The organism is Streptomyces sp. NPDC047022, from assembly GCF_040644155.1.
Classification (GTDB): domain Bacteria; phylum Actinomycetota; class Actinomycetes; order Streptomycetales; family Streptomycetaceae; genus Streptomyces.
Genome location: NZ_JBEYVV010000043.1, coordinates 1 through 41,629, shown reverse-complemented (window position 1 = coordinate 41,629; position 41,629 = coordinate 1). Strand labels below are relative to the sequence as shown.

General features: G+C 71.0%; 33 protein-coding genes. 20 read left to right on the top strand and 13 right to left on the bottom strand.

Translation table 11 applies throughout. The features are described from left to right. The first annotated feature begins 14 nt into the window (after positions 1–14). From ABZ845_RS29090 to ABZ845_RS29060, 7 genes are all read left to right on the top strand, one after another. Positions 15–179, top strand: a complete 165-nt coding sequence (locus ABZ845_RS29090) for a carotenoid oxygenase family protein (RefSeq protein ID WP_360985471.1) — start codon at positions 15–17, stop codon at positions 177–179. 104 nt (positions 180–283) lie between these two features. After that, positions 284–1,789: an alpha/beta fold hydrolase gene (locus ABZ845_RS29085; RefSeq protein ID WP_360985468.1), complete on the top strand. Its 1,506-nt coding sequence runs from the start codon at positions 284–286 to the stop codon at positions 1,787–1,789. Between the two features lie 254 nt (positions 1,790–2,043). Next, positions 2,044–2,562, top strand: a complete 519-nt coding sequence (locus ABZ845_RS29080) for a hypothetical protein (RefSeq protein WP_360985465.1) — start codon at positions 2,044–2,046, stop codon at positions 2,560–2,562. Positions 2,563–2,709: 147 nt separating this feature from the next. Further along, positions 2,710–3,267 (top strand): hypothetical protein, encoded by a 558-nt coding sequence (locus tag ABZ845_RS29075; protein WP_360985462.1) that lies wholly within the window; start codon positions 2,710–2,712, stop codon positions 3,265–3,267. After that, on the top strand, positions 3,264–3,692 hold the full coding sequence (locus tag ABZ845_RS29070; protein ID WP_360985459.1) for an FUSC family protein: 429 nt from the start codon (positions 3,264–3,266) through the stop codon (positions 3,690–3,692). The genes ABZ845_RS29075 and ABZ845_RS29070 overlap by 4 nt, the downstream gene beginning before the upstream one ends. A 109-nt stretch (positions 3,693–3,801) precedes the next feature. Beyond that, complete coding sequence (locus ABZ845_RS29065; RefSeq protein ID WP_360985456.1) at positions 3,802–4,446, top strand: TetR family transcriptional regulator; 645 nt, start codon at positions 3,802–3,804, stop codon at positions 4,444–4,446. Continuing rightward, positions 4,443–5,171 carry a VC0807 family protein gene (locus ABZ845_RS29060; protein ID WP_360985453.1) on the top strand — a complete coding sequence of 243 codons (729 nt, stop codon included), beginning with the start codon at positions 4,443–4,445 and terminating at the stop codon, positions 5,169–5,171. The genes ABZ845_RS29065 and ABZ845_RS29060 overlap by 4 nt, the downstream gene beginning before the upstream one ends. Positions 5,172–5,303: 132 nt before the next feature. On the opposite strand, the gene ABZ845_RS29055 is transcribed toward ABZ845_RS29060, so the two are convergent. Further along, positions 5,304–6,698, bottom strand: a complete 1,395-nt coding sequence (locus tag ABZ845_RS29055; RefSeq protein WP_360985450.1) for a DUF2079 domain-containing protein — start codon at positions 6,696–6,698, stop codon at positions 5,304–5,306. Between the two features lie 288 nt (positions 6,699–6,986). Next, positions 6,987–7,748: a peptidylprolyl isomerase gene (locus ABZ845_RS29050; RefSeq protein ID WP_360985447.1), complete on the bottom strand. Its 762-nt coding sequence runs from the start codon at positions 7,746–7,748 to the stop codon at positions 6,987–6,989. Positions 7,749–8,729: 981 nt separating this feature from the next. On the opposite strand from ABZ845_RS29050, the gene ABZ845_RS29045 reads away from it, so the two are divergent. Then, positions 8,730–9,194, top strand: a complete 465-nt coding sequence (locus ABZ845_RS29045) for a hypothetical protein (RefSeq protein WP_360985445.1) — start codon at positions 8,730–8,732, stop codon at positions 9,192–9,194. 165 nt (positions 9,195–9,359) lie between these two features. Here ABZ845_RS29045 and ABZ845_RS29040 read toward each other — a convergent pair whose 3' ends face one another. The 4 genes from ABZ845_RS29040 to ABZ845_RS29025 form a co-directional block, all read right to left on the bottom strand. Beyond that, a complete protein-coding gene (locus ABZ845_RS29040; protein WP_360985442.1) occupies positions 9,360–11,597 on the bottom strand; it encodes a glycosyltransferase family 39 protein in 2,238 nt (745 codons plus the stop codon). Between the two features lie 254 nt (positions 11,598–11,851). After that, positions 11,852–12,814 (bottom strand): UTP--glucose-1-phosphate uridylyltransferase, encoded by a 963-nt coding sequence (locus ABZ845_RS29035; RefSeq protein ID WP_360985439.1) that lies wholly within the window; start codon positions 12,812–12,814, stop codon positions 11,852–11,854. A gap of 139 nt (positions 12,815–12,953) precedes the next feature. After that, positions 12,954–14,918, bottom strand: a complete 1,965-nt coding sequence (locus ABZ845_RS29030; RefSeq protein ID WP_360985436.1) for an alkyl sulfatase dimerization domain-containing protein — start codon at positions 14,916–14,918, stop codon at positions 12,954–12,956. A 194-nt stretch (positions 14,919–15,112) separates the two neighbouring features. After that, positions 15,113–15,748 (bottom strand): TetR/AcrR family transcriptional regulator, encoded by a 636-nt coding sequence (locus ABZ845_RS29025; RefSeq protein WP_360985433.1) that lies wholly within the window; start codon positions 15,746–15,748, stop codon positions 15,113–15,115. 397 nt (positions 15,749–16,145) lie between these two features. Between ABZ845_RS29025 and ABZ845_RS29020 the strand changes: the two genes are divergently transcribed. Together ABZ845_RS29020 and ABZ845_RS29015 are read left to right on the top strand one after the other, a co-directional pair. Continuing rightward, positions 16,146–17,036, top strand: a complete 891-nt coding sequence (locus tag ABZ845_RS29020) for an endonuclease (RefSeq protein WP_360985430.1) — start codon at positions 16,146–16,148, stop codon at positions 17,034–17,036. A gap of 104 nt (positions 17,037–17,140) precedes the next feature. Then, entirely contained in the window at positions 17,141–17,506 is a 366-nt protein-coding gene (locus tag ABZ845_RS29015; protein ID WP_360985427.1) for a hypothetical protein, read from the top strand. A 5-nt stretch (positions 17,507–17,511) separates the two neighbouring features. Here the strand turns inward: ABZ845_RS29015 and ABZ845_RS29010 are convergent, their stop codons facing one another. From ABZ845_RS29010 to ABZ845_RS28990, 5 genes are read right to left on the bottom strand one after another with little or no spacing between them, the layout of a single operon-like run. Next, a complete protein-coding gene (locus tag ABZ845_RS29010; protein WP_360985424.1) occupies positions 17,512–17,940 on the bottom strand; it encodes a hypothetical protein in 429 nt (142 codons plus the stop codon). Beyond that, positions 17,937–18,698, bottom strand: a complete 762-nt coding sequence (locus ABZ845_RS29005; RefSeq protein WP_360985421.1) for a methyltransferase domain-containing protein — start codon at positions 18,696–18,698, stop codon at positions 17,937–17,939. The genes ABZ845_RS29010 and ABZ845_RS29005 overlap by 4 nt, the downstream gene beginning before the upstream one ends. Beyond that, positions 18,695–19,432, bottom strand: coding sequence for a DUF2071 domain-containing protein (locus ABZ845_RS29000; RefSeq protein ID WP_360985417.1), 738 nt, complete (start codon positions 19,430–19,432; stop codon positions 18,695–18,697). The genes ABZ845_RS29005 and ABZ845_RS29000 overlap by 4 nt, the downstream gene beginning before the upstream one ends. Positions 19,433–19,455: 23 nt before the next feature. Continuing rightward, entirely contained in the window at positions 19,456–20,385 is a 930-nt protein-coding gene (locus tag ABZ845_RS28995) for a DUF3419 family protein (protein WP_360985415.1), read from the bottom strand. Next, the gene (locus ABZ845_RS28990) at positions 20,382–20,801 is read right to left on the bottom strand and encodes a DoxX-like family protein (protein WP_360985412.1); all 420 of its coding nucleotides are present in this window, start codon (positions 20,799–20,801) and stop codon (positions 20,382–20,384) included. Before ABZ845_RS28990 ends, ABZ845_RS28995 begins: the two co-directional genes overlap by 4 nt. A 500-nt stretch (positions 20,802–21,301) precedes the next feature. On the opposite strand from ABZ845_RS28990, the gene ABZ845_RS28985 reads away from it, so the two are divergent. The 8 genes from ABZ845_RS28985 to ABZ845_RS28950 all read left to right on the top strand — a co-directional run bounded on the left by ABZ845_RS28985 (position 21,302) and on the right by ABZ845_RS28950 (position 38,723). Continuing rightward, positions 21,302–27,793, top strand: coding sequence for an amino acid adenylation domain-containing protein (locus ABZ845_RS28985; protein ID WP_360985409.1), 6,492 nt, complete (start codon positions 21,302–21,304; stop codon positions 27,791–27,793). Further along, entirely contained in the window at positions 27,790–33,957 is a 6,168-nt protein-coding gene (locus ABZ845_RS28980; RefSeq protein ID WP_360985406.1) for an amino acid adenylation domain-containing protein, read from the top strand. Before ABZ845_RS28985 ends, ABZ845_RS28980 begins: the two co-directional genes overlap by 4 nt. 47 nt (positions 33,958–34,004) lie before the next feature. Continuing rightward, positions 34,005–34,226: an MbtH family protein gene (locus ABZ845_RS28975; protein WP_360985403.1), complete on the top strand. Its 222-nt coding sequence runs from the start codon at positions 34,005–34,007 to the stop codon at positions 34,224–34,226. Then, positions 34,223–35,473, top strand: coding sequence for an MFS transporter (locus ABZ845_RS28970; protein ID WP_360985400.1), 1,251 nt, complete (start codon positions 34,223–34,225; stop codon positions 35,471–35,473). Before ABZ845_RS28975 ends, ABZ845_RS28970 begins: the two co-directional genes overlap by 4 nt. After that, positions 35,430–36,449, top strand: coding sequence for a guanitoxin biosynthesis L-enduracididine beta-hydroxylase GntD (gene gntD, locus ABZ845_RS28965; RefSeq protein ID WP_360985397.1), 1,020 nt, complete (start codon positions 35,430–35,432; stop codon positions 36,447–36,449). Before ABZ845_RS28970 ends, gntD begins: the two co-directional genes overlap by 44 nt. Before the next feature lie 18 nt (positions 36,450–36,467). Then, positions 36,468–37,211 (top strand): SDR family oxidoreductase, encoded by a 744-nt coding sequence (locus tag ABZ845_RS28960; protein ID WP_360985394.1) that lies wholly within the window; start codon positions 36,468–36,470, stop codon positions 37,209–37,211. A gap of 163 nt (positions 37,212–37,374) precedes the next feature. Further along, positions 37,375–37,881, top strand: coding sequence for a flavin reductase family protein (locus ABZ845_RS28955; protein ID WP_360985391.1), 507 nt, complete (start codon positions 37,375–37,377; stop codon positions 37,879–37,881). Continuing rightward, positions 37,878–38,723, top strand: coding sequence for an alpha/beta fold hydrolase (locus ABZ845_RS28950; protein ID WP_360985388.1), 846 nt, complete (start codon positions 37,878–37,880; stop codon positions 38,721–38,723). Before ABZ845_RS28955 ends, ABZ845_RS28950 begins: the two co-directional genes overlap by 4 nt. Here the strand turns inward: ABZ845_RS28950 and ABZ845_RS28945 are convergent. Then, positions 38,654–39,187 carry a hypothetical protein gene (locus tag ABZ845_RS28945; protein WP_360985385.1) on the bottom strand — a complete coding sequence of 178 codons (534 nt, stop codon included), beginning with the start codon at positions 39,185–39,187 and terminating at the stop codon, positions 38,654–38,656. The two genes, ABZ845_RS28950 and ABZ845_RS28945, sit on opposite strands and share 70 nt — an antisense overlap. A gap of 152 nt (positions 39,188–39,339) precedes the next feature. After that, a complete protein-coding gene (locus ABZ845_RS28940; RefSeq protein WP_360985382.1) occupies positions 39,340–40,278 on the bottom strand; it encodes a helix-turn-helix transcriptional regulator in 939 nt (312 codons plus the stop codon). A 250-nt stretch (positions 40,279–40,528) separates the two neighbouring features. On the opposite strand from ABZ845_RS28940, the gene ABZ845_RS28935 reads away from it, so the two are divergent. Both ABZ845_RS28935 and ABZ845_RS28930 read left to right on the top strand, forming a co-directional pair. Then, complete coding sequence (locus ABZ845_RS28935; protein ID WP_360985379.1) at positions 40,529–40,993, top strand: hypothetical protein; 465 nt, start codon at positions 40,529–40,531, stop codon at positions 40,991–40,993. A gap of 251 nt (positions 40,994–41,244) precedes the next feature. Beyond that, positions 41,245–41,502, top strand: a complete 258-nt coding sequence (locus ABZ845_RS28930; RefSeq protein WP_360985376.1) for a helix-turn-helix transcriptional regulator — start codon at positions 41,245–41,247, stop codon at positions 41,500–41,502. Positions 41,503–41,629 lie beyond the last annotated feature (127 nt).

Below are 41,629 nucleotides of genomic sequence, written 5' to 3'. Positions count from 1 at the left end.
AGGACGACGGCTACCTGCTCACCGTCGTCTCCGACCTCAAGCAGGACGCCTCCCAGCTCCTGGTCCTCGACGCCTCCGGCCTCGACCGGGTCGCCGCCGTCCACCTGCCCCGCCGGGTGACCGCCGGGATCCACGGCTCATGGATCCCCGACACCGGCTCGGGCGACACCAACAGCTGAGACACAGCGGGGACCCGTCCTGCCCGCGTCCTCTCCCCACCCGCAACACACCGCACAATGCCTCGTTCCGCACAGGCCGAGGCGCACGAACAAGGAAATCCGACATGACAAGAAACCGTAAGTACGCCACCTGGATCGCCGCCTCCGCCGCCACCGTCGTTGCCGCCCTCTCCGTACCCGTGCTCGCACAGGCCGAACAGAGCAACGACGGGGCCCCGGCCGACAGCATCAAATGGCACGCGTGCGCCGACACCGACTTCAAGAACATGCAGTGCGGAACGATCAAGGTACCGATCGACTGGTCCCACCCGCGTGACGGCAGCCTCTCCCTCGCGCTCGTGCGCCGCCCCGCCGTCGACCAGGCCCACCGCCAGGGCACGCTGCTCCTCAACGACGGTGCCGGCGGCTCCTCGATCGAACAGCTCCGGCTGGCGATGCGCATGGGCCTGCCCTACATGCGGGGCGCCCTGACCCACAACTTCGACCTCGTCGCGGTCGACCCGCGCGGCGTCGGGCACAGCACTCCCATCGTCTGCGGAGAGCCGGTCAAGCCCGAGGAAGTCAGCTACTACCCCAAGACCCAGGCCGCCTTCGACGCACTCGCCGCCCACAACCGGGCCTTCGCCGAAGACTGCCTGCGGCGCAACGGCCCGCTCGTCGCCCACACCGACCTGACCAGCACCGCACGGGACTTCGAAGCGGTCAGGACCGGGCTCGGCGAGAAGCAGCTGAACTGGTACGGCATCCACTACAGCACGCTTCTGGGGCGCACGTACGCCAAGCTCTACCCCGGCAGGCTGCACACCATGGTCTTCGACACGGCGCTGGACGACACCGCCTCCCCGATCGAGCGGGTCGTCCAGGAAGCCGCCACCGCCGAGACCGCCTTCAACCGCTTCACCGCCTGGTGCGCCACAACGAGCGACTGCGCCCTGCACGGCAAGAACGTCGCCGCCGAGTACGACGCACTCGTCGCCCGCGCCGACCGCGACCCGATCCCCACCGGGAGCTCGGCCCACCAGCCGCTGACCGGTGAGGACATCCGCGAGGCGACGCAGGACTACCTCAACCGCCTGTCCTGGCCCGAACTGGCGCAGGCCATCGTCAGGGCCCAGGGCGCCGACGCGGCGGCCTTCCACGACCAGGGCCCCAACTCGGTGGACTTCACCGTCGACCCGGACGACACCCTCAACCCCACCCAGGTGCAGGTTCCGGCCTGCCTCGACACCGCACGCCCGGTGCACTCCCTCGCGCAGCTCACCCAACTGCAGAAGGATCTCGCCCGCGTGTCCCCGCACCTGGGCGGCGCCGTCCGCTCCTACAAGGCCATCGCCGGCTGCCTCGGCTGGCCCGTCCCGGCCCGGCCCGCCAAGGCGGGCGCCCCGGTCCACGGCGCCCCGCCCGCGCTGATCGTGCAGTCCACCCACCACGCCCTCGCCCCGCACAGCGCGGGTGCGGCCATGGCGGCCCAACTGCCCGGCAGTGTCGTTCTCAGCCGGGAGGGCGACGACTACAGCATGATCCTGCTGTCCCAGTGCGTCCAGGACGCCGCCAACCGCTACCTGAGCACCCGGGCGCTGCCCGCCCCCGGCACCACCTGCACCACCTGATCGCCACTCAGCGGTACGCGTGGGCACCCACGGGGCCCGCCCAGCCACTCCCGGCAGGGCGGGCCCGCCTCTGGGGTCCTCACGCGGCCTGCCCTGCATCGGAGCGGGCTGAGACTCCAACCGTTGCCGGGAAAAGCGCGTGGGGTTCCGCTGCGCCAATAGGTCCTGCGTCTACGCTTCTCATAACGCATCCACAGACCTTCCGGTATGCCTGGTATTCAGCGATCGGACGCCCCTCCTCGGGAAAGGAAAGCATGCTGCGTAAGCCCATTGCGCGCGCTGCCCTGGCGGTCGCTTTTGCGGTTTCCGGTGTATCGGCGCAGGCCTCTCAGGCCCAGGCGAGCAACGCAACTCCGGGTTCCTCGGTCATCACCCTGATCGGCATCCCGACGTCCCAGACCTATGTACCGGTCGGCAGCAGCCCTGCGGCCGGTGACGTGATCACAGCCGTCGGCAACCTGACGCAGGCCAAGAACGGCAAGCCATATGGCACATTCGCCGCCAAGTGCACGACCATGAACCTGGTCAGTTCCACGGAAGCCGACGAACTGTGCGAGGAGACGTTCACGACGCTCAGTGGCAGTCAGCTGTCCATGCAGTCGCGTCACAACGGTCCCATCGGCGGCACGCCACCGGAGTTCCAGAACTCGATCTATGGCGGCACCCGGGAATTCAGCGCGGTGACGGGCTTCGCGGACTTCCGGCACATCACGGGTGACGTCGTGTACATCACGGTTCATCTCCGTGAAGTCGAAACACACGGGACGCGATAAGTGATTTCCTGACCTCTGTCATGCATGAGGGTCCGTCAACTTACCGGCGGACCCTTTCGCCTCGTTCCGGTCTGCTTCACCTGCCCGGCGGCTCCTACCGAGGCGATACCGAGAGGAAGAGGTCCTGCTGATCACGGTGGACAGCTGGTGATCGCACGGTTGAGCCGCTCCGACGGCCTCCGGGGAGCGGTCGCCGCCGTGCGGGCCGCGGCGGTGGTGGTGCCGCTCGCGGTGCTCGCCGGCGTGGGCCGGCTGGACCTGGGGGCGGCCGGCTCGTTCGGGGCGTACTTGATGGTGGCCGCGTTCTCCTCGCTGAGCAGCAGACCGCATGTGCCGGTTCTCTTCGCCGGCGCCGTGGAACTCGGTGTCTGGTCGGCGGCGGGAGCACTGGCCGCCCCGAATCCCTGGGCGCTGGCGGCAGGTACCGCGGTGGTGGCCTCGGTGCAGGGACTGTGGGAGGTCGCGGGCGGTCCGCTGCGGATGGCCTCGGCCATGTCGGCGCTGGCCTTTCTGCTGGCCTCGATCAACCTGTCCCCGGGTACCCGGTGGTGGGAGTACGCGGTGGGCTTCGCCACGGGCGCGCTGTGGCAGGCCGCCGTCATCGCCCTCACCGGCCGGGGGCCGGGCCGACGCCCGCCGCCCGTGCGGCGAGTCCGCGGGCCCGGGCCCGCGAGGGCGCGCCCTATGCGGTCACACTCGCGGTGACGGGCGTCCTCGGTGTCGCCACGGCCTGGGTCCTGCCGGTCCCCCATGCCGTGTGGCTGGCGACATCGGCGCTGCGCGTCGCGAAACCCGACACGGCGGCACGGCATGGCAGGGCGCGGGATCGCGTGGTGGGGACGATCGGTGGGGGCACGATCGCCGCGCTGCTGCTGACACCGCCGCTCACCGTGGCGGAACGCGCGACGGTCGTCGCGGTGACGATCTGCGCCATGCAACTGGCCGGGGCCGCGCACTATGGCTGGTGGACGCTGTGCCTGACCGTCGTCGCACTGTCCTTCGACATGCAGCACGGCGCCAACGACTGGCGGCTGGCCGGTGTGCGCATGGGCTTGACCGTGGCGGGAGCCGCGCTCGCCCTCGTCGTCTGCGGTCTCGGGGACCGACGACGAATCCGCGCGGCTTCGTGACCCAGCCCGGCAACGGCCTCGCGCCGGGATCCGCGCCGCGTGCCGGCCGTCCGGGACTTTCAGGAGACATGTCTTGCTCGGGTGAGCAAACCCGGGTACCGTCTTGCTCATGCAAGCAAGGAATAGCACGGCCAAGCAAAGCGGGGAGCGCGGGACCAGCCCCTCCTTCACGGAGACGGGCCGCCGTGCGCAGATCGTTGCCGCGGCGATCGACACCATCGCCGAACTCGGGTACCACCGGGCCTCGTTCGCGAGAATCGCGGAGCGCGCCGGGCTGAGCAGCACGGGGATGATCTCCTACCACTTCAAGGGGCGGGACGACCTGATGCGCGAGGTCGTCACCGAGGTGATGCGGCTCGCCGAGGGGTACATGCGCCCGCGCATCGAGGCCCACGAGGGCATCGCGGACCGTCTGCGGGCGTCCATCGAGGGGAACCTCGAGCTGTTCGCCGAGTACCCGAGGCACCTCGCGGCGATCGTCGAGATCCTCTCGAACCTCCGCGGCGACGACCCCGGCATGGTCTCCTTCCTCGGCTCGATGGAGTCGACCCTCGCCGTCCAGGTGGAGCAGATCCGCAAGGGGCAACGCGCGGGCGAGTTCTGCGACTTCGACCCCTGGGTGACGGTGCGGGCAATCCGCGCCGCCATCGACGACGTGGTGCGCCGCGCCAGTCAGGATCCCGAACTCGACGTACGGGCGGCCGGCCGGGAGCTGGCGGACCTGTTCGACCGCGCCACGAGGAGGACGTCATGACCACCGCAGCCGATACGGGGGAACAGACCATGGGAACGCAACCGGCACCGGCACCGGCCCTGCACACCGAAACGGACAAGACCGCCGAGGCGGAGCGCCGACGCCGCACCGGGGCACTGCGCCGGCAGATCGCCGCGCAGTTGTTCTTCGAGCTCGCCCTGCCGCTCGGCTCCTACTACGGGCTGCGCGCGGCCGGCCTCAGCCAGTGGCTGTCGATGGTCGTCGGAGGCCTGCTTCTGCTGCCCTGGATCATCTACGGGCTGGTGCGGCGGCGGCGCGTGGACGCCATGGCGGTGTTCACGCTGAGCGTGGTGGTGATGGCGACCGTGCTGTCCCTGGTCACCGGCAGCCCGCGGGTGCTCGCGATCCGGGACAGCTGGGTGACCGCCGTGATCGGCCTCTGGGCGCTCGGCACGCTGCTCACCCGCCGACCGTTCATCATGACCACCTCGCGCGGAATCATCATCGCCAAGGTCGGCGAGGCCGGACTCGCCGAGTGGGAAGCGCGCTGGGACGCGGAGCCGGTGTTCCGCCGTCACCTGCGGTTCATCAGCGCGGTGTGGGGCTCGGTCTTCCTGCTCGACGCGGTGCTGCGGGTGGCGCTGGTGTACACGATCCCGATGGACTCCTTCCCGCTCGCCAGCACCTTGCTCTGGCTGGCGATGCTGGGCGGGCTGATCGCGTACCACAACTGGTACATCACCCGGCACGGACTGAAGCTGTAGGGGTCCTTCCCGAAAGATCCTCTCCTTCCCGCCGGCCGGCGGGAGGGAGAGGATCTGTCTGCCGGGCGGTTCTGTGACGCTCTCCCGGTGTCCGTGGCCGCGAAGCACGCCGCCCCCGCGCCTGAGCCGTCGTCAGCCGGGGCGGTGCAGCAGGACATAGCCAAAGGTGTCGGCCACAGTGGTGTATCCCTGGGCGCGCGCCGCCTGGAGGGCGGCCTGCTCCTGCATATAGGTCTGCGGCCACCGCAGGTTGGCGGGCACGAACGTGTCCACCAGGATCCACTGCGGGTTGGGGCGGCTGGTGTACCAGCCGAAGAGGCTCGCCCGCGTGCGATTGCTCAGCTGCGGCACCAGGAACGTGGACGCCTGCACGGTGGCGTTGTCGGGGATGAGACGCATGACGGAACGGGCCGTGCCGATCCGGATGTCGTCGCGCCATGTGGCGGGCTGGACCAGCTGCCACAGCGGGAAGCTCGGCAGCAGGAGCACCGCGACGCTCACGACGCCCACCAGGTAGCGGCGCAGGCCGGCCGGGCTGGGGCGGCGCTGAGCGAGCACCTCGATGAGCGCCGCGAAGAAGATGGTCATGATCACCAGGGAGTAGTGGTACTTGGTCCCCCAGTCGTTCCACAGGTTGGAGGCGAACCGCCACAGGAAGGTTGGTACCGCGACCAGGATCAGCGGTGACCTCAGCGCCAGGAACAGCGTCGGGGCCAGGCAGTACAGGAGGGTCTTCGCCTTCTCCATCGGCGTGATCAATCCGAGCGTGCTGTGCTCCAGCAGCGCGGGCAGGCTACCGCTCTGGGCCACGGAGTCCATCCCGAACCAGTGCGTGTAGGACCCTGAGATGTTGAACGCGGGGATGATCACCAGCACCGCCAGCAGGGACACGCCCGCACCGACTGCCGCGGTGACGAAGCCCGTTCTGCGGTCGCCGCGCCGGGCGATGAGCAGACCGATGACGCACACGGCCATGCCGAGGTCCTCCTTGACCAGCAGCAGGGGCAGTGCCCACCAGGCCGCCGCGCGCAGCCGTTCCTGACCGAGAGCGGCCAGGGAGAAGGCCAGGAGCGGAGCCGCGAAGGCCACTTCATGAAAGTCGAAGCCGATCGCACTCGCCACGCCCCAGGACAGCCCGTACGCCGCGCCGATGACCAGGGCCGCCGTCTGTCCCAGCGCCCGGCGGGCCCACAGGGCCAGCGGCATGACGCTGACGGCCACGAGCGCGGCCTGCGCCACCAGCAGGGTCTCGGCCGTCGGCCACACCCGGTAGAAGGGAGCCAGCAGGGCGAGGACGGGCGAGAAGTGATCGCCGAGAACCGGGGAGTCGGGGCCATTGAGCTCCGAGACGGGCAGTCTGCCATGTGCGTAGGAGCGGACGGCCTCGTCGAAGACTCCCAGGTCGAAGCTGTTGGACAGCATCCGCTCATGAATGCGCAGCGACACCAACATGTACATGAGGAACAGGCAGGCGGCCAGGCACCAGATCTGCCACCCGATGCCCTGTCTCTCATCCGGTGACCTCACCGCCGCCTCGCGCCGCGGGGAGGCCACCCTGGGTCGTCGAAGGGTGTCGGAAGAAAACGCGTTGATGACCATGCCTGCCCTCAGATAGTCGGGTTCGAGCTGATCGCCGTGCGCCGGCGGGACTTCGGAACTCGCGTGAGCCGCCTACCGGGCGGCGCCGCGCGAGCGGGCCGAACGCCGGGACTCCAGGCACTTGTCGACGGCGGACACCCGGTTCTTCTTGAGCTGTTCGCGGATGGATTCGGGGAGGTCGCGCATCCACAGCAGTTCGTCCCGCGGGGCGGACGACTACCGGACGGTCACCGATTCGATGATCACGGGTTTCCTGGGCTTGCCGTCGGCGGCTCCGCCCTGAGCCCCGTTCGCCCCGATCTTCTTCAGGACATCCAGACCGCTCAGAACAGTCCCGAAAGGTGTCCACGACGGCGGCATATTGACTTGGGGGTCGGCGTAAGTGATGAAGAACTGGCTTCCGTTGCGGCCCGGGATCACTTTGGACATCGCGACCGTGCCCGTCCTGTAGGTCGCGCCCACCAGGTTCTCGTCCTTGAAGTAATAGCCGGGATCGGCCGTTCCCTTTCCGGCGGGGTCCCCGCACTCCAGAACGAAGATGTTCCGGGTGGTCACGTGATGACAGGCGCTGCCGTTGTAATAGCCCGCGCGGGCGAGATGCACGAGGGAGTTCGTGGCACAGGGGGCTCCGCCGCTGAGCGTCTCGAAGGTGACGGTGCCCATGTTGGTGGCCAGCTTCACGGTGTACGGCTTGCCGTTCGCCGGAGGGGTGGTGGGCGGCAGGGACACGGACTTGCGGGGATTACTGAGGGTGTACTCGCACGCCCCCAGCTTCTGCGTCAAGGGCTTGAGGTCTGCGCGCTCCCGGGTGACCGCGACCGCGCCCCATGTCAGCCCCGCGAACCCGGTGACGACGGCGAGCGCCGTCACCGCGGTCCTGGCCACCGTTCCCGCACGAGGGCTTCCGGAGATTCCGCTCCGGTTCCGCTGCCCCGGTGTGACGGTCTGCGGCTCCTGCTGCGTTTCTCCGTCAGACATGTTCACCTCGTCCAGCTAAGTGACGGTATGTCAGGGTTACCGGCCAGGGAGCGTAGCCAGCACTGGGTTGCGGGAGGGGCCGCAACGCCGGTTCCTGATGAAATGTCAGGCGGACGGTGGTGCACTCCCCGTCCGGCTCCACCCGGCCAGGGGGTGGAACGGCCGGCCCGTGACGCCTCACCGGGCAATTCCGCCACGCCAGGTGAATTGCATCCGCCGCCTCAGCGGAACACGTCGCTCGGCCCGAAGCCCCCTCGCAATACGAACGGCGCACCTGTTTCTCAACTCCCCCGGCGCGGTGCCGCATTGAATCGGGAATGCGCTGCGCCATGACGCGCGGAACGTGTCGGCCAGGGCCGGCCCTCGGCAAGTGACGGCTGATTCCACGGCCTCGGGACGATCGGCACGCCGATGCCATCGCGGTATACGGCCGACTGATCTACAACCAGGTCTTTTCGGTGACACCTCCGATCACATTGTGCGTATTTTCATTCAAGATAGGTAACAATCCAGCCAATCGCTCCTCGCCGGGAGCGATGTTCCCTGCGTAAAGGTAAGGCGATGAGCACACGAGCTAGACAGGCCTCCAACAGGGCACGTCGACGGCGCATGTGGGGCGCGGTGGGAGGCATGGCCCTGGCGACCTCGGTTCTGTCGATTCCCGGGTTCAACGGCTTGGTGACCGCGGCCAGCGCCGCGACGGCCCACCGCCCGTGCAAGGACGATGACCGACGGGCTGCCGCCGCACCCTCAGGGGGGAGGAAGGACGACTGCTGCAGAGACGATGGCCGCCGGGCTGCCGCGGCACCCTCAGGAGGGAGGAAGGACGACTGCGACGAGGAACGCCGAGGACCTACAGGACCTACAGGACCCGCAGGGCCGACCGGGCCTACGGGACCGACCGGCGCCACCGGCACGGGGGCGACCGGCCCGACCGGACCCACCGGCGCCGGAACGACCGGCGCCACCGGCGCCACGGGCGTGACCGGAGCCACCGGCCCCGGAGTGGGCGCCACCGGCCCCACCGGAGTCACCGGAGCCACGGGACCGACCGGGCCCACGGGACCGACCGGCCCCGGCGGCACCGGGGCGACCGGCGCGACCGGCGCCACTGGAGTCACGGGCGCGACCGGAGACACAGGTCCCACCGGAGCGACGGGCCCGACAGGTGCCACGGGCACGACAGGCGCCACGGGTCCGGGCATGGTCGGTGCCACGCAGAGGGACGGCGAGCCGGTCACGCTCGAGAACGGGGAGTCGGGAACGTCCAACGCGGACTGCAACCCGGGCGAGGTCGCCATCGGCGGCGGGTACACGCTGACCAGTACCGACCTCATGGTCACCGGCAACGCCAAGAGCAGTACGACGGAGACATGGCTCGTGGACGTCACGAACAACGGCACCACTGCCACGTACCTCGCCTGGGTGATCTGCGCGTCGGCATGATGCGACGCTGACATGCCGCGCATCACGGCTCGTCACCCTGCCCAGGCCCAGGGCGGTTCACCCCGGGCCTGGGCCTGTTCATGCCCTGCTTCGACGGCAGTGCTGGACGGACACGGACACGCGCCCGCGGCCGGCGGAGGGCATCCGCCGGCCGCGAGGCGGGGCTCAGGAGGTCGTCTTCTTCCGGGTCAGGTCGTACAGGGTCGTGTTCCCGGCCGTGACCTGCTTGAAGTTCGCCTTCACCCAGGACGTGATCTGGTTGGCGGAGTTGGTCCCTGAGCCGGGCCCGAAGCTGCTTCCACCGGAGATGAAGTAGTGGATCTCGCCCTGGTTCACCAGCTTCTCGAACTCGGCGAGCGTCGGGGACGGGTCGCTTCCGTTGAACCCGCCGATCGCCATCACCGGCTTCTGGGTGGCGAGTTGGTAGGCGGCTGTGCTGTGCGTACTCACTCCGGCCGCGACCCAGGTGTACTGCGTCGCGTTCTTCTCCAGCAGCTTCGTGACCTTGCTGTTGGCGTGATTCTCGTCGGATCCGCCGCCCATGCCTCCTCCGGGACCGCCACCGGGGAAGCCCTGGCCCTTGCCCGCACCGGACGGGAGCTCGCCCATGCCGGGCATGCCCTGACCGTTGCCCATACCGGGCATTCCCTCCCCTTGGCCCATGCCGGACGGAGGCCGGCCCATCCCGCCGGTGGGCATCTCTCCACCACCGGGCATCTGCCCGCCGCCGGGGCCACCCGCCGGCATACCGGGCATCCCCTGGCCCTGGCCCTGCATACCCTCCCCCGTGCCCATGCCAGGCATGCCCTTGCCCGGGCCACCGGGGAACCCGCCCTTGCCTCCGGGGAACCCGGCGGACCGGCCCGCCGAAGCGGGTCCGGCGGTCGGCATACCGCCCGTGTGCACGGTGTCGAGAGTGGTCACCGAGTAGGCGAACGGGCCCGCCAGAGAGGCGGCCAGAGCCAGCCCCGCGACCCCGAGGACCATGCGGCGTCCCTGCCGCGCGGCGAACTGCAGGCCCGCGGCCGCGACGAGACCGCCGAGGAGCACGAACCACTTCAGCGGACCGTAGTCGGTGGTGCGGCCCAGCACGACGTACCCCCACACCGCCGTCGCGGCAACCGCCGCGCCGAGCACCGGGAGGGCCCACTTCCTGGAGCGCTCCCGCCACAGGACGGTCGTGCCCATGCCGATCAGGGCGGCGATGTACGGGGCCACAGCAACGGTGTAGTAGGCGTGGAAGATGCCCGACATGTAGCTGAAGACCGCGGCCGTCGCCAGCAGCGCACCGCCCCAGACGAGGAACGCGGAGCGGGTGATATCGGTGCGCCCGGCCTTGCGGGTGAGGACGAGGGCCACGACGAGCAGGATCAGCGCGGCGGGCAGCAGCCAGGAGATCTCGCCGCCCAGGCTGTCGTTGAAGAGCCTGACGAGCGAGGGCGAGCCCGTACCGCCGATGCCGCCCCCGCCGCCACCGGGGCCGTCACCGCCGCTGCTGACACGGTTCAGTCCGTTGTAGCCGAACGTCAGGTTGAGGAAGGAGTTGTCCGTCGAACCGCCGATGTACGGGCGCGAGGACTCGGGCATCAGCTCGACCAACGCGACCCACCAGCCGCCAGCGACGGCCATCGCGACTCCGGACAGCAGCAGTTGCCCCAGCCGCTTGCCCAGCCTGACCGGTGCGCACACGGCGTAGACCAGCGCGAGCGGCGGCAGGATCAGGAACGCCTGCAACTGCTTGGTCAGGAAAGCGAAGCCGACGGCGACGCCCGCCCACACCAGCCACTTGGTACGGCCGTCGTCCAGGGCGCGCACCACGAAGTACACGCTGAGCGTGAGCAGCAGCGCGAGCAGCGCGTCGGGGTTGTCGAAGCGGAACATGAGGGTGGCGACCGGAGTCACCGCCAGCACCCCGCCGGCCAGAAGTCCGGCCGCCGGGCCGAAGTGGCGCCGGACGGCCGCGTAGAGCACGGCCACGGTCACGACGCCGATCAGCACCTCGGGAACGAGGATCGACCACGAGTTCAGACCGAAGAGCTTCACCGACAGGTCCATCGGCCACAGCGCGGCCGGGGGCTTGTCGACCGTGATGGAGTTCGCCCCGTCCAACGAGCCGAAGAGGAACGCCTTCCAGCTGGTGCTCCCGGCCTGGGCCGCCGCGGAGTAGAACGCGTTGGCCCACCCGGAGGCACTTAGGTTCCAGAGGTAGAACAGGCCGGTCACCAGCAGCAGTCCCAGCAGCGAGGGGCGCGCCCAGCGGGGGTCCTCGGGCCTGCCCCGCCACAGCCGGGCCGGACGGGAGCCGCCTGCCGCGTGCTGCCCGTGCTCGTTCGCCTCGCCGTCCGGTGCCGTCCAGGGCGGTGAGCCGATCGCGGCGTGTTGGGGGTGAGGTGTCGTGGTCATTGCGTTTTCCTCGGGTGGTGGTTGTCCGGGTGCGGTCGCACGGTCGCGTCCCAGGCGCGGTCCGTCCCGGTGTCGGGGCGGGAGTCGGCGTGCGTCAGCGATGTGCGGAAAGGTCTCCCGTCCAGGAATCCGTGTGCATGACCAGATGCTCTTGGAGCGTTCTGTCATACGGGTGTGGTGAACCTGTGGCGGAGCTATGGATGGGGCGCCATCGCGCGATTGCGCAGGTCAGAGGCCGGATACGGCCACGGGTGTCAGCCGGTGGCGGCCATCCGGCGGCCCGAGAGGACGAACTCGGACAGCCACTGGCGGAAGTCCGGCCCGAGGTCGGGGCGCTCGCAGGCCAGCTCGACGATCGTCCGCAGATAGGAGGCGCGGTCGCCGGTGTCGTACCGCCGGCCTGAAAAGATCACGCCGTGCACGGGGTGCTCGTCGGACGTCGCCAGTTCCCTGAGCGCGTCGGTGAGCTGGATCTCACCGCCGTGGCCGGGGGTGGTCGTCTCCAGCACATCGAAGACCGCCGGGTCCAGGACATAGCGGCCGATCACCGCGTACCTGCTGGGGGCGGCCTCGCGGGCCGGCTTCTCCACGAGGTCGGTCACGCGTACGAGCGTGCCGTCGCCGTCGCCGCCGTCCGCGTCCTCGGCCGGCTCGACCGCCGCGCACCCGTAGAGGTGGGTCTGGTCGGGCTCGACCCGCATCAGGGCGATGACGCTGCCGCCGTAGCGTGCCCGCACCCGCAGCATCTCCTCCAGCAGTGTCTCGCCGGGGCCGATGAGGTCGTCGCCGAGGAGGACCGCGAACGGCTCGTCGCCGACGTGACTACGTGCGCACAGGACGGCGTGGCCGAGGCCCAGCGGGGCGCCCTGGCGGACATGGTGCATCCGGGCGAGGCCGGTGACCTGGCGCACCGCTTCCAGGCGCTCGGTGTCGCCCTTGGCGGCGAGCACGTGCTCGAGTTCGGTGTTGTTGTCGAAGTGGTCCTCCACGGCCCGCTTGTTGCGCCCGGTGACCAGAAGGACGTCGTCCAGTCCGGCGGCCGAGGCCTCTTCGACGACGTACTGGATGGCCGGCCTGTCGACGACCGGCAGCATCTCCTTGGGGGTCGCCTTGGTCGCCGGAAGGAACCGCGTTCCGAGCCCTGCCGCGGGGATCACGGCCTTGGTCACCGTGGGGGACGCCGCGGACGCCGCTCCGGCGGAGGTGATTGCGTTCATGCCCGCCACACTCGCTCGCGGAGTTGGGCGCGACCTGTGGAAGGGCTGAGGCGGGACGATGTGTTCGGCTCTGTCGGGGTGCGGAATCCGCTCGGGCGTGGCGGGGCGGGCGGAAGCGTCTCCCGTTCAGGAGGTGATGTCAGGGTGTGACGATCGCGAAGCCCTTGTCCGGGGTGTCCAGGACCGCCTGGAGCGAGACCATCTGCAGCGGGTTTCCGGTCATGGCGATGCCCTTGGTGCCGCCTCCCGCGAGCATCACGAGGAGCTGGACCGTGGTCATCGTCATGGTCAGGCGCGCCTCCGGGTTCGCGGCCTTGTCGCTGGTGTGGGTGAGGACGCCGTTGGCGAGGCGGAGGTGCCAGTAGTCGTCGCCGATGTGCCAGTCGATGACCAGGTTCAGGTTCCACGCCTTGGGGCCGTTGACGCGGACCGCCATGCCGTCGATGAGCTGCCCTGCGGTGAGCGCCTGGTACACATCGACGCCGTAGGTTCCGGCGGAGCCGGTGGTGATGCCATGGGTGAGTTCCTGGGCACCGGTGAGGTAGAAGTTGCGCCAGACGGCGTTCTCCTCGGCCTGGCCGAGCCGGGTGTAGAGATCCGCGAGCTGGTGCTTGGCCTCGGTGTCCGAGGGGTCGTTGAAGACGGCGTGGTTGAGCAGGGTGACGGCGAACCTCAGGTCGCCCCGGTTCGCGTACTGCTCGGCGCGTTCCCGCACGGCGGCCTGGCCGCCGAGGCACTCCACCCAGCGGCGCGCCTCGTCCACCGGCTGGTGCTCCCACAGATGGGCGGGGTTGCCGTCGAACCAGCCCATGTAACGCTGGTAGATCCCCTTGACGTTGTGGCTCAGCGAACCGTAGTAGCCGCGGTTGGCCCACACCTGCTCCAGCGCGGGCGGAAGTTGAAGGGTCTCCGCGATCTCGGCCGGGGTCAGCCCCTGGTTGATCAGGCGGACCGTCTGGTCGTGCAGATAGCCGTAGAGGTCCCGCTGGCGGCTGAGCAGGGCGACTATCCTGTCATTGCCCCACGTGGGCCAGTGGTGGGAGGCGAAGGCGACGTCGGCGTTGCCGCTGTAGAGGCCGATGGCCTCGGTGAGGTAGCCGGCCCAGGCGTGGGCGTCGCGCACCTCGGCGCCGCGCAGGGTGATGATGTTGTGCATGGTGTGGGTGGCGTTCTCCGCCATGCACACCGCGCGCAGGTCCGGGAAGAGGAAGTTCATCTCGTCCTGGCACTCGGTCCCCGGGGTCATCTGGAAGCGGATGCGGACCCCGTCGAGCGTGACTTCCTGGCCGGTGGTGCTGATGTACCGGGTCGGCGCGATCAGGCCGATGGTGCCCAGGGACACGGCGAGCCCGAGTCCGCAGCCGACCTGCGCGGTGACGCCGGCGGGCAACGTGGCGCCGTACATGTAGCTCGCCCGCCGGGACATCGCGGGGCCCGCGTAGACGTTCTCGCTGACCGCGTGGTCCATGAAGCCCTGCGGGGCGAGCACGGGTATGTCACCGGCGCCCTGGGGCAGGACGCCCCGGCAGCCGCCGAAGTGATCGACGTGGGGATGGGTGTAGATCACGGCCTTCACCGCGCGGTCGCCCCGGTGGTCGCGGTAGAGCTTCAGGGCGGCGGCGGCCGTCTCCGCGGACGTCAGCGTGTCGATGACGATGATGCCGGTGTCGCCCTCGACGATCGTCATGTTGGCCAGATCCAGTCCGCGGACCTGGTAGATCCTGTCGGTGACCTTGAACAGGCCTTGCCGCGACAGCAGCCGGGCCTGCCGCCACAGGCTCGGGTCGATGGCCTCGGGCGCTGTCTCCTTTCCGTCGGCGAGGAAGCGGTAGGTGTCCGGATCCCATACGGTCGCCCCGGACGGGGCCTTGATCACGCCACCGGTGTACGGGGCGACGAGCCCGCGGTCGGCGTCCGCGAAGTCCGCCTCGTCGTCGTAGGGAAGGGTGTCGGTCCGTGTGGGCGACAGCTCCGCGCCGCCGCGGTGGCGCCCCGGGGGCTCCTGGCCGCTCCCATCGATCTGCGCCTGTGCGTTCTGTGCGTTCAGCGCCAGTGCCGCGGCTCCTGCCGCGGTGACGAAGCCACGCCGGTGCATCGGAGTCATGGCGACGCCCCCTTCTCGGATGTCGGGTCGGTGCATGCCGAGCAAGGCCCCGGTCGCAATCAGTTTTGCAGTTGGACTGCAACCGGAGTCAGGCGCCACTATTACAGTTGGTCTGAATTAAGAGAAGATCTGTCACGCACGTGACACGTTCAAGAAACGGCAGGGAACGGTCGGCGGGCAAAGACGCGCGCCGCTCAGCCCTCCCCCACGCCCAGCAACGCGCGCAGGGTCCGCCCCATCGCCGTACGGGCCGCCGATTCGTCCAGGCCACGTCGCTCGCGCAGGTGGTCCCAGGCCGCCCAGGACGACGCGGCCTCCAGGGCGTCCAGGAGCCCTCCCGGCCGACGCGCCCCGGACACCTCGCGCAGCTCCGGCGCGAAGGCTCGGGCCAGGTCGTCCCGGAACCAGGCGTCCCCTTGCGCCATGATCCGGTGCAGGCCCGGCGAGTCGGGCTCGATACCGAGGCCCACCTTGCGGATCGGCGTCATCACCTCGTACATCCGGACGCGCTGGGTCAGCAGCGCGCGGATCTTGCGTGCCGTGGCCCACTCGGGCGACACCGGCTCGGCCAGGGCGCGCCAACGCCCGGACTGCCGCTCGGCGGCGGCGATGTACAGCGCCTCGCGATCGGCGAAGTGCACAAAGACGGTGCGCTCCGATACACCGGCACGCTCGGCGATCGCCTTCCCCGTCGGCGCGCGCACCCCCTCGGCCACCAGATCCAGCACCGCGTCCACCAGCGCCGCGTTGGTCCGCAGCGGATCACGCCGCACCCGGCGCGCACCCCCCGCCTCAGCTGTGCGCTTCTTTTGTTCTTCCTGTGCACTCACGGCACACATGCTCTCAGGAACCGTCGCCCCGCAACCCCGGCGGGTGGCGACTTCTGTCGACTTCTGTCCGCGAGGCTCCTCGAGCCGCCCGCAGGCACTGCGCCGGATGGATGGACGGTTCCGGCTTGACGCGCGATGCCGTGAAGCGGCGTCAGTGGCAACCGTGGTCCGCCCGGCCCGCCATCGGTGAACTTCGGGACTTTCCGCACTGTTCCCGCGCCCGGCACGTTCCGCACCGTTTACAAGCCATCGACGACTCGTCATATTACTGCAGTCGCACTGCAATTCGCCGCCATGGTCACCGGCGGACGGGACCGCACGCGCACTCCCCCATTGTTCGTTCGTCTCGACGGAAGGGCCATACGTGTCCCCGCAACGCGCACGAAGCAAGAGAGTCATGTTCACCGTCGGCCTGGTCACGGCCGCCTCCGCGATGGTGACGGTGCCGGCCGCGCACGCCGCCGCCTCACCCCAGGCCACGAGCGGCACATTCAGCGTGCTGTCCTACAACGTCGCGGGCCTGCCCGAGCCGCTGTCCAGCAGCAAGCCCGCCACCAACACGAAGCTCATCTCCCCGCGGCTCAACAACTACGACCTCGTCAACGTCGAAGAGGACTTCGCCTACGACGACGACCTCCGCAAGTTCGACGACCACCCCTACCGGACGAAGCCGTCCGCGCCGAGCTGGAGTGTGGGAGTCCCCTTCTCCGACGGGCTCAACACGTTCTCGGACTTCCGGCTGAAGAACCTCGACCGGGTCGCCTGGACGAAGTGCACCGGCACCAACTGCCTCACCCCCAAGGGCTTCAGCTACGTTCAGGTGGAGCTCCCCGGAGGCGGCACTCTCGATCTCTACAACGTCCATATGAACGCCGGCTCCGGCACCCGGAAGGAGCTGAGCACCCGCCAGGCGGACACCAGGCAGCTGTCGGAGTACATCCAGAAGCACTCGGCCGGTCATGCGGTCATCGTGATGGGCGACACCAACAGCCGCTACACGCGCTCCGGCGACATCATCCGCACGCTCCGGGACGACAACGGGCTGACCGACGCCTGGGTGCAGCTGATCAACGGCGGCAAGACCCCGGACATCGACGACAGCGCGGCCACCTGCAAGACCGCCAATCCGTGCGAGGTCGTCGACAAGGTCTTCTACCGCAGCGGCGGGGGCGTCACGCTGAACGCGACGTACTACAACAACGAGTACGACAAGTTCCTCGACTCGGGCGGCGACCCGCTGTCCGACCACAACCCGCCGACCGTGCGGTTCTCCTACACCGTCGAATAGCCGCTCACCAGAGGGAGGGGCATCGGCCGGGGTTCCGCCGATGCCCCTCCTGGTTCGGTTCACTATGCTGCTGACCGGTAACAGTGCGGGGGAAGGAGCAGTCTGTGGACAAATTCTGGTGGGTTCTGATCATCTTCTGGACGGGTGGCTTCGCCTGGGTGGCCGACACCGTCCGCACCGCGCTGCGCAACCGGCATGAGCGCAGGATGGAGGTGCTGGAAGCGACGAAGCAGGAGCGTCTGGCCGTCGAGTCCGCGACCAAGCCGCCGGAGCCGGTGTGCGGATGCACGCACCATCTCGCCAAGCACGACAAGCAGGGCCGGTGCCATGAGCGCATCGAGGTGCCCACGGCCTGGGACGAGAACAAGAAGCCGGTGCGCTACGAGGCCGGAGAGTGCAACTGCCAGCAGTATGTGGGGCCCCAGCCGCTGTCACAGGTGTTCGCGGAGGAGCTGACCGACCTGGCCTGACGGCATCACCACAGAGCCGTCCGGACCAAGGCCGCGCCGAAGACGGCGGTGACCCAGGTCCACAGGGCGGCCAGGGCGATATGGCCGAGCGTGTACAGGCGGTTTCCGCGCCACAGCCTCGGGGAGAAGTAGACGAACTGGGCCGCCCAGCGCAGTCCCCAGAACACGGTCTGGCCCCCCAGCAGTGCCGTGGGGAGCGGAGCACCGGTCTGCAGTTCGGAAGCGAACGCGAGCGGCAGGGCGCCCAGGAGGGCGCAGACGAGGCCGATGAAGAAGAGGTGGGCGTAGGAGACCTGCCGGGTCAGGAGTGTCGACCCGGACAGGTCCCCGGGCCAGTCGAGCAGCCGGGGCAGCACGATGTGGACCAGGCCCATGAGGATCAGGGCGAGGCCCACCAGGCGCAACTGCCCGGTGAGGGTGAGCAGCTCGGTCACGCCGTCACTCGTCTGCTGAAGGCGAAGGCGGTGACGAGCCCCGCGACACGGCGCTCGGCGCATGGGCTCAGCCCCGCCCCGGTGGCGAGTCCGAGCCATTCCCCCCGCGGGTAGAAGTGCCAGGCGCCCGGGCCGAACACGGCGGTGTTGGCGGCATCCCGCAGATGCTCCACAAGGACGAGGGTGCCCCCCGGTTTCAGCGTGCGCGCGCATTCGGCGAACAACCGCTCCCGCTCGGCCGCCACGCGCAGCTCGTGTGCGGCGAAGACCAGGAACACGGCGTCCTGCGAGGCGTTCGCGACCGGGAGCTCGTGCGGCGTGCCGGGCAGGGCGTGCGAGGGTGGCGGCACGCGGCGGCGGGCACGGCGCACCGAGCCCTCGGTCATGACGGCCGGGTCGTAGAGGTCGACAGTGGTCTGCCGGGAGGCCGGCCAGCGGGCGGCGAGCGGCGCGCTCGTCTCGTCGAGACCGGTGCCGACCACCAAGTACGCCGGGGGCGGGGCGGGCAGCACCTCGTCCAGCCAGGCGAAGTCATACAGCCCGGAGCGGTCGTAGACGAGCCAGGTCGCGGCCGTCGTGGAGGCGAGCAGGGCCGTCGCGGCCAGCGCACCCGCCCTGGCCGGCGACCGCAGCGGGCCGGGCAGCCTGCCCTGGAGGCAGGCGGACCCTGCAGCGGCGGCGAGTCCGGCTGCGTACAGCGGCCAGTTGTACGCGATCACGTCCCGCACGCCGGAGCGGTGGTGCGCCGGCCGGTTCACAGTTCACCGCCGTCCTCGGCGCGGCGCACGCCACGCTCCCAGCCGTAGTCGACGTCCGCGACGTGGAAGGCGTTGGCGAGGACGGGCCGGGTCCCGGCGAACGGGCCGTGGTCGAAGAAGGTGAGCCGGCGGACGTCCACGGAGACGGGCCGCGGATCCCAGTGGGCGCGGAACGCCTTGATGACGATGAGCGAGCGGGTCTGGGGCTCGTACTCGAAGGTGTAAGGGAGCGGTCCGGCGAACCGCCGGGCCTCACGCGCGTCCGCGAAGGGGCTGCCGTCCGGCAGCGGGGCCGGGCCGCCGCCGATGGCGGCGCTGACGTGGAGGTCGGCGCGCCCGTCGGCGCTGTCGACGCGGAACTCGAGAGTGCCGTCGGACACGTCGGTCCGGATGCGGGCGAACCGGTAGTTGTAGCGGGTGAGCAGATTGCCGCCGAGCGCCATCAGGCGCCGGTCGGTGTCGCTGCGCAGGATCCGCAGCCCGCGCATGGTCCTGCCGCCGGGCGTGGGGAAGCGGGCGAAGATCCGGTAGCCGGTGAGGCAGAAGTCCGCGCCGAGGGCGGCCGGGAGAAACGCGGGGCGCAGCTTGTGGGTGCTGACGAGAGCGGCGGCGACAAAGCCGTGGTCGCCGTGGATGTCGAGTTCCAGTCCGGGCGGCAGCAACGGGCGGAGGACATCGGCGGGCAGGGCGTAGGTGAGGACGAGGGAATGGCCGAAGCGCGTGCGTATCGGCACGGGGTGACGTTGCAGCAGGTGTCTCATGGCTCGATCCTCCGGTCGTCGTCCGCGGTGGCTCCCAGGCGCACCGCACGTACCACGCCCCACAGCACCGACCGGTCCTCGGCGGCCCACCCGGGCCCGGAAGGTCCGGGTTCGCGGGCGCTGCGGAGTACCACCGCTCCGCCGGGCCGTACCGCGTGCCGTACGGCGGCACGCAGCCGGTGGGCGAAGGCGGGCCCCGGGCCGTCGAGCACGTTGGAGAGCGTCACCGCGTCGTACGAGCCGCGCCGGGCCCCTTCCAGGACGGCGGTCACGTCGCCGTGGACCAGACGCGTGTGCGGCGCGTACGGGGGCGGGGTGCCCGGCGGGTCCTCGCCGGTGAGGAGGCGTGAGAGCCAGGGGTTGGTGGCGTTGGGGTGCCGTACCACTGTCCGTTCGATGCGGCGGTGCAGCACCTCGTCGAACCGTGCGGGGACGGCACCGGCGAAGGAGGGTCGCAGCGCGGCGGCCAGGATGCCGCCGGGCCGCAGTGCCAGCCGCATCAGCCGACGCAGTCCTGGGCCGTCCAGGTCCCGGTGCCAGCGGCGGGCCTGTTCGGCCGGGTCGTCGAGACGCAGGAAGTCCCGCAGGCGGTGTGGCCGCCACCCGGGCAGCAGCAGCGCGGCTGTGGACCGTCCCAGGCGCATCCCCTTCTCCGCCGTGCCCCCGAGGGTGGGGCCTCCGGCCAGCCGGGCGCGGGCGTAGGCGAGTTGGTGCGGGTTGATGTCGACGGCGGTCACGTCGTAGCCGAGGGCGGCCAGTGCCGCGGCCGTGTCTCCGGCGGAGGCGATGCACAGCACCTTCGCGCCGGGCGCGGGGAAGACCTGTCGCTCGACGCCCCAGTCCTCGTACATACGACCGAACAGCAGCCGGGGGCCGCTGAGGCCGCCGGTGAGCCGTCCCTTCGCCCAGGGCGTGCCGGTGTTCACGCGTCCACCGGGTGGCGCGAGACGGGTGCCGTGCGTCGGGTGTCCGTCATCCAGATCAGGACCAGGAACACCAGGTTCTGTGTCAGCAACCGGCCGGGTTCGTCTATCTGCCCGGGTGAGAACAGCAGCCCGCCCGCGTTGAACAGGGCGACCAAGGCCGTCTGGACGACGGCGGCGGCTCGGGTGCGCCGCCCGCTCAGCACCCACAGCCCGATCGCGACCTCGGTCAGCCCGATCGCGGCCAGCGCCGCCGTGGTGGCCCCCTCGGGCAGCAGGGGGATGTCGGCCACGATCGCCCGCTGATCCGCCCTGCCGGGCCAGACCTTGCACCAGAAGCCCTCGTAGAACCACACCAGGGCGATGGCGCATCGTGCTGCCGCCAGTGCCCGCTTCTGTTCCCGCCCCGTGCCGATCATGCGCACATCATGCACCTCGGGTGGGGGGTGGGGGCACGGTGGGGCCATGGCCGGCCGTCATCTCGGTCGAGGGCACCGCGCCACTGGAGGGCCCCTCGGGTGCGTCGTCGGGTGACGGTGCGTCGTGGTGATTTGCGCAGTTCCCCGCGCCCCTGGGGGAGACCCCTCGGGTGCGTCGTCGACTGACGGTGCATCGTGGTGATTTGCGCAGTTCCCCGCGCTCCTGGGGGAGACCCCTCAGGAGCGTCGTCGACTGACGGTGCGTCGTGGGGAATTGCGCAGTGCCCCGCGCCCCCGGAGAGACCTGTTCGGTGGGTCCCTATAGGGGGGTGCGTCGCGTTGGGGGATGTGTGTATCGGTGGCATCGCTTGCCTCTTCGGGGATTTTGTTACCTGTGGTGTCGGGTGCTTGTAACGCCATCACGTGACTTGAGCTGAAATCGCCGAGCGGAAATCATCTTGTACGCGTCCGCAAGCTGTAGCACCGACCGAGGTGGAGTCATGTCTGCTGCCCAGCACACTTCGTTGCCGTTGACGGCGGCACAGAGCGGGGTCTGGTTCGCGCACCAGTTGAATCCGCATTCGCCCGTGTACAACGTCGGCGAATTCGTGGAAATACACGGGCCGGTCGACCTGGAACTCTTCGAGTCCGCTCTGCGGCAGGTGGTGTGCGAGGCCGAGGCGCTGCACATCCGGCCGGTCGAGGAGAACGACGGCCCGCGGCAGGTGCTCGGGGAGTCGCCCGGGCCCCGGCTGACCGTGCTGGACTTCCGCGGTGAGCGCGAACCGGAGGCGGCGGCCCGCGCGTTCATCGCCGAGGACATGGCGCGGCCCGTCGACCTGACGGGCGGTGAGCTCTTCTCGTACGCCCTGATCAGGCTGGCCGACGACCGCTGCTTCTGGCACCAGCGGTACCACCACCTCGTCGTGGACGCGTTCGCCGCCGCCGGCATCACCGCCCGTGTCGCGCGTGTCTACACCGCCCTGGCGAACGGCGACCGTGCCGAGGAGGGCGCCTTCGCACCCCTTGCCACCCTGCTGGACGGCGAGGCCGACTACCTCCGCTCCGAGCAGTACGGTGCGGATCGCGCCTACTGGGGCGCCCGGTTCGCCGACCGGCCCGAGGAGATCGCCACCTTCGCCGGGTCCGGGCGCGCCGCCCCGCCCTCGGACACGTTCCTGAGGCGCACCGCGAGCCTCGCCCCCGAGGTACTGGACAGTCTGCGGGCGACCGCCCGGAAGTCCCGTACCACCTGGTCGGCCCTCGTCGTCGCGGCGGTGGCGGCCCATCTGCACCGGGTCACGGGAATTCGTGACATCACCTTGGGAATTCCGGTGACCGCACGCCGCGGGGCCGACGCGCGCAACGCTCCTGGAATGGTTTCCAATGAGCTTCCGTTGCGTCTTTCCCTGTCTCCGGAAATGACCGTCGGGGAAGTTCTGCGGAATGTCGCCACGGAACTCAAGGCTCTGCTGCGGCACGAACGCTATCCCTATGGTGAGCTTCGCCGGGATCTGCGGCTGCTGGACGAGGGACGGCATCTGTTCGGCCCCATGGTCAACATCATGCCCTTCGATTTCGACGTCACGTTCGCCGGGAATCCCATCACCGTTCACAATGTGTCCAACGGGCCGGTGGGTGACCTTTCCATCGCCGTCTACGAGCGGACCGACGGCGGCGGGCTCGGCCTGTCCTTCGACGCCAACCCCGCGCTGTACGGGGGCGGTGAACTGGTGCGTGTGCAGGAGCGTCTGCTCGCGTTCCTCACGGCCATGGCCACGGCGGACCCCGACCTGCCCTTGGGGCGGCTGGACACCCTCACCCCCGAGGAGCTGACCGCGGCCCTGGACGTGGCGGGCGAGCCCGCTCGTCATGCGGGGGCCGCCGGCGTCGCCGACCTGTTCGCCGCCCGTGCCGCCCGCGGCCCCGACGACACCGCCCTCGTGTCACCCGGGCGCACCCTGACCTTCGGCGAGCTCAACGCCCGCGCGAACCAGCTCGCCCACCTCCTGGCGGGCCTCGGCGCGGGACCCGAGCGCTGTGTGGCCCTGGCCCTGCCCCGTTGCGCCGACACCGTCGTCGCGATGCTCGGCGTCCTGAAGTCGGGGGCGGCGTATGTGCCGCTTGACCCCGAGCACCCCGCCGAGCGGACGGCGCGAGTGATCGCCGAGGCGGACCCCGTCCTGGTCCTGACCACGGCCGAGCTGGCGGGCACGCTGCCCCGGCCCGACGACACACGAGTGCTGCTGCTGGAGGACACCGGGCTCGGTCTGCCCGGTCTGCCCGACACCGACCCCACCGACGCGGACCGGACGGGACCGCTGCTCCCCGGCCATCTCGCCTACATCATCTACACCTCGGGATCCACCGGACGCCCCAAGGGTGTCGCCGTCGAACACCGCAGCCTGAGCAGTCTCTACGAGCACCATCGTCGCGTCTTCATCGAACCGGCCGTGGCGGAGGCCGGAGTGGACCGCTTCCGGGTGGCCCTGACCAACGCGTTCGTCTTCGACGCCTCCTGGACGGCGCTGCTGTGGCTCGTCGCGGGGCACGAGCTGCACGTCATCGACGATGCCACCCGCCGTGACGCCGGTGCCCTCGCGGCCTACTCGGCCGGCCATGCGGTCGACCTGCTGGACACCACGCCCACCCACGCCCGTCAACTGCTGTCCGCGGGCCTGCTGGAGGGCCCCGGCCGCCCCAGGGTGCTGGTGCTCGGCGGTGAGGCCGTACCGGACGACCTGTGGACGCGGTTGCGCGCCGCCCCGGGTCTGACCGCCCGCAACGTCTACGGGCCGACGGAGTGCACGGTCGACTCGATGTACTGCGACCTGCGTGCCGCGGACAGCCCCTCCCTCGGACGCCCGGTCGACAACATGCGCGCCTACGTCCTCGACAGCGCCCTGCGTCCCGTCCCGGACGGCACCGCCGGGGAACTCTTCCTGGCCGGGGCCGGGCTGGCCCGCGGCTATCTCGGCCGGGCCGCGCTGACCGCGGAACGGTTCGTGGCCGACCCCTTCGGGAACCCGGGCGAGCGCATGTACCGCACCGGCGACCTGGTGCGCCGCACGGCGGACGGCCGCCTGGTCTACCAGGGCCGGACCGACAACCAGGTGAAACTGCGTGGCTTCCGTATCGAGACGGGTGAGATCGAGTCCGTGCTGGGCACCCACCCGGCCGTCGCGCAGTGCGGTGTCGTGGTGCGCGAGGACACGGCGGGGGTGCGCAGGCTGGTCGCCTACCTCGTGCCCGCCCCAGGTGCCGCCGTACCGGACGCCGGGGACCTGCGGGAGCATCTCGCCGCATCCCTGCCGCAGTACATGGTCCCGGCGGCCTTCGTCCGCCTGGAGGCACTGCCCCTGACCCACAACGGGAAGCTCGACCGGGACGCCCTGCCCGCCCCTGAGATCACCGCGGCGGCCGGCAGCCGCCCGCCGCGCACCCCGGTGGAGATGACGCTGTGCGCGCTGTACGCCGAACTCCTCGGTGTGCGGACGGTCGGCGTCGACGACAGCTTCTTCGCGCTCGGCGGCGACTCCCAGCTGGCCGTACGGCTGGCCGCGCGCGCACGCGATGCCTCGGTGGTCATCCGGCCGAGGGATGTGTTCGCGCACAAGACCGTCGCCTCGCTCGCGGAGGTGGCGCGTGTCCAGGAGTTCACCGAGGAGCGGCGCGTGAGCGCGCCCGGCGGCCTGGTGAGCCTCGACGGCGCCGAGCGGGACGTCCTCGCCTCCGCCTACCCCGGCCACACGGCCCTGCTGCCGCTCACCCCGCTGCAGGAGGGCATGCTCTTCCACGCCCAGTACGAGGGCACGGTGCCCGACGACGACGAGGCGACCGGCGTCGATCCCTACGTCGCCCAGAGCGCGTACGAACTCGGCGGCCCGCTGCGCCCGGAGCTGCTGCGCGCCGCCTGCGAAGCCGTCCTGCGGCGGCACGAGTGCCTGCGCACCGCGTTCACGCACACCGCCTCCGGCCGGGCCGTGCAGGTCGTCACCGGCGTCCGTGCCGTGCCCTGGGAGGAACTCGACCTGACGGGTCTGCCCGCGGACGCCCAGGAGCGGCGCGTGGCGAGCGTGCTGGCCGACGACCGGGCCAGGCCCTTCGACATGGCCTCGGCACCGCTGGTGCGCTTCCTGCTCCTTCGGCTGTCGGACGAGCGGCACGTGCTGGTGTTCACCGGCCACCACATCGTTCTCGACGGCGCCTCGCTCGCCCTGGTGATGGACGACCTGGTCGCCGTTTACGAGGCGCTCCGCGTGGAGGGAGCCGCCGTGCCCGGCTTCCGTCCGGCCGGTCCCGTCGTCCGTCTGGAGGACTACGCCGTCTGGCTCGCCGGGCAGGACACGGCGGCTGCGGAGGAGGGCTGGGGTACCGCGCTGGCCGGTGTGGAGGAACCGACGCTGGTGGTGCCCGACGCGGAGCCCGACCGGACGCCCGTACCGGCCGAGGAGATCCGGGTGACCCTGGAGCCGGAGCGTACCGCCGCCCTGGCCGCGGCGGCGCGCTCCCGCTCCCTGACGCTGAACACCGTGGTCCAGGCCGCGTGGGCGGTGACCGTCGGGCAGCTGACGGGTCGTGACGACGTCGTGTTCGGTACCACCGTCTCCCTGCGTCCGGCCGAGCTGCCGGGCGTCGAGGGCCTTGCCGGTCTGCTCATCAACACCGTGCCGGTACGGGTTCGGCTGGACGCCGCCGAACCGCTGGAACGGCTGCTCGCCCGCGTCCAGGACGAGCAGTCCGCCCTCTCCCCGCACCACCACCTCGGCCTCGCCGCCCTGGGGAAGGCGACCGGTCTCGACCGGCTCTTCGACACCTCCACGGTCTTCGAGAACCACTCCGGCGCCGCCGGTTCCGCCCAGGGCCGCGAGGCCGCCGGGCTGACCGTCCGGGCCGCCGGCAGCTACGGGGCCACTCACTACCCGCTGACCCTCATCGCCGAGCCGGGGGAGCGGCTTACCCTGCGCCTCGCCCACCGGCCCGATCTGGTGGACCACGCCACCGCACGGACCGTCGTCGAACGGGCCGTCCGGTTCCTCGGCGCGTTCGCAGCCGCCCCGCACGCCCCGCTCGCCACCGTGGACCTCCTCTCCCCCGCCGAACGCACCCTCGTGCTGCGTGACTGGAACGCGAGCGAGGCTCCGTACGCGGACACGACGGTCCACCGGCGATTCGCCGTACAGGCGGCCCGCATCCCGGACGCGGTCGCGCTCACCGGTTCCGCCGGCACTCTCACCTACGGCGAACTCGACGCCCGTTCCGATGAGTTGGCGCAGCGGCTGATCGCGCTCGGGCTGCGCGCAGAGGAACGCGTGGCCGTCCTGCAGGAGCGCTCGCCCGAGCTGATCGTCTCCCTGCTGGCCGTACTCAAGGCGGGCGGCGCTTACATGCCGCTCGACGCCCGTTCTCCCGCCGACCGGCTGCGCGCGATGACGACCGGCATGGGGGCCCGGATCCTGCTGACCGACCAGGGGTCCCGTACGGCGGCCGAGGCCCTTGCCGTCGAGCGGTTGCTCGTGGTGGACGAGCCTCACCCTGCGGTACCCGAACCCACGTCCCCGCTGCCCGACGTGCGCCCCGACCAGCTCGCCTACGTCCTGTTCACCTCCGGTTCCACCGGTGAGCCCAAGGGCGTCGGCGTCACGCACCGGTCGGTCGCGGACCTCGCCGGGGACAGCGCCTTCGACCCCTCGGCGCACAGTTCGGTACTCCAGCACTCCACCCAGGCCTTCGACGCGGCGACGTACGAGATGTGGGTGCCGCTCCTCAGCGGCGGCCAGGTCGTCCTCGCGCCACCGGGACAGCTGGACGGGCCGTCGCTGGAGCGGATGGTCGCCGAGCACGGCGTCACCGCGCTGTGGCTGACGGCCGGTCTCTTCCGCCTGCTCGCCGAGGAGTCGCCGGGCGGCTTCGCGGGGCTGCGGGAGGTGTGGGCGGGCGGTGACGTCGTGCCCGGGGACGCCGTCCGCAAGGTCATGGCCGTCTGCCCGGGTCTGGTCGTCGTCGACGGCTACGGGCCCACCGAGACGACCGTCTTCGCCGCGCGCCACCGTATGCGCTCGGTGGCCGAGGTGCCCGCCACGGTGCCGATCGGACGGCCTCTGGACGGCATGCGGGCGTATGTCCTCGACAGCGCGCTGCGGCCCGTTCCCCCGAATGTCGCGGGCGAACTGTACCTGGCCGGGGCCGGTCTCGCCCGTGGCTACCTGGGCCGCCCGCGGGCGACGGCCGAGCGTTTCGTCGCCGATCCCTTCGGAGCGGCGGGCGAGCGGATGTACCGCACGGGCGACCGGGCCCGCTGGACGGACCACGGCGAACTGGTCTTCCTGGGCCGTGCCGACGACCAGATCAAGATCCGCGGCTTCCGCGTCGAACCGGGGGAGATCGAGGCCGCGCTGTCCCGGCACCCCGCCGTGGCGCAGTGCTGCGTGCTCGCCCGCGAGGACAGTCCCGGGGTCAAGCGCCTCGCGGCCTATGTGGTCCCGGCGGCCGGGTGCGAGGCGCCGGCCGAGGCCGAACTCCGCTCCCACCTGGGCCCCTTGGTGGCGGACTACCAAATGCCCGCCGCGTTCATGACGCTGTCCGCCCTGCCGCTGACCCGCAACGGCAAGATCGACCGGCGCGCCCTGCCCGCCCCGGCCTTCATGGCCGACGGAGCGGGCCGGGCAGCTGCCGGCCCGCGCGAGGAACTCCTGTGCGCCCTCGTGGACGAGGTGCTCGGCATCGAGGGAGCCGGTCCCGACGACAGCTTCTTCGCCCTCGGCGGCGACTCGATCCTCTCGGTCCGCCTGGTCGCGCGGGCCCGAAGGGAGGGCCTGGTCCTCACGGCACGCGATGTGTTCACCCTCCGCACCCCGGCCGGGCTCGCGGCGGCGGCCCGCGAGCTGGAGCCGGAGGCCCCCGCGTGGGCCGAGCCCTCCGATCCGCCCCCGATCGCCCTGCCCGACGACGAACTGGCCGAGCTGCTGGCCGAATGGGAGTCCGCCCAGTGAACGCGACGACGAACACGCCACCGGGAACCGGAGACGGCGGCCCGCCCCGCCCGGAGGTCCTTCCGCTCACCCCCCTCCAGCAGGGCATGCTCTTCCACGCCCTATACGACGACGAGGGCAGCGACGTCTACACCGTGCAGACCTCGCTGGACCTCACCGGTCCGCTCGACGCCGCCGTACTGCGCACGGCGTGCGGCGCCCTACTCCAGCGCCATCCCGCGCTGCGGGCCGGATTCCTCCAGCGCGGCTCGGGGCAGAGTGTCCAGATCGTGCCGGGTACGGTCGAGGTCCCCTGGGCCGAGGACGATCTCGGTTCTCTCCCCGAGGCGGACCGTGACTCCGAACTGGATCGCATCACGGCCGAGGACCGCGAACGCCGCTTCAACACCGCGAAGCCTCCGCTCATGCGGTTCCGTCTGCTGCGCATGGACACCGACCGGCATGTGCTGCTTGTGACGAATCATCACATCGTGCTGGACGGCTGGTCGTTGCCGATCGTCCTGAGTGATCTCTTCGCGCTGTACGAGCTGTACGGACGCGACGGGAGTGCCGAGAGCCTGCCTCCCGCGCCGTCCTTCCGCCGCCATCTGTCCTGGCTGGCCGGCCAGGACCGCGACACCGCCGAGGAGGCATGGCGCACCGCCCTGGCCGGTCTGGACGAGCCCACGCTCGTGGCGCCCTCGGGACCGAGCGGCCGAACGGCGTTCCCCAGCCGGGTGGTGAGTCAGCTGCCGGAGCGACTCACCGCCGCTCTCGGCGGGTTCGCCCGGTCGCGGGGCCTCACGGTCAACACACTGGTCCAGGCCGCCTGGGCGCTGACGCTCGCCCGGCTCACCGGCCGTCAGGACGTCGTCTTCGGGGCGACCGTCTCGGGCCGCCCCCCGGAGCTGCCCGGCGTCGAGGAGACGGTGGGCCTGTTCATCAACACCGTGCCGGTGCGGGTGCGGCTGGACGCCGCCGAACCGCTGGCAGGGCTGCTCGCCCGTATCCAGGAGGAGCAGGCGGCACTGCTTCCGCACCACCATCTCGGCCTCGCCGACATCCAGCGGCCAGCCGGGCTCGGGGACCTTTTCGACACGGCCGTCGTGTTCGAGAACGCCCCCTTCGACCATGAGGACCTGGACCGGACGTTCGGCGGGCTGCGTATCGGACTGCGCGAGGACACCGCCGCCACGGGGACGACGCACTATCCCCTCAGCCTCGTGGCGGTTCCGGGCACACGGCTGCGCCTCGACCTCAGCCACCGTGACGAGATCCTGGACGAGGCCGCCGTACAGCGGCTTGCCGATGGTCTGGAACGGCTCCTGGAGGCCCTGGTCACCACCCCGGACCTGCCCTGCGGGGGCATCGGCGCGCTGGACGCCGAGGGGCGGACAGGTCTGCTGCGGGGAGGAGCCGGGCCGGTCGTCGCACACCCGGCCGCCACGCTGCCCGAGTTGTTCGCCGCTCAGGCCGCGCGCACTCCGGGGGCCACCGCCGTCGTCTTCGAGGGCACGACGCTGAGCTACACGGAACTGGACCGGCGCGCAGCCGAGTTGGCGTACGCTCTGCGGGCACGTGGCGCCGGTCCCGGCGGGATCGTCGCCGTCGCGCTGCCCCGCTCGCTGGACCTGCTGGTGACGCTGTACGCCGTGCACAAGGCGGGCGCCGCCTATCTGCCGGTCGACCCCGACTACCCGGCGGAGCGCGTGCGGTACATGCTCGACGACGCGGCCCCCGCCCTCGTGGTCACCCCCGGCACGTACGAGGAGCTGACCCGTGAGGCCGGGGAACTCCCGGCCCGGGAAGGCCGGGGTGAGCTGCCGTGCGTCGACCCGCGCCGGCCCGCGTACATGATCTACACCTCCGGTTCGACGGGCCGGCCCAAGGGCGTGCTCGTCCCGCACGAGGGCATCGTCAACCGCCTGCTGTGGATGCAGTCCGCCTACCGGCTGACACCCGGGGACCGGGTGCTGCAGAAGACCCCGTCCAGTTTCGACGTCTCGGTGTGGGAGTTCTTCTGGCCGCTGATCACCGGCGCCACGCTGGTCGTCGCGCGGCCGGAGGGCCACAAGGACCCCGAGTACCTGGCGGATCTGATCCAGCGGGAGGGCGTGACCACGCTGCACTTCGTGCCGTCCATGCTGGAGTCGTTCCTGCGCGCTCCGGGCGCCGCCGGCTGCACCGGCCTGCGCCGGGTGATCTGCAGCGGCGAGGCGCTTCCCACCGCGCTCGCCGACCGCTTCCATGAGGTACTCGGCACGGCCGGAACCGAACTCCACAACCTCTACGGCCCCACCGAGGCGTCCGTGGACGTCACCCACCGGCGCAGCCGCCCGGGCGAGCGCACCGCCTCGGTACCCATCGGCCGGCCGGTCGACAACACCCGTGTCTACGTCCTCGACGCGGGCCTGCAGCCGGCGCACCCGGGGGCTCCCGGTGAGCTGTACCTCGCGGGTGTCCAGCTCGCCCACGGCTATCACGGACGGACGGGCCTGACCGCGGAACGGTTCGTCGCCGACCCCTTCGGCCCGCCGGGCTCCCGCATGTACCGCACCGGCGACATCGTGCGCTGGACCGAGGACGGGGAACTCCTCTATCTGCGGCGAGCCGACGACCAGGTCAAGATCCGCGGCTTCCGGATCGAGCTGGGCGAGATCGAGGCCGTGCTGTGCGGCCATCCGGCGGTGGGCACCACGGCGGTCGTGGTCCGCGAGGACCAGCCCGGCGTCAAGCGCCTGGTCGCCTATGTCGTCCCGGCGGACCCCGGCCGCGCGGCGGAGCTCGACGCCGGGGCGCTGCGCGCCCACTGCGCCACCGGTCTGCCGGAGCACATGGTCCCGCAGGCGTTCGTACCGCTCCAGGCGCTCCCCGTGTCACTCAGCGGCAAGCTGGACCGCAAGGCCCTGCCTGCCCCGGCCTTCGCCGCGGGCGGCGGACGGGCTCCCGAAGGCCCGCTGGAGGAGGCTCTGTGCGGCCTGTTCGCGGACGTGCTCGGCGTATCCGGGATCGGCCCTGACGACGGCTTCTTCGAACTCGGCGGCGACTCGATCCTCTCCATCCAGTTCGTCGCCCGGGCCCGCCGTGCCGGTGTGGTCCTCACTCCGAGGGACGTGTTCGTGCACCGCACCCCGGCCGCACTCGCCGCGGTCGCGGGCGCGCCGCGGGCCGCGCCGGTCGCGGAGCCCGACGACGCGGGCACGGGGGCCGTGGTCCCCACACCCATCACCCACTGGCTGCGCGAACAGGGCGGACCCGTCTCGGGCTTCCACCAGTCGATGCTGGTGCGGGTGCCGGCCGCGCTGTCCGAGGAGGATCTCCTCGCGGCGCTCCAGGCGGTCCTCGACCGGCACGATGCGCTCAGGCTGCGGCTCGCCGATGGCGGCGGGCAGTGGACGATCGAGATCGCCGCACGCGGTACCGTACGCGCCGCCGACTGCCTGGTCCGTCACCGCGTCCCGGACGGGCAGGACCTGCGCGGGATCGTCGCGGACCTGGCCGAGGCGGCGCGGCACCGGCTCGATCCCCGGGCCGGACGCGTCCTGCGGGCCGTATGGCTCGACCGGGGTGAAGCCGAACCCGGACGGCTGCTGCTGATGGTGCATCACCTCGCCGTGGACGGGGTGTCCTGGCGCATCCTCCTGCCCGATCTCGCGGCGGCCTGGAGTGCCGCGTCCTCGGGGCAGACCCCGGACACCGCCCTCGACCCGGTGCCCACGTCCCTGCGCACCTGGGCACGGCGGCTCGCCGAGGCGGCGCACGACCCGTCGCGCACGGCCGAACTCCCGCTGTGGCAGCGGATACTGGAGGGCGAGGATTCGCCCTTGACCGCCCGCCCGCTGGACCGGGCACGCGATGTGTACGCCACCCGCCGGGACATCACCCTCACCCTGCCCGCCGAGGAGACGGCCGCACTGCTGACGGCCGTGCCCGAGGCGTTCCATGCCGGGATCGACGACATCCTGCTGACCGCCCTCGCCCTCGCCGTCGCCCACTGGCGCGGACCGGACCCGAGCGGGGGTGTCCTGGTCGACCTGGAGGGCCACGGCCGCGAGGAGATCGCACCCGGGCTCGACCTCTCCCGCACCGTGGGCTGGTTCACCGCCCTGTATCCGGTACGGCTGGACGCCGGCGTCTCGGACTGGGACGACGTGTGGGACGGCGGGGCCCAGCTGGGCCGTGCCGTGAAGACGGTCAAGGAGCAGCTGCGTACGATCCCGGACCGGGGCATCGGCCATGGGCTGCTGCGCCACCTCAACCAGGACACCGGGCCGCTGCTGGCGGACCGGCCCGCACCGCAGATCGGCTTCAACTACCTGGGCCGGTTCACCGCGGGCCGCTCGGCCGACTGGGAGGCCGCCGAAGAAGCGGACGCCGTGGCCGCTCCGGCCGACCCCGGGATGCCGCTGCCGCACGCCGTGGACCTCAACGCCGCCACCGAGGACCGCCCCGGCGGACCGCGCCTGGTCGCCAACTGGTCCTGGCCCGGTGAGCTGTTGGACGAGGGACGGGTACGCGAGCTGGCCGACACGTGGTTCCGGGCACTGCGGGCGCTGGTCGCGCACGCCGCCCGCCCGGGTGCGGGCGGCCACAGCCCCTCCGACCTGGGGGTCGTGGCCCTTGCCGGGGAGCGGATCGGCCAGGACGAGCTGGACGCGCTCGAAGCGCACTGGTCGCGCCACACCCTCACCGATGTCCTGCCCCTGTCGCCGCTGCAGGAAGGGCTCCTGTTCCACGCCCTGTACGACGAAGGGACCGCGGACGTCTACACCGTGCAGCTGTCCCTGGACCTGGAGGGCGTCCTGGACCGGCACGCCCTGCGCGCCGCCTGCCAGGACCTGGTGCTCCGGCACGCCCCGCTGCGCACGGCCTTCGGCACCCTCGCCTCGGGCCTGCCCGTGCAGACGGTCCTCGGGAACGTGGAGCCCGTCTGGACGGAACACGACCTGCGTCACCTGGACGCCCCGTCAGGGAGGACGCGACGGGAGGAGATCACGGCCGCCGACCGGCTCGGCCGCTTCCGTATGACCGACCCGTCCCTGGCTCGCTTCACCCTGCTCAGGGAGCCGGAGCAGCGCCACTGCATATTGTTGACGGTTCATCACATCCTGCTCGACGGCTGGTCCATGCCGGTGCTCCTGCGTGATCTGCTGGCCCTGTACACGGCACGGGAGCACGGCGGCACATCGCTGCCCAGGCCGCTTCCCGCGGCCACCGTCCGCGACCATCTGGCCTGGCAGTCGAGTCAGGACCTGGACACGGCCGAGAAGGCGTGGCGGGATGCGCTCGACGGGCTGGAGGGACCGACCCTGCTGGCCGCAGGCGCGGGCCGGGCGGGCACGCCCCTGCTGCCCGAGCGCGTGGTCACCGAGCTGACCGAGGCGCAGACCACGGCGCTGACGGAGCTGGCCCGTGCGCACCGGGTCACGCTCAACACGGTGATGCAGACAGCGTGGGCGCTGGTGCTGGCCGAGGCGACCGGGCAGCGCGATGTGGTCTTCGGGGCCACGGTGTCGCTGCGCCCGCCGGAGCTGGCGGGGGTGGAGAGCGGGGTCGGTCTGTTCCTCAACACCGTCCCGGTACGGATACGGCTGGAGGAGGGCGAGCCGCTGGAACGGCTGCTCACCCGCGTCCAGGACGAGCAGTCGGCGCTCGCGCCGCACCATCACCTGGGCCTGGCCCGTATTCAGGCGCTGACTGGAAGCGCCCCGCTCTTCGACACCTCCACCGTGTTCGAGAACTACCCCTCGGACTCCGGTGAGGTACGTGCCGGCGGCATCCGGCTGTCCCGTCTCGAAGGCCGGGACGCCTACCACTACCCCATGAGCCTGATGGGCGTGCCCGGCGACCGGCTCTACCTGCAACTCGGCTACCGGCCGGACCTGTTCGACCGTCGCGGCGCCGAACGTACCGCCGCCCGGCTGCGCGAGGTGCTGACCGGGTTCCCCGGCCGGCCGGACCTGGCCGGTGACGGCCCGGTGGACACCGTCCGCGCGCTCTTCGCGGAGATCCTGGACATCGCCCATGTGGGCCCCGACGACGACTTCTTCGCTCTGGGCGGCGATTCCCCGCGTGCGCTGCGGCTCACCGGGCGCATCCGCTCGCTCGGCCTCGACGCGGAGCTTCCCGTCCGCGCCGTCTTCGACCACCCCAGCCCCAGGGCGCTCGCGCGCCGCCTCGGCTGAACCTCCGCGCTCGAGCGGACCCTTACGACATCAAGGAGAACACGATCATGAACAGCCCCTTCGACACCCCTGACGGCGTCTTCCTCGTGCTCGTCAACGACGAGAACCAGCACTCGCTCTGGCCCGCGTTCGCGGAGGTCCCGGCCGGCTGGACCGTGGCGCGGCCGGAGGGCTCCCGCCAGGACTGCCTGGACTACATCGGCGAGCACTGGACGGACCTGCGGCCCAGGAGCCTGGCCCGGGCGATGGCAGCAGACGCCGCGCGGTGAAGGCACTGCTCCCGGTTCTGGCCACGGCCTTCCTCGCCCGGACCGGTCAACTCGGACTGTTCTCGGCCGAGACGCTCATCCTGCTCGACCGAGGTGTCCCCAAGGACCGGATCGGGCTGGTGATGACCGCGGCGGCGGTGGGCGGAGCCCTGGCTCAGCTCGCCGCCGGCCGCTGGGGGCACCGCTGCCGCAGCGCCCGGACGACCCTGCTGGGCACGGTCCTGCAGACCGCCGGGTGTCTGGCCTTCACCGGGTTCACCGCGTGGTGGAGTCTGGCCGCCGCCGACTTCCTGCTCATGGCGGGCGCGGCACTCACATCGACGGGTCTGCGCGCCACCCTGGCCTCGGACCCGCCCGCCGGTGCGGACGCCGGACCGCAACGCCTGGAGCGCGCCTACGGACGGCTGACGGCCGCGCAGATGCTGGGCGCCCTGGCCGGACCACTGGGCGCGGGCACCGCTCTGCTGTCCGGCGGCACCGGAGCCGCGTGGTTCGCCTCCGCCGCCTCCGTCGCCGCCCTGACGGTGGCTGCCGGGGCGGCCCGGCGGCCCGGCGTGGTCCCCCGGGCGGCGGGAGCACGGCCACGGACACCGCTCCCGCCCGCTGAGGCCGCGGCCGTTGTCTTGCTGGGCAGGCTGTGGCCGGCCCTGGTACCGCTGCTCGGCATCACCGCCCTGTACGGGGGCTACTCCGTGGTCTGGGCCGTCTACCTGCGCGGCCTGGGCGCCGGGGACTCCCTCATCGCCTGGTCCGCGGCCTGCCTGGCACTCCCCGCGCTGCTGCTGTCCCCCCGGGCCGGATCCGTGCTGCCCCGGGTGCCCCGCACGAGGCTGATCCGTTGCGCCGCGCTGTTGTTCGGCGGCACCGCGTGCCTCTACCCCCTCCTCCACTCCACGGCCGCGGCCGTCGCCCTGTCCCTCGCCGAGGGTGTCCTGCTCGCCCTCGCGCTCCCCCTGATCTCCGCGAAGGTGGCGCGCGACGCGGGACCTGTCGACACCACAAGGGCCTTCGGCCTCCTCGGCGCGGCCGATGCCCTCGGCAGCGGTCTGGGCACGGCCGCCGGCGGTGCGCTGCTCGCCCTGGGCGGAGCCGCCTCCGCCTTCCGCTTCAGCGGAGCGCTCTGCCTGCTGTGCGTACTTGCTTCCCTCGTCCGCCTTCCTATTCCTCTCGCTCCCTCACCTTCAGAAATCGGCAGGTCCCGGCATGTATCACAGCCTTCCCCTCGAGTACGAGCTGTCCGGCGCTGAGACGGAACAGATCCAGGAAACCGTCTCCCGCTTCCATGACTCTTTCTCACGACCCGCACAGCCCGGCTTCTACGACCGGCACTGGGACGCGGCCCTGCATCTGCCCGTGGGACTGCGCACGTTCCTCGAGGAGTTCCGCCGCACCGAGCCCGCCGCGGCACTGGTGATCCACGGCTTCCCCGTGGACGACGCGGCCATCGGGCCCACCCCCGCGCACTGGGAGGAGGTGCCCGCCGACGGCCCGGCGCTCGACCAGGAGTTCTTCCTGGCGATGGTCGGAACGGCCCTCGGCGACCCGTTCACCTTCTCCACCCTGCAGTTGGGCCGGGTGGTGCAGAACCTGCTGCCGATCCGCGGCGACGAGCTGCGGCAGAGCGGTCATGGCAGCGAGTGCCTGCTGGAGTTCCACACCGAGGACGGCTTCCATCCGGGCCGCTGCGACTACCTGCTGCTGTTCGGCATGCGCAACCATGAGCGGGTGCCGACCATCGTGGCCTCGGTGCGCGATGTCAAGATCAGCGACGACACCGCGGACCTGCTGCGCTCCCCGCGCTTCCTGATCCGCCCGGACGACGAGCACATACGCCAGCTCCAGGCACGCCATCCAGGCCACCCCGCGCTGGCGCACATGCTGCGGATACAGGCCGACCCCGAGCCCGTACCCGTCCTGTCCGGCGAGCACGAGCGGCCCTACCTCCGCATCGACTATCCGTTCATGACGTGCTCCGGCTCCGACACGGGCGCCCAGGAGGCCCTGGACGAGCTCATGGAGGAACTGGAGCGGGTCCAGCTCGACGTGGTCGTGGAGCAGGGCAGCCTGGCGGTCGTGGACAACTACGTCGCCGTCCACGGGCGCAGGCCCTTCCGGGCGGCACACGACGGAACCGACCGCTGGCTCAAACGCATGATCGTCAGCCGCGATCTGCGCAAGACCACTCCGTATGCGTCGCCCGACGCCGCTCGGGTTCTCTACTGAGGAAAGGAACAGCAAGAGATGCGTACCGTCATCGTGTCCGGTGGCTCCAGCGGCATCGGCAGAGCCACCGTCGAACACTTCGCCCGCGCGGGCGACCGTGTCGTGAGCCTCGACATCGCCGGACCACAGGACGGCTTCGGCGGCTTCGGGGACCGCGTCTCGTGGATCCGCTGCGACGTCGCGGACTGGCAGGCCGTGGACGAGGCCCTGGAGCGGGTGCACCGCGATCATCCCCTGGACGTGGTCATCGCCAACGCCGGCATCAGCCTCCGTCATGGTGTCCTCGACATCACCGAGAAGGACGCCCGCCGCGTCGTGGACGTCAATCTCCTTGGCACACTGGGCCTGTGGCGTGGTGCGGCACGCCTGATGGCCGCCGCCGGCCGCGACGGCGGGGTGCTGCTGGCGACCGCGTCCGTCAACGGGCGCCGGGGGTACCCGAACTACGCCGACTACAACGCGACCAAGGCGGGGGTGATCGCACTCACCCAGACATTCGCGCTGGAGCTCAGTCCCCGAATCCGCGTCGCGTGTGTGAGTCCCGGGGCCGTGCTGACACCCATGCAGCTCGCCGAGTACACCGATGCGATGCTGGCCGACGTCAATGCGCGCATCCCCGCGGGGCGGCACGCCGATCCGGCGGAGATCGCTGCCGCGTTCCACTACCTGGCCTCGCCCGAGGCGGGGTTCCTGACCGGGCAGGAGCTGGTCATCGACGGCGGGGAGACCGCCGGCGCGACCACCGCCGAGTGGGGAGCGTGAGCGGTTCGCTCCGCGCGGGTCGGGGTGCGTCGCCGACTGCGGCTCCGCCGCGGGTGTTCGCGCCCACGCGGTGGAGCCGCATGTCGGCAGGGCCCCGCGTCCCCTTCGCCAGGCGTACTCGGCGGTGCGACGGCGACCGTCTCATACCGAGAGGAGAATCCGTATGGCTGTCGTCGCCGCAGAGGCATTGGTGGCGTCGGGCATGTTTCGTGAGGCCATGAGTCGCTTCGCCGGCAGCGTCACCGTCGTGGCCGCCTACGACGGCGGTCTGCCGGTCGGGTGTACGGCCACCGCCGTGTTCTCGCTGAGTGACCGGCCGCCCTCGCTGCTCGTGTCGCTCGCCTCGGACAGTGGGACGCTCGGGCACATCCGGACGGCGGGCCGCTTCTCCGTGAACGTGCTGTCCTGGGAACTGCGCGCGCTGGCCGAACGGTTCGCGGTGCTGCCGGCCGCGCTGCGCTTCGACGGGGTGGCCCACACGGGGCGGTACGGCGCGCCGTTGCTCACCGGTGCGGTGGCCGGCGTCGTCTGCCGGGCCACCCGGTATGTGCCGCTGGCGGACCATACCCTGGTGGTCGGTGAGGTCGTACACACAGTGGCCGACGGCGACGGGGAACCGCTGATCCACTTCGCCCGTCGGCAGACTCGTCCCAGGGAGCACCCTTCATGAGCCCGGAACAGAACAGCTGGCTGCGCCGCTACGGGGCCGAACCGCCCGCGGCGCGGCCCACTCTCGTCTGTCTGCCGCACGCGGGCGGTGTACCGGCCTTCTTCCGTGACTGGCCGGGGCTCCTCTCCCCCGCGCTCGATGTGGTCTCCGTCTGCTACCCGGGGCGCCAGGACCGTTTTCACGAGCCCTGCATCACCGACATGGCGCAGCTGGCGCGAGCCGTGAGTTCCGCTCTCCTGCCGCTGGCGGACCGGCCACTGGCCCTGTTCGGGCACAGCATGGGCGCGGCGCTGGGGTACGAGGTCACCCGGCTGCTGCGGGACCGTCATGGAATCGTACTGACCCAGCTGTTCGTGTCGGGCATGGTGCCGCCGCACCTCGTTCCGGCGCGTACCCGCCATCTGATGGGGGACGCCGAGCTGGTCGCCCACATCCTCGAACAGGGCGGCACGGATGCGGAGGTGCTGGCGGACGACGAGTTGCGCGAGCTGGTCATGCCCGCGATCCGCGCGGACTACCAGCTGATCGACACCTATCGGCATCTCGACGGCGGCGGCCCGCTGGACACTCCGATCGTCGCCTACTACGGGCTCCAGGACCCCGTCGTCACCGGACCCGCCGTCCAGGAGTGGCGGCGCTTCACCCGGATGACGGCCGAGACCAGGGCCTTTCCCGGCGGGCACTTCTACCTCCGGCAGGTGCAGGAGACCCTGGTGGCCGATGTCCGGGACCGGGTCCTGGCCTCGGTGCGCCGGGGGCCGGGAGGGGGGTCTCACCAGGCGAGCGGATGCAGCGCGAGCACCAGCAGCGTGCACGGCGAGTGTGCGTCGTTCAAGGTGTAGCGGAATCCGCGGGGTACGTAGAGCGCCTCCCCCACCCTCAAGCGGAGTTCCAGGGCACGGTCCAGCACGGCGGTGCCCTCACCGGACGGTGAGCGCTCGACGCGGCCGCCGCAGCTGCCTCTGACCGGCAGGAGCACCAGATCGGTCCCGGAGGTGGTGCCGGTGCTCTGCCCACCCGTGGGCAGGACCACGAACGAACCGCCCACCTCGCAGCCGAGCTGCGAGCCGAGCGCGGCGGTCAGTTCCCCGAGACCGGTCGCAGCCGTGTCTGGGCGGGCCTCGTTCGCGCCCGCGTCCGTACGCTGCCGTGGCACACCGCACACCCCGACCAGTACGGCGTCGACACCGTCCGGCCACACCAGGGCGGGACTTCTGTCACGGTGGACCGAGAGGCACAACGCGAGGTCCCTGACGAAGAGTCCCAGTTGGTCCTGGCCCGTGACCGGTACCGATTCGTAGTCCACGTTCCGCTCCTGCTCCCCGTTGCGCACAGACGTCGAAGGCACCGGCAACCCTGGTACCGCGCCTGCGGTTTGCAGAACTCTGGTGCATGAGACAGCGGATACGGAAGTCCCTGGATTCCGGTACCGGACAACGGGGGCAGGAGGCGGGCGGATCAGTCTCGGGGCACGGCTTCACAGGCGTCGTCGAGCAGTCCCTGCTGCGCCGCGAGCACACCGGCCTGGAAGCGGCTCTCGGCTCCGAGCGTCTCCATGATGTCGGCGATGTGTTTTCTGGCGGTGCGCAGCGACATACCGATCCTGCGCGCGATGCTCTCATCCTTCAGACCGGCCGCGAGTAACCTGACGATGGTCCGGTGGATGTCCTTCGCGACGAGTTCCAGACCGTCGGTCGCGGCATCCGAGAACGGGGCGGCCTGCGTCCACGCCTGCTCGAACACCTCGCACAGATAGTGGACGACCGAGGGCTCCCGGATCACCACCGCGCCCCAGTTGCCGCCCTGTTCGGGGATGAAGGCGACCTTGCGGTCGAAGACGATCAGGCGGCCGAACAGTTCATGGGCGGTGCGGTACTCGGCGCCCAGGGCCGACACCGTGGCGACATAAGCCTGGCTGGGGCCGTTGAAGCGGGCCGTGTGGTGGTAGAGCGTGCGCATCCCCACCCCTCGGGACAGCATGGCGGTGTCGCGGGCCAGGGCTTCCTGGAGGACCTCCGGCACCCGGTTGCCGCCGGGCTGACTGGTGAGCATCTCCTCGGTGCATTCCTCGGCGGCCCGGTTGAGTGCGGCGCGCACCTCCTCCAGTCCGGGTATCGCCTCGAGATCGACGGACTCGCGGCTGAGGCTGTCCAGGTAGTGGCTGCGCAGATCGGCGAACTGGTCACGGATGTGGTGCAGTTCGGCCTGCTGGCTGCGGATGGCCGTCTCCATGGAGGTGGTCACGACGGCCGCCACGAGGTCCGGGTCGACCGGACGCAGCCGGGACGGGTCCTGCGCATCGGGTCTGAGCAGGCCCAGTTCGGTCAGGGACACAACCGCCGCCTGCACCTCCTCCTGGTCCAGGCCCAGTTCCCGGGCGGCACGGTCCGGCTCCATCCGCGCGTTCCTCGCCACCCACCGGTAGACGGTGACCTCCTTGTCGCTGGGCCGTACAGGCTGGCCAATTGCCCTACTTTGGTCAGCTATGGGCATTACGTCCCCTGTTCGTCTTGCTGCGGGGCAGCTTGGTGAGCACCTTGCTCGCTGGTCACGACCACCGCCGGCACGGAAGTCTTGAAGCACCGGAGATCAAATCCCTCGGAATTACCGGTTCCGTTGCAGATACCAAAGGCAGGAGAAACCTCGAATGAACGCCTTCCGTTCAGCCGCCGCAGCTTTCGCCACCGCGAGCCTCGCATTCGGCGCGCTGATGGGGATCTCCCAGACGGCGTCGGCGGCGACCCCGCACCCGTCCGTGACGGCGCCGCGCATCCCTACCACCGCCACCCCCGCTGACAGCGGCTGGGGCGGACGTCACCGCACCACGCCCTCCGACAGCGGCTGGGGCGGGCGCCGTGTCACCGACTCTGACAGCGGCTGGGGCGGACGCCGTGTCACCGACTCTGACAGCGGCTGGGGCGGACGCCGTGTCACCGACTCTGACAGCGGCTGGGGCGGACGCCGTGTCACCCCTGCCGACAGCGGCTGGGGCGGGTGCCGCCCGGTCACTCCTGCCGACAGCGGCTGGGGCGGACGCCACCGCACCACCTCCTCCGACAGCGGCTGGGGCGGACGCCGTGTCACCGACGCCGCAGCCGTCTCGCTCGCCTGAACCCGGCCGCGTCCGGCTCCCCGAGCCGCAGGTGCGGCGCCGGCACGGAAGGCATGGCGGGTCTCCCCCACCGTGTCGTCTCCCCAACACGGATCGCACCTTAGTCGCATTTCCGACGAGGATCCCAGCGGCACGCGGACGGCGTGGATGACATCGCCTGAACGGCGAGTCAGCAAGAAGGCCCCACCGCGGGGGTGACCGGCTCCACCCTCCCCGGACAGCGGGCGCCTGCCGCGAGGCTCTCGTCCCCCATGAAAGGCACACCTGTGAGTCCGTTCGCCGCCGACACCCTGAAACTCCTCAGCGACCGCGAGCTCGAAGTACTCGGCTATCTCGCCGAGGGCCACACGTATACCTCCATCGCGCGGAGAATGAATCTCAGTCCGCACACCGTGGACACCTATCTCCGCAGAATCCGGGGAAAGGCGGGAGTCAGCAATCGTGCCCATCTCATGGTTCTGGCCTTTCAGGTCGCGCGACGACATGACCTCGGCCTGACTCAGGCGTGACGGCGACCGCACGACGGCGGGGCGCCGGTGGACGTCGACACATCGAGGAAGACCTCTCCGTGCGGGGACCCGCGGCCCGCCTTCACCTCGGAGTTGATGGCGCGGGCCACCTCGTCGCGGGGGAGCA

Excerpts from the sequence above, each read along its gene's own strand:
- ABZ845_RS29085 (WP_360985468.1), top strand. The coding sequence starts at position 284 with ATGACAAGAAACCGTAAGTACGCCACCTGGATCGCCGCCTCCGCCGCC.
- ABZ845_RS29080 (WP_360985465.1), top strand. The coding sequence starts at position 2,044 with ATGCTGCGTAAGCCCATTGCGCGCGCTGCCCTGGCGGTCGCTTTTGCG.
- ABZ845_RS29065 (WP_360985456.1), top strand. The coding sequence starts at position 3,802 with ATGCAAGCAAGGAATAGCACGGCCAAGCAAAGCGGGGAGCGCGGGACC.
- ABZ845_RS29060 (WP_360985453.1), top strand. The coding sequence starts at position 4,443 with ATGACCACCGCAGCCGATACGGGGGAACAGACCATGGGAACGCAACCG.
- ABZ845_RS29050 (WP_360985447.1), bottom strand. The coding sequence starts at position 7,748 with ATGTCTGACGGAGAAACGCAGCAGGAGCCGCAGACCGTCACACCGGGG.
- ABZ845_RS29040 (WP_360985442.1), bottom strand. The coding sequence starts at position 11,597 with ATGACCACGACACCTCACCCCCAACACGCCGCGATCGGCTCACCGCCC.
- ABZ845_RS29035 (WP_360985439.1), bottom strand. The coding sequence starts at position 12,814 with ATGAACGCAATCACCTCCGCCGGAGCGGCGTCCGCGGCGTCCCCCACG.
- ABZ845_RS29030 (WP_360985436.1), bottom strand. The coding sequence starts at position 14,918 with ATGACTCCGATGCACCGGCGTGGCTTCGTCACCGCGGCAGGAGCCGCG.
- ABZ845_RS29020 (WP_360985430.1), top strand. The coding sequence starts at position 16,146 with ATGTTCACCGTCGGCCTGGTCACGGCCGCCTCCGCGATGGTGACGGTG.
- ABZ845_RS28990 (WP_360985412.1), bottom strand. The coding sequence starts at position 20,801 with ATGATCGGCACGGGGCGGGAACAGAAGCGGGCACTGGCGGCAGCACGA.
- ABZ845_RS28985 (WP_360985409.1), top strand. The coding sequence starts at position 21,302 with ATGTCTGCTGCCCAGCACACTTCGTTGCCGTTGACGGCGGCACAGAGC.
- ABZ845_RS28975 (WP_360985403.1), top strand. The coding sequence starts at position 34,005 with ATGAACAGCCCCTTCGACACCCCTGACGGCGTCTTCCTCGTGCTCGTC.
- gntD (WP_360985397.1), top strand. The coding sequence starts at position 35,430 with ATGTATCACAGCCTTCCCCTCGAGTACGAGCTGTCCGGCGCTGAGACG.
- ABZ845_RS28960 (WP_360985394.1), top strand. The coding sequence starts at position 36,468 with ATGCGTACCGTCATCGTGTCCGGTGGCTCCAGCGGCATCGGCAGAGCC.
- ABZ845_RS28955 (WP_360985391.1), top strand. The coding sequence starts at position 37,375 with ATGGCTGTCGTCGCCGCAGAGGCATTGGTGGCGTCGGGCATGTTTCGT.
- ABZ845_RS28950 (WP_360985388.1), top strand. The coding sequence starts at position 37,878 with ATGAGCCCGGAACAGAACAGCTGGCTGCGCCGCTACGGGGCCGAACCG.
- ABZ845_RS28940 (WP_360985382.1), bottom strand. The coding sequence starts at position 40,278 with ATGGAGCCGGACCGTGCCGCCCGGGAACTGGGCCTGGACCAGGAGGAG.
- ABZ845_RS28935 (WP_360985379.1), top strand. The coding sequence starts at position 40,529 with ATGAACGCCTTCCGTTCAGCCGCCGCAGCTTTCGCCACCGCGAGCCTC.
- ABZ845_RS28930 (WP_360985376.1), top strand. The coding sequence starts at position 41,245 with ATGAAAGGCACACCTGTGAGTCCGTTCGCCGCCGACACCCTGAAACTC.